The sequence below is a fragment of the Streptomyces sp. NPDC039424 genome (genome assembly GCF_055639495.1).
This window is the reverse complement of record NZ_JBVKAI010000014.1, coordinates 170,448-222,597: the sequence shown is the minus strand read 5'-3', so window position 1 is coordinate 222,597 and position 52,150 is coordinate 170,448. Positions and strand designations below refer to the sequence as shown.

Genomic DNA, 52,150 nt, shown 5'->3' with positions numbered 1-52,150 from the left:
CCCTCTCGGGCTTTCCTCCGGGCTTCCCTTCGGTGTTTCCGACTCTATCAGACTGTTTCCGGTCCGATTTCCTCGGTGCTTTCCAGGTTCTCGCTCTCGCGTTTCCCTTTCCGGCGGTTCCGACTTTATCAGAAGTTCTGAGTCGGAATTTCCACCCGCTCCGGGACTCGCCGGTCACGTATGAGGTGTCCGGGTTCCCGATCGGGCGGAGCCGTAAACGTACTGGAGCGGGGCGCCCCGATGCAAATCGGGGCGCCCCGCTCCATGTTCACGCGTACGAGGGGTCGTACGCGGGTCAGACCTCCACGACGACCGGGAGGATCATCGGCCTGCGCCGATAGCTGTCCGAGACCCACTTGCCCAGCGTGCGGCGGATGAGTTGCTGCATCTGGTGAGGTTCGACCACGCCGTCCTGGGCCGACCGCTCCAGTACTTCGGTGATCCTCGGGATGACGTCCGAGAAGGCGGAGTCCTCGATGCCGGAACCGCGGGCCTGGATGTGCGGGCCGCCGGTGATCTTTCCGGTGGACGAGTCCATGACCACGAAGACCGAGATGATGCCCTCGTCACCGAGGATCTTGCGGTCCTTCAGGGCCGGCTCTCCCACGTCGCCGACGGAGAGGCCGTCGACGTAGACGTATCCGGCCTGGACCTTGCCGGAGATCTTCGCCTTGCCCTCGACGAGGTCGACGACCACGCCGTCCTCGGCGATCACGATCCGGTCGTGCGGAACGCCGGTGAGCGCGCCGAGTTCGGCGTTGGCCCGCAGATGGCGCCATTCGCCGTGCACCGGCATCAGGTTCTTCGGGCGGCAGATGTTGTAGAAGTACAGCAGCTCGCCCGCGGACGCGTGGCCCGATACGTGCACCTTGGCGTTGCCCTTGTGGACGACGTTCGCGCCCCAGCGGGTCAGGCCGTTGATCACGCGGTACACCGCGTTCTCGTTCCCCGGGATCAGCGAGGACGCCAGGATGACGGTGTCGCCCTCGACGATCCGGATCTGGTGGTCGCGGTTCGCCATGCGCGACAGCGCCGCCATCGGTTCGCCCTGGGAGCCCGTGCAGACCAGGACCACCTCGTGGTCCGGGAGGTCGTCGAGCGTCTTGACGTCGACCACCAGACCCGGCGGGACCTTCAGATAGCCCAGGTCCCGGGCGATGCCCATGTTGCGCACCATCGAACGGCCGACGAAGGCGACCCGGCGGCCGTACTCGTGCGCCGCGTCCAGAATCTGCTGGATGCGGTGGACGTGGCTGGCGAAGCTCGCCACGATGATCCGCTTGCGGGCGTTCGCGAAGACCGTGCGCAGGACGTTGGAGATGTCCCGCTCGGGCGGCACGAACCCCGGGACCTCGGCGTTCGTCGAGTCGGCGAGGAGAAGGTCGATCCCCTCCTCACTCAGCCGCGCGAACGCGTGCAGGTCGGTCAGCCGGTTGTCGAGCGGGAGCTGGTCCATCTTGAAGTCGCCGGTGTGGACCACCATGCCCGCGGGGGTGCGGATGGCCACGGCCAGCGCGTCGGGGATGGAGTGGTTGACCGCGACGAACTCGCAGTCGAAGGGACCGACGCGCTCGCGGTTCCCCTCCGTCACCTCGAGGGTGTACGGACGGATGCGGTGCTCCTGGAGCTTGGCCTCGATGAGGGCGAGGGTCAGCTTGGAGCCGATCAGCGGGATGTCCGGCTTCTCGCGGAGCAGGAAGGGGACACCGCCGATGTGGTCCTCGTGGCCGTGGGTGAGGACGATGCCCTCGATGTCGTCGAGGCGGTCTCTGATGGACGAGAAGTCCGGCAGGATCAGGTCGATTCCGGGCTGCTCCTCCTCGGGGAAGAGCACTCCGCAGTCGACGATCAGGAGGCGGCCTCCGTACTCGAAGACCGTCATGTTTCGGCCGATCTCGCCGAGGCCGCCGAGCGGGGTGACCCGCAGGCCGCCCTCGGGCAGCGGCGGCGGGGGGGCCAGTTCAGGATGCGGATGACTCAAAAGACTCTCCTCACCACACGCGCCACGTACCGGTAGGGCACGTGGCGCGCATGACGTTCGTGCAGAAGCAGTTGTCGTTGTGGGGTACGGGCACCGGTGGCCCGCTCATTCAGTTGGTATTCAGTTGTGGAGCCTTGGTGCGCGGCGCGCGGCGCGCGAAGTCTGGTACTAGAGCTGTACCCCGCCGGCAGCAAGATCGATCTTGAGCTGGGCGATCTCTTCGGGTGTGAGTTCGACCATAGGCGCGCGGAGCGGTCCGGCGGGCAGGCCCTGGAGCGCGAGCGCGGCCTTGGTGGTCATGACGCCCTGCGTGCGGAACATGCCGGTGTAGACCGGGAGCAGCTTCTGGTGGATCTCGGTCGCCTTCTGGACGTCACCCGAGACGAAGGCCTCCACGAGGGCCCGCAGGTCGGGGGTGACCACGTGGCCCACGACCGAGACGAAGCCGACCGCGCCCACGGAGAGCAGCGGCAGGTTCAGCATGTCGTCGCCGGAGTACCAGGCGAGGCCGGACTGGGCGATGGCCCAGCTGGCGCGGCCGAGGTCGCCCTTGGCGTCCTTGTTGGCGACGATCCTCGGGTGCTCGGCGAGCCGGACCAGTGTCTCGGTGTTGATCGGGACGCCGCTGCGACCGGGGATGTCGTACAGCATGACCGGCAGCTCGGCGGCGTCGGCGACGGCCTTGAAGTGCCGGTACAGGCCTTCCTGAGGGGGCTTGTTGTAGTACGGCGTGACGACCAGCAGGCCGTGTGCGCCGACCTTCTCGGCGGTGCGGGCCAGCTCGATGCTGTGGCGGGTGTCGTTGGTGCCGACGCCGGCCACGATGTGGGCGCGGTCGCCGACCGCCTCCAGTACGGCTCGTACGAGGTCCGCTTTCTCCGCGTCGCTGGTGGTGGGCGACTCGCCGGTGGTGCCGTTGACGATCAGGCCGTCGTTGCCTGCGTCCACCAGGTGGGTGGCGAGTCGCTGCGCGCCGTCGAGGTCGAGTGCGCCGTCCGCCGTGAAGGGCGTGACCATGGCGGTGAGGACCCGCCCGAAGGGGGTCTGCGGAGTCGAGGTCGGAGCCATGGGTAACACGCTACTCGGTACGCAATACGTGGTCTTCCCTTGGGGTGCCGGGAAAGTCAGGACAAAAGAGGAACCCGGCACTGCCTGCTCGGGGGTTCAAGCAGTGCCGGGTCCGTTTGATCAGGCTAGATGAACTTCCCCAAATGCCGCAATACGGACACTTCGCCAGGCTGACCCGTACATGTGTGCCGCGCTACGGCGCGACGCGGCCGTTGGCGTTGAATGCGGCGTACGTGAGCGGCATGAGCTTGGCCCACTCGGCCTCCATCCTCTCGCCCACCATCTCGATCTCCCGCTGCGGGAAGGACGGCACCTTGGCCAGCTCGTGCTGGGTGCGCAGGCCGAGGAAGTGCATCAGCGAGCGGGCGTTGCAGGTCGCGTACATCGAGGAGAACAGGCCCACCGGGAGGACCGAGCGGGCCACCTCGCGCGCGACGCCGGCGGCCAGCATCTCCTGGTAGGCCTCGTACGCCTGCCGGTAGGAGTCCTCCATCACGCGGCCGACCAGTTCCTGCTGGGCCTGGGTGCCCTCGACGAAGACGTACTTGCCGGGGCGGCCCTCCTGGACGAGCTTGCGGGACTCGTCGGGGACGTAGAAGACCGGCTGGAGCTCGCGGTAGCGGCCGCTCTCCTCGTTGTACGACCAGCCCACGCGGTGCCGCATGAACTCGCGGAAGACGAAGATCGGGGCGCTGATGAAGAAGGTCATCGAGTTGTGCTCGAAGGGGCTGCCGTGCCGGTCCCGCATCAGGTAGTTGATCAGGCCCTTGGAACGCTCCGGGTCCTTGCTCAACTCGTCCAGGGACTTCTCCCCGACGGTCGACACACGGGCCGCGAACAGCACGTCCGAGTCAGCCGCGCTGTGTTTGACCAGTTCGACGGTGACGTCGCTACGCAGGTCGATCTTGAGTTCGTCGTCGGGGGTGGGGGTCACGATGCGGAGGGTCCTTCCCATCTCGTCTCTTGGCGACGCCACTCTACGGCCCCACGAAACGGGGCGTTGAGTGGCGGGACCCGATGAAGTCGGTGAAAGCGGGCACCCTTTCGGGGACCCGTGCGTCTGTGTTGATGAGAGGCACTCGTTCTACCCCGAAAGGAGACTCGTCCCCGATGTTCCGTCGGCGCGAGCCCGTACCCTTCGCCTTCCTCGCCGAGGCCGACAGGTTCCGCGGCAATGTCACTCCCCCGGCCCCTGAGCGGGCGTCCGTCGGCCAGATAGCCGGGCGCTGGCTGCTGGCGCTCACCATCGTCGCCGGGCTCGTGGGCTCCCTGCTCCTCGGGATGCCCGCGCTGTCCACACCGTCCGGCGCGCAGGCCCAGCAGTCACAGGCTTCACAGGGGCACTGACTCTTCCGGGCCCCCTCGGGTGGTGAGCAGGAACACAGGCGGATAGCCTCACCGGGCACAGCCCATGCATGGATTGAGTGAGGACCAGCCGTGCCCCTGCCCTTCCTGACGGCCGACCGTACGTTCGAGGCGGCGCCCGACAGCGCGCTGCCGTACGACGACCGCGACCGCTGGCGGCGCCCCTACCGGCCCGGACCCTGGCGGGTGGGCGCCGCGGCGCTGTGCCTGATGCTCGCCTCGTTCGTGCTGTTCGCCGCGGTCCTCATCGCCCTGACCGGCTCACTGTCCTCGGCCGGGACGGTCCTCGGCATCGCGCTGGTGATCATCCTCGGCGCGCTGCGGCTGCTGCGCATGGGCGTGTGGGTGAGCGAGCGCGGGGTGCGCCAGGTGGGTTTCCTCCTCACGCGTACGGCGCCGTGGGAGCGGATCGCGGGAGTGCGCACGGTGCAGCGGCCGGTTCGCTGGCTGGGGCTGCCCCGCACGGTGCAGGGGCAGGCGCTGACCCTCGTACACAGGGATCGTGGCACGGAGGACCTGCCGCCGCTGCTGACCACGCACGGCCTGGACTTCCTGGCCCGGCCCTCGGCCTTCGACCGGGCGGCGGACGCGGTGGAGGCGTGGGCGGCGGAGTACCGGCGGGACTGAGCCCGGAAGCGACGTGAACGGGCCGGTCCGCAGCGGTGCGGACCGGCCCTTTTCTCGTCTTCGTCGCCGTATGGCTCAGGCCTGGACCGGCCTGCCCTCGTGCAGAGCGATCGCGCGCTGCATCGCCTTGCGGGCGCGTGGGGTGTCGCGGGCGTCGTGGTAGGCCACGGCTAGGCGGAACCAGCTGCGCCAGTCGTCGGGGGCGGCCTCCGTCTCGGCCTTGCGCCTGGCGAAGACCTCGTCGGCCGAGTCGCGGTCGACGCGGCCGCTCGGGGTGCGCTTCAGCTCGTCCACGGGCAGGCCGCCCTCGGCGTCGAGTTCGGCGGCGAGCTGGTTGGCCTTGCGGACGAACTGGGTGTTCTTCCACAGGAACCACAGGCCGATCACCGGCAGGATCAGTACCGCGACCCCGAAGGTGACGGTGAGGATCGTGCCGGACTGGATGAGCATGACACCGCGGCTGCCGACCAGGAGGAAGTAGAAGACCAGGACGGCGGCCGTGACGGCATAGGAGATCTTCGCGCGCATGTGAGCAGGCCTCTTGTCAGCCCAGGTCCAGGAAGTGTTCCAGGCCGAAGGTCAGGCCCGGAGTGGTCACCACGCGGCGCGCGCCGAGCAGGATGCCCGGCATGAAGCTGCTGTGGTGGAGCGAATCGTGGCGGATGGTGAGCGTCTCGCCCTCGCCGCCCAGCAGCACCTCCTGGTGGGCCAGCAGCCCGCGCAGGCGTACGGCGTGGACGGGGACGCCGTCCACGTTCGCCCCGCGCGCGCCGTCCAGGGCCGTCACCGTGGCGTCCGGCGCCTGCGCGGTGCCGGCCTGGCGGCGGGCCTCGGCGATGAGCTGGGCGGTGCGCGTGGCGGTGCCGCTGGGGGCGTCCACCTTGTTCGGGTGGTGCAGTTCGACGACCTCGACGGACTCGAAGTACGGCGCGGCGATCTGCGCGAACTTCATGGTCAGCACGGCTCCGATGGAGAAGTTCGGCGCGATGAGCACACCGGTCTCCGGGGACTGCGCGAGCCAGCCGTTCAGCTGCGCGAGACGGTCGTCGGTCCAGCCCGTCGTACCGACGACCGCGTGGATGCCGTGGCGCACGCAGAAGTCGAGGTTGTCCATGACCGAGGCGGGGGTGGTCAGCTCGACCGCGACCTGGGCGCCGTTGTCCGCCAGCGTCTCCAGCTTGTCGCCCCGGCCCAGGGCGGCGACCAGCTCCATGTCCTCGGCGGCCTCGACGGCCCGTACCGCCTCGGCACCGATGCGTCCCTTGGCCCCGAGGACCGCCACGCGCAGCTTGCTCATGTCTGTTGCTTCCTTAGCGAGGGGTGTTAGACGACAGCGAGGGGTGTTAGACGACGGCGTCGTGCAGCCGTGCGGCCTGCTTGTCCTTCAGCGGGCCGATGACCGACAGCGACGGGCGCTGTCCCAGGATGTCGCGGGCGACCGCGCGGACCTCGTCCGGGGTGACCGCGGCTATCGCCGCCAGCATGTCGTCGACGGACATCTGCTCGCCCCAGCACAGCTCGCTCTTGCCGATACGGTTCATCAGCGCGCCGGTGTCCTCCAGGCCCAGCACCGTGGAGCCCTGGAGCTGGCCGACGGCGCGGCCGATCTCGTCGTCGGAGAGACCGTGCTCGGCCACGTGGTCGAGCTCGTCGCGGCAGATCTTCAGCACGTCGTGCACCTGGCTCGGGCGGCAGCCCGCGTACACGCCGAACAGGCCGCAGTCGGCGAAGCCGGAGGTGTACGAGTAGACGCTGTAGGCCAGGCCGCGCTTCTCCCGGACCTCCTGGAACAGGCGCGAGGACATGCCGCCGCCGAGGGCCGTGTTCAGCACGCCCATGGCCCAGCGGCGGTCGTCGGTGCGGGCCAGGCCGGGCATGCCGAGGACGACGTGCGCCTGCTCGGTCTTGCGGCCCAGCAGCTCGACGCGGCCCGCGGTGCGGATGCTGCGCCGGCCCTCTCGCGGGGCGAAGGGCTGGGCCTCGGGGTTCTTGAGGGCGCCCGCCTTCTCGAAGGCGGCACGGACCTGTCGTACGACCTTGTTGTGGTCGATGTTGCCGGCGCACGCGACCACGAGGTGGGTCGGGTCGTAGTGCTTCTTGTAGAAGCGGCGGATGCGGTCGGCGGTGAGGGCGTTGACCGTGTCGACCGTGCCCAGGACCGGGCGGCCGAGGGGGTTGTCGCCGAACATCGTGTGCGCGAACAGGTCGTGCACGCAGTCGCCCGGGTCGTCCTCGGTCATGGCGATCTCTTCGAGGATCGCGCCGCGCTCGACGTTGACGTCCTCCTCCAGGATCAGGGAGCTGGTCAGCATGTCGCAGACGACGTCTATGGCGAGCGGCAGGTCGGTGTCGAGCACCCGCGCGTAGTAGCACGTGTACTCCTTCGCCGTGAACGCGTTCATCTCGCCGCCGACGGCGTCGATGGCGGAGGAGATGTCGAGGGCGGACCTGCGCTGCGTGCCCTTGAAGAGGAGGTGCTCCAGGTAGTGCGTGGCGCCGTTCAGGGACGGCGTCTCGTCTCGGGAGCCGACGTGCGCCCAGATGCCGAAGGTCGCGGAGCGCACGGAGGGCAGGGTCTCGGTGACGATGCGCAGGCCGCCGGGGAGGGTGGTCTTGCGGACCGTGCCGATGCCACCCGTGCCCTTGATGAGGGTTTGGGTACGGGCGACGGCCCGCGCCTCCGAGGAGGAGCGGGCCGTCACCTTGGAGCCACGGGACGTCACTGGTCGGCGTCGTCCTTCGTCGTCTCGGCGCCCTCGGCGGAGCCGCTGTCGGACTCGCCCTCGATCACGGGGATGAGGGAGAGCTTGCCGCGGGAGTCGATCTCGGCGATCTCGACCTGGACCTTCTGGCCCACGCCGACGACGTCCTCGACGTTCTCCACGCGCTTGCCGCCGGCCAGCTTGCGGATCTGCGAGATGTGCAGCAGACCGTCCTTGCCGGGCAGCAGGGAGACGAACGCACCGAAGGTGGTCGTCTTCACGACCGTACCCAGGTAGCGCTCGCCGACCTCGGGCATCGTCGGGTTGGCGATGCCGTTGATCGTGGCGCGGGCGGCCTCGGCCGAGGGACCGTCGGCGGCACCGATGTAGATCGTGCCGTCGTCCTCGATGGTGATCTCGGCGCCCGTGTCCTCCTGGATCTGGTTGATCATCTTGCCCTTGGGGCCGATGACCTCACCGATCTTGTCGACCGGGATCTTGACGGTGATGATCCGCGGCGCGTTCGGGGACATCTCGTCGGGCCGGTCGATGGCCTCCATCATCACGTCGAGGATGTGGAGGCGGGCGTCGCGGGCCTGCTTGAGGGCCGCGGCCAGGACGGAGGCCGGGATGCCGTCCAGCTTGGTGTCGAGCTGGAGGGCGGTCACGAAGTCCTTGGTGCCGGCGACCTTGAAGTCCATGTCACCGAAGGCGTCCTCCGCACCGAGGATGTCGGTGAGGGTGACGTAGTGCGTCTCGCCCTCGATCTCCTGGGAGATCAGGCCCATGGCGATACCGGCGACCGGGGCCTTCAGCGGCACACCGGCGTTCAGCAGCGACATGGTGGAGGCGCAGACCGAGCCCATGGACGTCGAGCCGTTGGAGCTGAGGGCCTCGGACACCTGGCGGATCGCGTAGGGGAACTCCTCGCGCGTGGGCAGCACCGGCACGAGGGCGCGCTCGGCGAGGGCGCCGTGGCCGATCTCGCGGCGCTTCGGGGAGCCGACGCGGCCGGTCTCACCGGTGGAGTACGGCGGGAAGTTGTAGTTGTGCATGTAGCGCTTGCGGGTCACCGGGGAGAGGGTGTCCAGCTGCTGCTCCATACGGAGCATGTTGAGGGTGGTGACGCCCAGGATCTGAGTCTCGCCACGCTCGAACACGGCCGAACCGTGCACCCGCGGGATGGCCTCGACCTCGGCGGCCAGCGTGCGGATGTCGGTGACACCGCGGCCGTCGATGCGCTTCTTCTCCTTGATGACGCGCTCACGGACCAGGGTCTTGGTCAGCGAGCGGTACGCGGCGGAGATCTCCTTCTCGCGGCCCTCGAACTCCGGCAGGAGCTTCTCGGCGGCGAGCTGCTTGACGCGGTCCAGCTCGGACTCGCGCTCCTGCTTGCCGGCGATGGTGAGCGCCTGGGCGAGCTCGGGGCGGACGGCGGCCGTCAGCGCCTCGAGGACGTCGTCCTGGTAGTCCAGGAAGATCGGGAACTCGGCGGTCGGCTTGGCGGCCTTCGACGCGAGGTCGGCCTGGGCCTTGCAGAGCACCTTGATGAAGGGCTTCGCGGCGTCCAGACCGGCGGCGACGACCTCCTCGGTGGGCGCCTCGGAGCCGCCCTCGACCAGCTTGATGGTCTTGTCGGTGGCCTCGGCCTCCACCATCATGATCGCCACGTCGCCGTCCTCCAGGACGCGACCGGCGACCACCATGTCGAAGACGGCGTCCTCGAGCTCGGTGTGCGTCGGGAAGGCCACCCACTGACCGCGGATCAGCGCGACGCGGACGCCGCCGATCGGGCCGGAGAAGGGCAGGCCGGCCAGCTGCGTCGACGCGGACGCGGCGTTGATCGCCACGACGTCGTACAGGTGGTCGGGGTTGAGCGCCATGATCGTGGCGACGACCTGGATCTCGTTGCGCAGGCCCTTCTTGAAGGACGGGCGCAGCGGGCGGTCGATCAGGCGGCAGGTGAGGATCGCGTCCTCGCTCGGCCGGCCCTCACGGCGGAAGAAGGAACCGGGGATCTTCCCGGCCGCGTACATGCGCTCCTCGACGTCCACCGTCAGGGGGAAGAAGTCGAGCTGGTCCTTGGGGTTCTTGGAGGCGGTGGTGGCCGACAGCACCATGGTGTCGTCGTCCAGGTACGCCACGGCGGAACCGGCGGCCTGCTTGGCCAGGCGGCCCGTCTCGAAGCGGATGGTGCGGGTACCGAAGGCGCCATTGTCGATGACGGCCTCGGCGTAGTGGGTCTCGTTCTCCACTAGCGTTTTCTCCGTTACTTGTCGTCTTTCGTCCCTCCCCGCCCGTGTGGCGGGGGGACGGTGGCGGAGAAGCGCTCCGTGCAGTGCGGGCCGGTCTTCGATCGAAGCACCCGGGGCTCGCTTCCCCCCGGGGGCCACTACCGAGGACCGGCGGCGGCGTGGTGCGCTTCTCCTCGTGTCCTACGTATTGCGTTTTGCTACCACACTACAAAGCGTGGGTGACACTCCGCACGTTTCCGTACGTACGGCAAAGGGAGCGGCCCCCGATGTTCCACGGGAACCGCTCCCTTCACGGCGACTTACTTGGCGCCCGCCGCACCGCGGCGGATGCCGAGGCGGTCGACCAGCGCACGGAAGCGCTGGATGTCCTTCTTGGCGAGGTACTGCAGCAGGCGGCGGCGCTGACCGACCAGGATCAGCAGACCACGGCGGGAGTGGTGGTCGTGCTTGTGGGTCTTGAGGTGCTCGGTCAGGTCGGAGATCCGACGGGACAGCAGAGCGACCTGGACCTCGGGGGAGCCGGTGTCACCCTCCTTGGTACCGAACTCGCCGATGATCTGCTTCTTCGTAGCGGCGTCGAGCGACACGCGTACTCCTCGTAGTCTTCAAGTGGCCACCGAGTGCCCCCGGTCTTTGTCTCGGGGGAGCTTCCGTTACTCGGGAGGCGGGGATCCGCTGGGCGCGGCCTCCAGGGCCTGCAGGGGGTGCCTGCGGGGCTCCGGGGGTGCGTACACAAACGGCCATCAGCCAGGGTACCAGTGCCCGCGGACGGCGCGGCCCCGCCCTATCCCACCAGGGAGCGCACCTCGGTGAGGACACCGAGTACCGCGAGGCAGAGCGGGACCAGGGTGAGCAGGACGGCGCCCTCGGCGAGGTCGAGGAATCGGCCCCAGAAGGGTGACAGCCCCTTGCGCGGTACGACGATGCCGATCCCGGTGATCAGGGCGGCCCCGGCCGCGACGGCAGCCGTCAGCAAGGCGGCGCGCAGATCGAGCGCACCGCGCTCGCCGTGCAGGACGAAGTCGGCGACGGCCCCGGCCGGCGGGTGCAGCGCGAGGCCGAGCAGCAGCAGCGCGACGGCCGCGAGGCCGGCCACCAGGACGCAGGCCACCTGGGAGGTGTACCGGAAGAGCCGGGCCCGGATCAGCATGGCCAGCCCCGTGGTCAGGGCGAGCAGCCGGCCCCAGACGTTGTCCGAGAAGCCGAGGACCGCCGCGGCGGCGACCACCACCGCCGATGTGCCGCCCACCAGGCCGAGCAGCATCTCGTGGCCGCGCCTGGCCTGTGCGGCGATGCGCTCGGCGTCGAGCGGGTCGGCGTCCGGGCCCTGCGCGGGGTCGGGGTCGAAGTCGTCGTGGGTGGCGGAGCGCGGCGAGGCGTAGCCGATGGGCAGCCGGGCGAAGCGGGCCGAGAGGCCCGGCAGGAACGCCACCAGTCCGATGGCGACAGGGGCGCACACCGAGGCGGCTCCCGTGGCGGACGCCTCGCCGAGGATGGCCACGAAGGTGGCGAGGGTGCCCGCCGTCGCCAGGAAGGAGGCGGCCACGAAGGGTGCGTCCCCGCCGGGGGTGAGCGCGACCAGCGCGACCGAGGCCACCAGGACGGTCACACAGCCGAGCATGAACTGCAGCTTGCCCGGACCCTGCCCGTCCGGCGGCGCGACGATTCCGGCGCCGGCGATCATCAGCAGGGGCAGCGCGCCCAGCCCCACCGCGACGGCCGCGGCCCGGTCCGCGTACACCCGCGCACGAACACTCGCGAAAGCCGTCAGCAGCAGGCCGAGCCCGCCGGCGATGACTCCGGGCAGCCCGTGCGTGTCGTGGCGCACGGGATCGGCGTACCAGAGGACGAAGCCGCACAGCAGCAACAGGAGCGCGCCGCCGGTCAGGCCCGCGACGCGCAGCAGGTCGTCGCTCCACAGGTGCCGGTCGCGTACGACGGCGGAGGCGACGGCGTCCGAGACGTCGTCGTAGACCGCGGGCGGCAGCGACTCGGCGAAGGGGCGCAGGCTGAGCACCTCGCCGTCGAGGACCCGTTCGTCCGCGAGGGTGCGGGCGCCGTCGAGCACACTGCCGTCGCGGCGGACCAGGTGGTAGCCGGTCGGGGTGCCGACGGGCTGGGTCTGGCCCGTGAGGCGGAGGATCTCCGGGTAGACGTCCGCGACGGGGATGTCCACCGGGAGCGCCACGTCGATCCGGCTGTCGGGTGCCACCACCGTGACCCTGCAGAACCCCGTCGCCGCGGTCGTACTCACCTTCACTGCCCCCCTGTTCGCGGATGCGTACGCTGCGGGCGTCACCCTACCGGCACGCGGTGTCAGTGGTGGCAAGTAGGATCGCCGGCACACGGAGGACGACCGTCGCCACGGGGGTGCCGGTGATCAACCGATCGTCCGTATAGGGGGATTGATGCTCCGGTGAGCCAGATCGTCATCAAGCGCCCGCCGCGCACCTTGCCGCCCGAAGTGCCCGTGGATGAGCTGCAATTGGAGGCTCCTCCCGAGCTGCCGCGCGGGCAGCAGGAGGGCATGCTGATGCAGGTCCTGCCGACGCTCGGCATGGGCTCGTCGGTGGTGTTCTACTTCGCGTCGCCGAACGCCCACCCGTTCATGCGGATCATGGGCGTGGTGATGCTGATGTCGACGGCCGCGATGGTGGTCTCGCAGATCATCCGCTACCGCCGCGGTACGCAAGGGCAAATGGCCGATGTGCGCCGCGACTATCTCCGGTACCTCGCGCAGACCCGGCGTTCGGTCCGCAAGACCGCGCTGCGGCAGCGGGACGCCCAGCTGTACCTGCATCCGTCGCCGGAGCAGCTGTGGTCGGTGGTCGCCGAGGGCAGCCGGGTGTGGGAACGGCGGGTCGGGGACGCGGACTTCGGCCAGGTGCGGATCGGACTGGGCCCGCAGCAGCTGTCCACGCCCCTGGTGGCGCCGCACACCGCGCCCGTGGACGAGCTGGAACCGCTGAGCGCCGGCGCCATGCAGCGGTTCCTGGCGGTGCACGGCCAGTTGGACGGCCTGCCGGTGGCGGTCTCGCTCCGCGCCTTCTACCACGTGACGGTGTCCGGCGACCCGGAGTGCGCGCAGGCCGCGGCACGCTCGCTCGTGGCCCAGGCCACCACCCTGCACTCCCCCGACGACCTGATCGTGGCCGTCGTCACGTCCCCCGGCGCGGTGGGCCGCTGGGACTGGACCAAGTGGCTGCCGCACTGCCAGCTGCCGGGGCAGTTCGACGGAGCCGGCACGCGCCGCCTGTTCGGCGACGACCTGGGCGAGCTGGAGCAGTTGCTGACCGGCCGCCTGGACGGCCGGCCGCGCTTCGGCCGGGACGCTCAGCCACTGCTGGACCAGCCGCACATCCTGGTGGTCCTCGACGGCGGCATGGTGCCCCCGACCTCCGCGTTCGCGGCGGCGGAGGGCCTGCAGGGAGTCACCATCGTCGAGGTGGTCCCCGGCGAGCTCGACCAGGCCCGCGGCGACCTGTCCGTCGTCGTACGCCCGGAGCGGCTGTGGCTGGACTCCGGCGGCGGCGTCGCCTACGAGGGCGTGCCCGACGGGCTGTCCCTGCCCGCCGCGGAGGCCCTGGCCCGGCAGCTCGCGCCGCTGCGCATGGGCGGCGGCGACGATGACGAACCACTGCTCGCCAACCTGGACTTCACCGATCTGCTGGGCCTCGGCGACGCCGCGTCCGTGGACGTCACGCGCACGTGGCGGCCGCGTTCCACGCCGGAGCGGCTGCGCGTGCCGATCGGCGTCGGCGAGGACGGCCAGCCCGTGATGCTGGACCTCAAGGAGGCCGCCCAGGACGGCATGGGCCCGCACGGTCTGTGCGTGGGCGCCACCGGCTCCGGCAAGTCGGAGCTGCTGCGCACCCTGGTGCTGGGCCTCGCGGTCACCCACTCCTCCGAGACGCTGAACTTCGTCCTCGCCGACTTCAAGGGCGGCGCGACCTTCGCCGGCATGTCGCAGATGCCGCACGTCGCGGCCGTGATCACCAACCTGGCGGACGACCTGACCCTGGTCGACCGCATGGGCGACGCCATCCGGGGCGAGCTGCAACGGCGCCAGGAGCTGCTGCGCTCGGCCGGCAACTACGCCAACCTCCACGACTACGAGAAGGCGCGTGCCGCGGGTGCGCCCCTGGAGCCGCTGGCCTCCCTCGTCCTCGTGATCGACGAGTTCAGCGAACTCCTCACGGCCAAACCGGACTTCATCGACATGTTCATCCAGATCGGCCGCATCGGCCGCTCCCTGGGTGTGCACCTGCTGCTCGCCTCGCAGCGCCTGGAGGAGGGCCGGCTCCGGGGCCTGGACACCTACCTGTCGTACCGGATCGGTTTGCGCACGTTCTCCGCCGCCGAGTCCCGTGCGGCCCTGGGCGTGCCGGACGCCTATCACCTGCCCTCCGTCCCCGGCTCCGGGTACCTGAAGTTCGGCACGGACGAGATGGTCCGCTTCAAGGCGGCGTACGTGTCGGGGACGTACCGTGCGGGCGGGCCCGTGGTCACGCAGGGCAGCCTGTCCATCGAGCGCCGGCCGGCGCTCTTCACGGCGCCGCCCGTGCCGGTGGCCTACCTGGCCCCCGACCCGGCGCGACTGCAGGAACCGGCCGCCCGTCCGGAGGACGACGCGCTGGCCGACACCGTGCTGGACGTCATCGTGCAGCGGCTCGAGGGCCAGGGCGTGCCCGCGCACCAGGTGTGGCTGCCCCCGCTGGACCAGGCGCCGACGCTGGACCAGTTGCTGCCCGCGCTGTCCGTGTCCCCGGAACGGGGCCTACAGGCACCCGAGTACTCGCGTCCGGGTGGTCTGACGGTTCCGCTGGGTCTGATCGACAAGCCCTTCGAGCAGAAGCGCGAGGTGTTGTACCGGGACTTCTCCGGCGCGGCGGGCCACATGATGGTCGTGGGCGGCCCGCAGTCCGGAAAGTCGACGCTCCTGCGCACCCTGGTGACGTCGTTCGCGCTGACGCACACCCCGCACGAGGTGCAGTTCTACTGCCTGGACTTCGGTGGCGGCGGTCTGGTTTCGCTGTCGGACCTCCCCCACGTGGGCGGTGTGGCCTCGCGCCTCGACCCGGAGCGGGTCCGGCGCACGGTCGCGGAGGTGGCGGGCATCCTCAACCGCCGCGAGCAGTTCTTCCGCGCCAACGGCGTCGACTCCATCACGACGTACCGAAGGCGCCGCGCGGCGGGCGAACTGCCCGGCGAGGCCTGGGGCGACGTGTTCCTGGTGATCGACGGCTGGGGCAACTTCAAGACCGACTACGAGGGCCTGGAAGGTGTCGTCAACGACATCGCGGGCCGAGGCCTTGGCTACGGCGTCCACGTCGTCGTCTCCGCCTCCCGCTACATGGAGGTGCGGGCGGCCCTCAAGGACCAGATCCTGGGCCGCCTGGAGCTGCGCCTGGGCGACGTCATGGACTCCGAGTTCGACCGCAAGGTCGCCATGAACGTGCCGGCCGGCGTCCCCGGTCGTGGCCAGGTGCCGGAGAAGCTGCACTTCATGGCGGCGCTGCCCCGTGTCGACGGCTCTTCCTCGCCGGACGACCTGGCCGAGGCGACGGCTCAGCTCGTCCAGGCGGCGAAGGCCGGCTGGCAGGGCCCGGCGGCCCCCACGGTCCGTCTCCTGCCCCGCAAGCTGCCCGCCGACCAGCTGCCCAAGGGCTTCGAGTTCCCGCAGCACGGCATCGCGGTCGGTATCGACGAGGCGAACCTGGAGCCCGTCTTCATCGACCTGGACACCGACCCGTTCTTCCTCGTCTTCGGCGAGAGCGAGTCCGGCAAGACGAACCTGCTGCGCCTGATCGCGAAGCAGATCACGGAACGCTACACACCCGCCGAGGCCCGGATCGTCGTCGGCGACTACCGGCGCACCATGCTGGAGACGGTGCCGGAGGAGCACCTGCTGGAGTACGCCCCCATGGCGTCGGCGATGCAGGTCCACATGGACGCGATCCGCCAGTTCATGGAGATGCGCGCGCCGAAGCCGGACATCACGCCGCAGCAGCTTCGCGACCGCAGCTGGTGGAACGGCCCGCAGCTGTTCGTCATCATCGACGACTACGAGCTGGTCGCCACCAACTCGGGCAACCCACTGGCCCAGTTGGTGGAGCACCTGCCCTTCGCGCGCGACGTGGGCGTCAAGTTCATCATCGCCCGCAGCGCGGCCGGTGCCTCACGGGCCATGTACGAGTCGTTCATGCAGCGTGTGAAGGAGCTGGGCGCGCAGGGTGTGGTCCTGTCGGGCGACCCGAGCGAGGGCGACATCCTGGGCACGGTCCGGGCCCGTCCGATGCCGCCGGGCCGTGGCGTGTTCGTGTCGCGCAAGCGCGGTACGTCGCTGATTCAGGTGGGGTTGCTTCCGCAACGCCACTAGAGTGATTGATCGAGTCTTTACTTCGTTCAGGTGAACGAAGCGAACGGGGAGAACGGGGAGGCGGCTGAGGTGAGTTCGAACGGGGGCAGCGGGTCGGGCGGTAGCCACGACGCACCGGACACGGGCAAGTCCTTCGACAGCTTGGCCGGGGTGAACCCGCAGATGGCGCTCGACATTCAGCACAGCGCCATGAAGAACTTCAAGAAGCGCGTCGACGAGCTGCTCATCGAGCTCGACAAGTCGGAGGCGGCCCCGGGCAAGGTCGGCCAGGACCGCCTGTCCCGCGCCCAGCTGGGCTCCTCCGACTTCAAGGAAGCACAGTTCCTTTACGACTCCTACACCCTCGTCCACGACGAGTTGGAGAACCTCTCGAAGGCGCTGAGCGCACAGATCGAGGGGATGGGGTTGGCGGTGCACGCGTCTCGGGTGGGTTACGCGAATCTGGATGACGACATCCGGGCGCGGATGAAGGAGGTCAACGCGGAGACCGAGAAGTACTACGTGGCCGACCGGGATCCGTACGCCGACCAGCGGACCGCGTCGCCGACCTCGACACCTGCGGCGGAGAGCGAGGAGGGCCTGTAATGGCTGAGCAGCCCGCGCGGCGAGAACCGAAACTCGCTCGTACTGACTTCGAGTCCATGACCCACGAGCAGTTGGCGGCGATGCTGGACGAAGCCAGCTCGGAGGGCGCCTCCCACCTCGCCGGAAGACTTTCCAAGGCCGCCTCGACGATCACCAAGATCGGCGACGACCTCATGCAGCACGTCAAGGGGCTGGAGTGGCAGGGCCAGGCGGGCGACTCCTTCCGTGACTGGGGTGGCCAGACGGCGAGCGCGACCCTTCGGCTCGGGCAGTACGCCGAGGTGGCCTCGCGCTGGATGGACACGGTGTCACAGGCCATCACCGAGGCGAAGGCGGCCATGCCGGACACCTCGGAGACGACCCAGGCCAAGGCCGACCTGGCCGACGCCCACGCGACGATCGCGGCGGCCAAGCAGCCCGGCGCCCACAACGACCCCGACGCCCGGAAACTGGCGACGACCGCCCATTCCGACGCGACGGCGGCCCAGGGGCGCATCGATGCGGCTCGCGCTGAGGCTGCTCAGCAGATGCGGAAGCTGGCTCAGGCGTATGAGTACTCGGCGCAGGAGGTGAACAGTGTGCCGCCGCCTACGTTTTCGCCGCCGGCGGGCAAGACGGGTTCCGACAACTGGTGGGTCGCCGACGGCAAGAGCCATGAGTCAGGAGGTAGCACCTACGCGAGCGGCGGCGGCAGCAGCTCGGGGAGCGGCTACCTTGCCGTGCAAGGGGGCGGCACCGGAGCCCACGCCGCCACGCATTCGGGCTCGCCTGCCGTCACCGGTCAAGCCTCCCCAGGCCTGGGTGGACACCACGTGCAGCAATCGCAGCCGGTCTCCCTGGACATCGACAGCGCAGACACGCTCCCGCGGACCGCGCCTCCTGCCTCCCCGACTCCCGCCGAAACTCGTGTGCCGCACCCAGGGGTGCCGCTGCCTGACCAGCCAACCGCCGTGCCGCCTACCTTCAGGGGAGGCGGGCGTGAGCCCGGCCTGCCATCCCCTGGGCGTGTGCCTGCTTCCGGGCGTCTCCCGCAAGTGCCCGGATTGGGAAGGGCGACCGGGAGCGTTCCTCGCATGCCACGTGAGACGGGAATCGTCGGGGGGCGCCCGGTTACGAATCCCGGACGGGCGGCGAACAGCATCCCGCGTGGAACGGTCATCGGCAAGGAAAACGCGCAGGGGCGCACCCCCATGGGGCGGGGCATGTCCCCGGGCTCTCCCGCCGGTGGGGGAACGCGCTCCGGCGGCGGCCTGGTCGGCGGCCGTCGCCTGGCCTCGGAGACAGGCGGCGTCGTCGGCAGCCGTCCGGGTCAGCCCGGACGTAGCGGCGGGCGACCCTTCACCGCCGGCGGTTCGGGACTCGTCCGTCCGTCGACCAATGCCGCTGATCCAGGGCACGGTTCGGCGGCCGGCCGTACGGGAGCGACGGGTCGTCCCTCCAACGCACGTAAGGAGCAGCAGCAGGAGGGCCAACGCCCGGATTACCTCGCTGAGGACGAAGAGACCTGGACACGGGACAATCGCCGGACTCTTCCTCCAGTGATCGACTGAGCCCGAGACGATCCCACCCAGGAAGGCATATGCGTACCAGAGGCAAGCGGACACTGCGGCCCCTGCCGACGGCGTCGGCTGTTCTCGGCCTGCTGCTCGTCGGGGTTGCCGCCACCCCCGCCCATGCGGAATCGGTCCGAGCTCGCCAGTGGCACCTCGATGCCATGCACGCCGACGAGATGTGGAAGACGAGTACCGGCCGTGGCATCACGGTGGCGGTCATCGACTCGGGAGTCGACGACTCATTGGCCGACCTCAAGGGTCAGGTACTGGACGGCAAGGACTACTCGACCCAGCGCGGCGACGAACACACCGACATCGCCGGCCACGGCACTGACATGGCCGCGCTCATCGCGGCCACTGGCGCACGGGGTTCGCTGGACGGCTCGTACGGGCTCGCGCCGGGAGCCAAGATCCTGCCTATCCGCATGCGCTATTCGACGGAGCAATTCGGTCAAGTCGACGAGGGATCCGTCTACTCCGCAACGATGTCCAAGGCCATCCGCTACGCGGCAGACTCCAAGGCCCAGATCATCAACATCTCCATGGCGGCCGGCAACTCACCTGGTCGCAAAAACGTCAGCACACCGGAGCTGGCAAGCGCGGTCGAATACGCCATCGCCAAAGGGAAACTGATCTTCGCAGGTGTTGGCAACAGCGGTGATACCTCCAACCTCCCTGAGTACCCGGCTTCTACACCCGGCGTCGTAGGAGTGGGCGCGATCACACAGAAGATCAAGCGGGCCGCGTTCTCCCAGCACGGGTCGGAGGTTGACGTCACCGCCCCTGGAGTGAACATCTTCCATGCGTGCCTCGGTGGAACGGAGATCTGTAAGAGCCAGGGCACCAGCGACGCCACCGCCCTCGCCTCCGCCTCCGCCGCCCTCATCTGGTCCAAGCACCCCGACTGGACGAACAACCAGGTCCTCCGGGTGCTCATCAACACGATGAAGGGCAACGAGAAGAGCTGGACGCGTAACGACGACTTCGGTTACGGCATCGTCCGCCCGCGTGTCGCCCTCCAAAATCCAGGTGACCCGGGCCCAGCCGACGAGTACCCGCTCCCCGACCTGGCCGCCGCGGCCTCCAAGTCCCCGTCTCCTGAGGCGTCCGATTCCAACGGCTCCGCAAGTGTCGGCAAGAGCGCTGACAAGACCGAAGCCACGGCATCCAAGGAGAACGACGGCGGCAACACCCCCCTGTGGATCGGTCTGGGCATCGCAGCCGCCGCACTGCTCGGGGCCGCCATCACGATCCCGATGCTCCGCGCACGCAGGCGTCAAACGGCTCCGGTGCCGACCGCACCACCGATGCCGCCCGCGCACCAGCCGTACGCGCCCCATCAACAGCAGCAGCACCCGTCCTTCGGTCCACCCCAAGGCCATGTCACCGGCACGCCGACCGAGGGAGCGCCGCCCCGCCCGGGACAGCACCCGTGAGCGTGCGAGCACGTAATCGATCAAGCGCCAGTGACAACCGGGAGGACCGACGTGTCGTTCGATGAGTTGTGGGGCCAGGCCCGCAGCAGTGCCGCGGCCCGCCAGCACAGCAGCATGGAATTGAACCAGCTCGCCGCCAGCGGAGGCGGAGGAGGCGGCGGTGGTTCCGACTACACCGTGACGTCGCCTGATCTAAAGGCCGTGGGCAATGAGGCGCAGGAGCTGTACCACCACCTTGAGACCGATGCCTTCCACGCAGGTGCTCAGACGAACACGGCGTCGACCGATCTGACCGATGACGGCTTCAAGACCGGCTTGGCCCTGTACTCGGCATGGGACACGTGGCGGTCACAGGCGGAAGCGCTGCTGAGTGCGTGCGCCCACATCCACAACCATCTCGAGGACACGGTCATCACTCACAAGAACCACGAAGAAGTCCTCGTGACCAACCTCTCCGTCGAAGAGATCGGCAAGCACTTCAAGTGAGGCTTTCATCATGGTGAGTTTCGACCAGTTGCTCCAGGCCCGCTTGGGGAGCATGCAGGATGCCGTCGATGACTGGACAGAGGCAGTCAAGAAACTGACAACTCTCCAGGAAAAGGCGGAGAACGGGCTGCAGCGCAAGGCCGAGAAAGCCGACTGGAAGGGCGAGAACGCTGGCATCACCCTGCCCTTCGTCAAGAAAACCGCGAAGGAGTTCGGAGACGCGGTCAAGGAAGCCGAGAGCATCCGGAACATCCTTCGTGACGCCTTGGCCGAGTTCAAGGCAGCCAAAAAGAATCTCAACGATGTGGTCGACGACGCACCCGCCAAGGGGATCCGCGTCGACTCCAACGGTGTCGTCAGCTATCAGGTCCATCCCGACCGCCGCGGCAAGGACTACGACGGGCCGGACCCCAAGGAAGCGGACTTCGACAAGGTCCGCGCGGACATCAAGGCAGCACTGGACAAGGCTAACGACGCCGACGACATTGCCTCCCGTGCGCTGCGCACACTGGTCGGGAAGGACGATAACAACTTCTCGGGCACCGACTACAACTCCCTTAAAGATGCTGAAAAGGCGCAGGAAGTAGCGGACGCCAAGGAGTTCGTCGCGATCTCGAAGCAGGGTGCCGACGCGTCGCCCGCTGAGCTGGCCCATGCGAATCAGCTCCTCAAGGAGCACACCGGTGACAGGCTGTTCTCCGAGAAGGTAGCAACGGGCATGGGTGGCAAGGGCACCATGACCTTCTGGGCGGCCGTCGCGGACTCCCATCAGGGGAACTTGCCCAAAAAGGAACTTGCCACCCTCAAGGATTTGCAGAAGAATCTCAGTCTCACGCTGGCAGAGGCCTCGCACTCGAACAGCCCGCAGATGCAGCAGTGGAAGAAGGACGTCATCGACCTGGGGGATCAGCAGTTCATCACTGATCCGACCAAGGACACGACGGGTCCCTACGGGTTCCAGATCACGAGCAGTCTGATGCGGCAGGGAGAATTCGACACCAAGTTCCTGAACGACTACGGCGACAAGCTGTTCAACTACGAAAAGAACACCAACGTTCCTCAGCTTTGGTCGCACGGCGGACAGTATTACGATGCCTTGAACTTCGGCGCGGCGAAGAACGATGACGGTAAGGACCCCATGACGGGCTTCCTTGAGGCCTTGGGGCACAACCCGCACGCTTCGACCGAGTTCCTGCACGACAAGGAGCACTTCAACTACCTCACCGGGGTGGAAACCAAGAACGGTCCTGAGCCGCGTGTCTGGCCACAGGACAGTGCAAACTTTGTACCGAACCCCGATCAGAAGCAGGGGCTTCCTGGCTTCGTATCACTCGGGCACGCTCTGGAGGCCGCGACTACCGGCCACAGTTACGAGGACGGCCCCTCGCCTGAGACTTCAGTTCATTCCAAGGATCAGGCCGAGATCATGAAGAACATCGTGAACAACATGTCCAAGAACCCGGATCTGGTACGGGACGGAATGGCGGACAGCCTCGGCAAGATTTCCGCCGAGTACATGTCCGACATCCACCGGGCACTGGATCCGAACAAGGGTGATCTGGACGTCATGTTCCCGAACAATGGGGCGGACGCCGGGCTGCACGAGCGTGACGTAACGCGCTTCCTGCACACAGTCGCCCAGGACCCTGACGGGTACGCGGCGGTGAATCTGGGCCAGCACCAGTACACGGCCAGCATCGTTGACTTCCACGCACAGCACCCCGAGCTCTACGTCAACAAGCTTTCCCCTGACCATCGGGATGCCATGAATAGTGCGGTCACCAGCTTCGCCAAGGACGCCGGCGAGATCGAAGGCATCATCGGCGCCGGCCGCGATTATGCACTTGAGAACAAGATCGTGGAACACGACAGCAGCTACAACACCGCCCTCGGAAAGGCGGGAACCTGGGCGGGCAGCCTTGCAGGCATCGGAGTAAGTCTCGGCACGTCGCCGTTCGTAGGCCCATCCGGCACCATCGCGGGCGGCCTTCTTGGCACCGCTACGGGAGAAGTCCTCAACGGTATCGTGGGGGCGAATCAGCACGATCACCTAGCGGACCAGGTGTACCGGAACGGGGCGAGCTGGGAAGACCTCAAGAACGACACCGTCACCACCACAAAACAATCCATTTCGGCAACTGACTTGCGTCACAGCCCCGACCTTGGTCTTTTCCAGTCCACGGCGGCCACAGCGGTCGACGACGGCTTCGGTGCGGCAAAGGATGACGTGGAGAAGTACTTCGCGGGTGAAGCCTCCAGAATGCCGAAGAACTAGTAGGGACGCTACAGATCCGAGATGAGTAACATGTTGGGCACGAAACACGTGGCTGTCACCTCGGCGGTCACCCTTCTAATCGGTGGCGCGGTCGGATATTTCGTCGCAGACAAGTCGTCCGACAGCTCGCAGTCCGCCTCGCTTCGGGATTCCTGCCCGCAGCTAGCCTCGGGCTCCAGCTCCTGGAAGGCACTGGTCCGCACCGTCGGTTCGGCGAAAGCTATGAACTCACGGTCGACGGATTCGTCGTCCACCGACAGTTACCGGTCCTCCTGCTTCGTCACCGCAGACGGCAAGACCCGGCTGGTCGCGACCGCCGAGCTGGCCCAGAGCGGGGACGTCAGCACTTGGGAAAAGGCTCTGGCCGGGAACGGGGACCTTGGACCTTCGAGCGGCAGGAAGCAGTTTTCCGTCGGTGGCAAGGGGAAGGGCATCTCTGCTGCTCGCTCCGCTGCGATCTATCTGAAGTGCAGTCCGGAGGGATCAAAGCTCACGGCAGCCAGGAACCTGAGCATCACGGTGGCTTCAGATTCCGGCACGGACTCTTCGTCGCGCCGCTCGGACCTCGCCGAAATCGCAGTCGCCTTCGCCAAGCACGCTCAGGACGCCGCGCACTGCTCCGCTCCGGTCTCGCTGCCCGACGGCCCTCCGGAGCTCTCCGACAACTGAGCGGTGGATGGGCGGTTTTCCGGTCGTCGAGACCGACTTCCGTTACACACCGGCAGGCCGTGGAAAGGTTTCCTACAAGGGGAACATGTAGTTGCTCAACTAAGCTTCATACAGGCTGGCAAAGCAGCTCTCGCGCCTCAAGAGTTCAGGCTTGAGTCGAGATCTGAAGTCCTGAGTGAACGCCCGATGACCGGAATAGCCGGCGCGGAGGTGGAACACGGTCGATACCTGGCACCAGGATCCGTCGTCCGACGTGAGCGGGGGCCTTGTTTGTGCTTGTACTCCTGCCGACAGACACAGTAACTGCGGATCGCATGACAGTGACGCCCCTTTAGCGATCTTGGGCATGTTGTTCAATGACACCGGCACTTCTCTGCGCGATGGAATACGACGGTCAGGACTTGACGGACGACGTCCTGAATTCACACGATCGGGGTCCGAATACATCAGACCGCACGGACGGAGGCCGCCGGTGAGCCGCTATCGCGTCACTACCCTTGGGGCAGCGCTTATCCTGCTGGCCTGCACTGGATGCGGAGAAGACAAGCCGCCCCATGGAGGGGAAGCGCTGAAAAACGCTTGCGATGGAATCATCGATTCTGCAGCAGTCAAAGAGGCCCAGGAAAGCGACAATTTCAGTCGCGCATATGACGGCTCCACCACAAAGGAGTCACACGCTTCTGCAGCGAAAACCCTGCTCGATGACGATCGCACTGCATATGTATGCCAGATCGCCATCGAGGACGCCTCGGCATCCGGGGATGATGCCCTGTGGATCAAGTTCACTCCAGGGTCGGGGAGCCTCTTCCCGGAGGAGGAGAACCGGAGCTTCAGCTCCTATAAAGCCTACAAGCTCGGTTCAGGCATGCAGGCGACGACGGAATCAGGGAGCGCCGACGTCTATTTCTCGTGCAAGTTGAAGGATGAGAGCACTCCGCTTTCCGTGACGGGCAGCCTCTACAACGACCTGGATCTCTCCGTGAAGACGCGATTCAGGATCCTCTTCAACTCTTCCCTCAAGATGACGAAATTCCTCAAATGTGAGAATGAGATCAGTTTTCCATCGCCGGAGGCGATGAAGCCTCTCCCCCTCGACAAGAGCTGACGCCTTCCATGTCCGTAACCCATCACATCACCGCGACAACCGCAGGCGGGCAGACCTACACGGTCAACCTGAATCGGAACTTCGCCCGGGACACCGGCCAGAGCACCCTCGTCTGCACCAGCTGCGGTTGGACAGACTCACCGCTGAGTCTGCGGAAGACGTATCTGGAGCACGCGGGTGAACACTTGGCCAGTGAGCACAGAGCCGATCTTGATCTGAGGCACTCCAAGAGCGCCTCGTATCGGCAGCTGCAGTTGATCGCGCTGCCGCTTGCGGCAGTCGTCGTCACCATGGGATTGATGTACCTCCGGTGACCGGGATGGGTGTCTTCTTTTTCTTGCTCGCCGCTCTGCTCGTGGCGCTCGGCCTCGCCGATCAACGCAAGCTCTACTGGCGCTTCGCCGCCTGGCGGTTCAGGAATCCTGAGGCCAACGAGCCTTCGGATGCGGCATTCGCCTGGCAGCGTGGGGTGTTGTTCGTCGCGGCCGCGGTGCTGGTGTTCCAGGGATGCAGCGCGATGGACGCCGCTGACAAGCACTCCTGGAGCGGGGAGGAGTTGGGGCAGGCGGTTGCCCAGGCGGCCTCCTCGCTTGAGGACGAGCCTCAGGTCAGTGCGCCGGCCGAGGATTACTCCGAGCTGATCGAGGACGCGGTCACCGATGCCGGGGAGGGGATGGGGCCCGGTTACGCGGTAAGTGTTGAGGCTGCCGATCCCGACCCGGAGTCCAAAGCGGGGGACTATGTCGTGACCGCCGATGGCACCGACGCCGCCTACTGCATGAGCATCTCCCGGTCCCTGTCGGACGACGGTGGGTTCAGCGTGCCCGGCGTCGGAGATCAGCCGGGGAGCTACGTGCCCGCGTACGACCTGAAGGCGAGTGTGAGTGAGGGACGATGCTGACCGGAAGAAGGATCAGGCGCAGCGCGAAGACGATAGCGGTGGCGGCTGCTGCCCTGGCGGCGACTGCGACAGCGTGCGGAACAGATGGCAACGTCTCGGGCGAAAGGAGCCGGGCGGTTTGCGACCACTTCGCCGCGCAGCCTGATGTCGCGTCCGCCCTCTCCCGGATCGGCGGCACGGACCACTTCACCGACTCCACCTCCAAGCCGAAGGAAACGCTCGCATCGCTCCGCTCTTCCGATGGAAAGGTCAGCAGCACGGGTGAACTTCAGGGCTCGCCGCTCTGCGCCCTGAAGGCCGTCGACAGCAGTGATCCGGTCATCACGATCTATTTCCGAGAGGCTGCGACCGTCAGCAAGGCGAACTCGGAGAGCGAGAAGACCTTCACTTTCTACGACACCGGCGCCTCCGCCATGGCATCGGATCGGCTTGCGTCGATCTACTTCCACTGCCGCATGTCGAGTCCGCGCAAGAGCGTCATCGTCAATGGGACTCTGGAGCGGGAGAACAAGGTCGATGTTCCCGGCAAGGAAACGGCCGACAAGCAGATGCTGGTGATGAATGCGGCAGCTCACCAGGTGGCCGACAAGCTCGGTTGTGCCGGATCCCACCTGGCAGAGGATCGCCGAAGGCGACTTCCGGGGTGTACTTCGAGGGCTGAGAGACGGCGCGTACTGCGGCAGTTCGCTCAGCGTTCTGACGCGCGGCTCCACCGCTCGCCACCTGTCCTGCCTCGCGTTGCCGCTACTCCTGGGCCCGGTGCTTGACCAGCAGCCAGATCAAGAAGATCACGGCCGCGATCAGGAGCAGCCATCCCCACCAGGCCAGGCCGCCGCCTCCGCCCGAATGGGTGCCGTAGTGGTGGCGGTAGCGGCCTGCGGCTGTCGTGAGCAGGGTGGGGAGCATCGGCTTCGGTCCCGGGGTCGTTGGAGGCTGGAGGGGAGGCGGCTGGTGCCGCCTCCCCTGGGGCTGGTGTGGATCAGCCCATCAGCATGCGGAAGCGGGCCGCGTTGCCCTTGTCCGTGTCCTGGTAGCCGATGACCGAGTCGTCCAGGAGCTGGGCGATGCGGGACAGCTTCTGGGTCATCTGGTCCATCTGCTCGCTGCTGTCGCGCTGGATCTCGCCGTAGGCCGTCTTGGCCTCACCCTCCCAGGTCTCGGCGACGGCCTTGACCCGGCTCATGAGGTGTTCGAGCTGGTCCGCCAGGTTCTTGGCCGTGCTGCGGACGTCGCTCGCGGCCTGGGTGACTGTGTCGTAGTTGACGGCGGTGCGGTCGGCGCTGAAGCTCATGATGCGTATCTCCCTCGTGAATGGCGTCGGACTCAGGCGAGTTCGGTGATGCTGCTCTTGACCTCGTAGGAGTTGTCCACCTTCCGGATGTCGGAGATGCGCTCCTGCTCCTGGTCGGAGAAGCCGCCGACGCTCGCCCTCATCGCCTCCTCGAGGTCGACGAGGTCGTCCTGGAGCTTCTTGAGGTGCCTGTTCACACCCTGCTGCACCGAGTCGAACTCCTTGCCCGCCGCGCCCTGCCAGCCGGCCTGGATCATGTCCACCACTCGGTTGAGCGAGGTCACCCGCTCGCTCACCTGGTGGTGGAAGTCGCGGATGTCGTTCGCAAGCTTCGTTAGCTCGTGTGCGCTGTGCGCCTGCCCCTGCGCCATACGTTCTTGCCCTCCTCTTGAAGCGACGGTGACCTTCACCACCGCGACGGGTTTGCCCGGACGACTCCCCGGGCTCTCCTGGCGGGCCAAGACCTGCTGCGCTCCCACGCGACGCGTGGCCGCAGCGTCGCGCCGCCCCCGTGCCGTACCACAGAAGTGATACCGGCAGCCACTCTAGTCACTTGACGTGGCGCTTCCAACTGCAAAGGCGATACAGGGCAGTTCCGTCGGCCAGTACTGTGGCCCGCACAGCGTTGGTACGTCGGGAAGGGGTCGCTGCGCGATGGCGGAGACGGCTGAGGAGATCAAGGCACGCAAGGAGCGCGAGCGGGACGAGCTGTACGCGCTCGACATCTCCGGCGTCGAGTGGCAGTGCGCGCCGGGTACCGAGGAGCACGAGGAGCGGGTCGAGATCGCTTACCTTCCCGGCGGAGCCGTGGCCATGCGGTCCTCGCTCGACCCGGACACCGTACTGCGGTACACGGAGGCGGAGTGGCGGGCCTTCGTGCTCGGCGCGCGGGACGGGGAGTTCGACCTGGAACCGGCGCCGCACAGCGGCGGTCCGGCGGCCGAGTAGGTCCCGTCAGTGGCAAGTCGAGGGGGGCGGCACGCGCGCGTGCCGCCCCCCTTACGCGTACCGCCTCAGTGCTTCAGCCCCGCCGTCCCGACCCCGAGGACCGACAGGACCGGGTACGTGGGTTCTTCGTCGTCGCGGACCAGTTCGCGTGGGCCGAAGAAGATGTGGCCCTTCTCGTACACGATGTCCGTCTTCTCCGGGTCGCGGAGTTCGTTCTCCTCGTCTTCCAGGAGGTGGAAGAGGAGGTAGGGCGTCTCCTTGTCGGTGCGGGGGTTCCAGGCGACCACGGCCGCGGGCTGGACGGAGTCGTAGCTGCGGCGGTAGATGAGCAGGTCGTCGCCGCTCGTGCGGAGGGGGACGACCGTCTGGAAGGGGCGGCCCTCGAACTTGCCGGCGGAGGTTCCCTTGGCGATGTCGAAGGCCACGATCCAGTTGGAGGGCTGCTTGATGTCGGTGTCCTCCTTGCTCATGACGTAGAGCTGGGTGCGGCCCACGACCAGGCCGTCGCACTTGTCCACCGTGCCGAAGAAGGGCGAGAAGAAGTACCGGGTGCCGCACTCGGGCTCGTAGCCGCCCATCGAGATGGTGGCCCGGCGCTTGCCCTGGGCGGGGTCGAGGGTGATCAGGTCGGTGACCTGGCTGTCGCCCGCCGCCACGGCCACGACGGGCGGGTCGGAGGAGGGGAGGTAGGCGCGCTGGATGCCCTCGGCGAGCTTGTACGTCCACCGGGTCTTGCCCGTGCGCGGGTTCAGTTTCTCCACGCGGTAGGTGGCGTCGGGGCCCTCACCGCAGGTGACCAGCGCGAGGAAGGCGCGTCCGCCGGCGAAGCCGTTGTCGCGGCACCGCGAGGTCGTGGTGGTGTTCCAGAGCCGATCGCCGGACTTCATGTCGTACGCCACCGAGCCGTGGCCCCAGGCCACGGCGACGACGCCCTTCGTCAGGGTGAGGTTGGTGTTGGTGACGTAGGCGAAGTCGGCGGCCGGTATCTTCTTCTGCCACAGCTTCTTGCCGGTGTCGAGGTCGAAGAAGACCACCTGGTCGCAGACCCTCGTCTTGGCGCCCTTGGCCAGGGGAGGCTGGATGACGACCGCGGTACGGCCGTCGGCGGTGACGTGCTCGCTGGTGGCGCAGATGTGGCCGTCCAGCTTGAGGGTCCAGGCCGTCTCGTCGTACGTGGGCTCGATCTTGTAGCCCTCGATGCGGTTGGCGACGCCTCTGGCGACGATCTTTCCGGTGGCCCAGGTGCCGGGCGCGTAGCGCGGGTTGCTCTCGGTGTTCTTGGAGAGCTTCTCCTCGTTGTGCTGGGTCACGATCTGGCCCTCGGGTGAGACGGGGGCCTTCTCGACGGTTTCCCGTATCTCGTCGGGTGCCTGGTGGGTCGCCTGGGCCACCTTCTCCGGGCCCTGGTCCGCGGAGCGGTACCAGAGCAGGCCGGCGCCCAGGCAGAGGGCGGCGGCCGTGCCGGCGGCCACGACGCCCAGGGTGCGTCTGAGGCGCTTGCGCCGCGTCTTGTCCGCCGCCAGCGCGGACTCGGTGTACACGGACGGGGGCGGGCCGAAGCTCACGCTGAGGGTTCCTTTCTGTGGCGGCGGCGCAGGTCGCGCGTGACGACGGCGGTACCGGTGATGATCGCCACCAGGACGACGGTGATGCCCAGGCCGTAGGTGGCGTAGCGCTGGTTGCGTTCCTCCGGGGTCTCCGCGAGGGAGAACCGTGCCACGTCGGGGACCGGGGCCTTGCTGAGGCCGGGGTCGGGCGTGGGAGAGGACGCCGGGTCGGCGGTGTCGGCCTCCTGGACGGCGCGGACCGGGTCGACGACGCCCCAGCCGACGTAGTTGTCGTGCCCGTTGATGGAACGCTCCGCCGTCTGCTCGATCCGGGTGATGATCTGGGCGGGGGTCCAGCGGGGGTACTTCTCCTTGAGCAGCGCCGCGACGCCCGCGACGAAGGGGGCCGAGAAGCTGGTGCCGTTGTCGGTGCACTGGCCGCCGCCGGGCACGGTGGACACGATGTCCACGCCGGGGGCCGCCACGTCCACGAAGGTGCCGGCCTGGGAGAAGGTGGCGCGTTCGTTGTTGCGGTCGGAGGAGGCGACGGCGAGAACTCCCTCGAAGGCGGCCGGGTAGGTGTTCTTGACCTCGCCGTCGAGGCCGTCGTTGCCCGCGGAGGCGACCACGACGACCTTCGCGTCGATCGCCTTGCGGACCGCCCGCGCCAGGGCGGAGGTGTTCGACAGCGGCTTGGTGGTGTCCTGGGAGATGTTGATGACGTCGGCGCGCTGAGCGACGGCGTAGTCGATGGCGTCGGCCATCGTGTCCGAGTCGCCGCTGTTGTCCGCGTCGTTCTGGCGGATGGGGATGACGGTGGCGTTCGGGGCGAGGCCGACGAAGCCCGTGCCCGAGCGGGGGCGGGCCGCGATGATGCCCGCGACCTTGGTGCCGTGCCCGACCTGGTCGTCGGTCGGGTCGCCGCCCTTGCCCTTGGTGAGGAAGTCACGGCCGGCCGCCTTGTCGACCACGGGGGTGAGCTGCGGGTTCTTGTCGTCGACGCCGGTGTCGATGACGGCCACGCGCACCCCCTTGCCCTTGTTCGTGCCCTGCCAGAGCTCGTCGAGCAGGACGCGCTGCAGCGACCAGGGCGTGCCCTTGATCGACTTGGCGGGGAAGGTGCACTCTCCGCTGCCGTCCAGCCGGAGGGGGGGTGCGGGCGGGGCCGCGCCGAGGGTGGTCAGCAGCACGGCGGCGGTCAGCAGAGTTGCCTTCGTCGGCAGCACGCGTGCGGCGCTCCTGTTCGTCATGTCCGGGTGCAGAGGGGGGTCACGAACCCTGGGGCTGCCGGGCTCCGTTGGTGTCCAGGCGCGGCCCCTTCGCCAGGAACTCCGACCACACCGCGGGCACCTTGGCGGGCCTCACGTTCTGGTAGCCGAGCTTGACCTGGGCCTCGCTGGGCTCGGGGCTGCCGTCCGAGGTCTTCTTGCCGTCGGCGCCGATGTCCGACTTCCGGCTGTCGCTGTCCCCGTTGGCCTGGACGGCGTACCGCAGGCCGGTGTCGGTGACGAGGAAGAGCGCTCCGGCGCCGGTCTCGGTGCCCTGGAACTGGGTGTAGAGCAGGCCCGTTCCGGGGGTGACGTAGGTGCTGGTGCCGTCGGCGGTGATCTCGGCCGGATAGTCGGTGCCCGCCCAGGTGCTCAGGGTCGCCGAGTTGTCGTCGTCGACGTCGCGCAGCACGCTGCAGACGGTGTCACGGCCCGATGCCGAGGAGGCGGAATTGACCTGGTCGGCCCGCTCGCGGGGCCAGTCGGCGGGCTGGCCGGCGAACGGTTCGGTGTCGGCGGTGAAGTCCTGTAGGCCGACGGTGCGCGCCTGGCCGTTCATGTCGAGCCGGGCCGTCTGGGGCGAGGAGATCAGCAGCCAGGCGGTGAACTCGCTGATCGGCTGCACCTTGCCGGGCAGGACGACGTAGTACTTGGTCCCCTCGCCGGTCTCGGTCCGAAGGACCATGCCGACCTTGTTCTCCTCGGCGGAGAGCTGACCGGGGACGTCGGCGGGCGAGCCGACGCCGGAGGGCAGTTGGGGGAAGCGGATGGGCGCGCCCTGGTGCAGGGTGGCGAGCCATTCCTTGGTGACCAGTTGCGGTTTGCGGGAGCCGACCAGCGCGGTCGTCAGCGCGTCGGACTCGGAGCCGGTGACGGCGTACGACGTGCCGCGCGCGTCGACCAGGTAGCGGGCGCCGGCGCGGGTCTTCACGTAGAGCACGTCGCCGCCGGCGAGGCGGCGCGAACCGTCGGTCTTCGCCGCGTCCCGCTGGGCGAGGACGAAGGTCGCCTCCTGGACGGTCTCGCCCTTGCCGCCGGGCTGCTCGCAGACGGCCCAGCGCTTGGCCTTCCCGGCCTCGTCGGCGGAGGGGAGGCGGTCCGGGGCGTAGGGGATGCCCAGGATCGGGCCGCGCGGCAGTTTGCCCGAGTCGAGGATGTCATCGCTGACCTGGACGACCTCGTAGCCGGCGTCGTTCATCAGCAGGCGTGCGGAGGCGAGGTTCAGGACCGGGTGCAGGCGGGTGGCCTTGCCGGTCTTGAGGACGACGTAGCGGGTCGTGGACTGCTTGCCCACGATGACCCGGGTGCCGGGTTTGTCCCAGCCCGCGGGCGCGGTGGGCTGGAACATGCCCCAGGCGCCGAAGACGGCCAGTGTCAGCGCGCCGGCGACCAGGCTCGGCACGACCGCGCGCAGCGGCTTGGGGGCGCCTTCCTCCGACCCGGAGGGTGACGGCTGGAGGAAGGCCGCGAGGGTGCGCCTCTTCGCGAACGTATAGGCGTTGAGTTCGTCCCGCCGTGATGCCATGAGTGACTGTTTCTCCCCGTTGTCGCATCCGGAGGCGTGCCTCACCGCCCTCCGATGTCAGACCGGCCCCCTACTATGCCTGGTGTCCGCAGTGGCCGGCGGAGCGGGTAGGGTACCCGGGCCTTCCGGCACCCCAAGTGGGGCGGCGGTACCAGCGAGTTGTGAGCAAAACGGGGGGATCGAGTGATGGCTTCCGGTACTCGGACGCGGTCGCGCGGGCGGTCGCGGGTCCAGGGTGCCGCGGCGCCCGGCCCGGAATCGGCTCCGCGGCCGTCGGCGGACCAGTCGCGGCGGCAAGGGCAGGGCACCTCGGGTGCGCTGCATCTCAGGGTTCGGCCGGGGCAGGGCGGCTCGTTCCGCCTGCAACGGCTCGTGCTGCTGGAGCTCGCGGTGGCCGTCCTGGTCACCGGCTGGGCGATCGCCCCGGTGGCACTGGTACCGGCGGGGCTGGTCGCCGTGGCGCTGGTGCTGCTCGCCGTGGTCCGCCGCCGGGGCCGCTCGCTGCCCGAATGGCTGGCCAACGCACGGCAGTTCAGGGCCCGTCAGCGCCGGGCGGCGAACACCCCGATACCGCCGGGCACCGAACCGGCGCTGGTACCCGCCGTGGAGTGCGAGCCGGCTCTGCGGACGTACTCCTACGGGGTACGGGACCGGCGGCCCGTGGGCGTCGTCGGCGACGGCACCTTCGTCACCGCCGTCCTTCAGGTGGAGGCCGACGCCACCGCGCTGCGGGCCGAGCGGAGCCGTCAGCCGCTGCCGCTCGGGCTGGTGCGGGACGCCCTCGACGTGGACGGCATCCGGCTGGAGTCGGCGCAGATCGTGCTGCACACGCAGCCGGCGCCCGCGCTGCACCTGCCCCAGCAGTCCGTGGCCGTCGCCAACTACCTGCCCCTGCAGGAGCAGACCGGCGCTCCGGCGGTGCGCATCACCTGGATCGCGCTGAAGCTGGATCCGGAGCTGTGCGCGGAAGCCGTGGCCGCTCGCGGGGGCGGCCTCCTGGGCGCGCAGAAGTGCGTGGTCCGTGCGGCCGATCATCTCGCCAGCCGGCTGACGGGGGCCGGGTTCCGGGCGACCGTGCTCGACGAGGAGGAACTCGTCGCCGCGCTCGCCACGTCGGCCTGCGCCAACCCCCTGGTGACGGCGGAGGCCGGGCGGACCGAGGCGCGCGAGCGGCGGACGCAGGAGTCCGGCCGGAGCTGGCGCTGCGACAACCGCCGCCACACGACGTACTGGATCCGCCGGTGGCCCCAACTGGGCGGTGACCGAGGCGCGTCGCTGCCGCAGCTGATCGCCGGGATCACCGCGGTACCCGCGCTCGCCACCACTTTCAGCCTCACCCTCGCGCCCGGCGAGCGGCAGGAGATATCCCTGTGCGGGCATCTGCGGGTGACCGGCCGCAGCGATGACGAACTGGTCGCGGCCCGTCGCGCGCTGGAGGGTGCCGCCCGGCAGGCGGGAGCGGGACTCGCCCGACTCGACCGGGAGCAACTGCCCGGCATGCTCGCCACGTTGCCCCTCGGAGGTGTGCGGTGACGACCCCGACGACACAGCGGGCCGCCGACCCGGAGGGCGCCGGGTCCTCGCCGGTCCAGCGGGTGACCGCCCGGCTGCGCAATGGCTTCGGGCTGCTCGGCCCCCGGCACGGGCGGCACGCGCTGCCGGCGCAGCTGCTGGACTCGCTCGCGCTGCCGATCGGCGACGACGGGGTCGTGGCCGGTGTGGACGCCGAGGGGCAGCCGGCCGTGCTGGGGCTCAACCGGCCCACGGCGTACGACGTCGTACTGATCGGCGGACTGTGGACCGCGCAGGTGCTCGCGCTGCGGGCCGCGGCGACGGGCGCGCGGGTCGCCGTGGAGACCGGGCGGGCGCAGGCCTGGATACAGATGGTGCACGCCATGGGTGGCGGTCAGAACGGCCTCGCCGTGTACGACGTGGGCCGGGTTCCGCCGCAGGGCGCGTCGGCCGGAACGCCGGTGCTGGTGGTGCGGGACTGCGGCATGCGGCCGCCGCGGGGGCGGGTCGCGTCCGGCCCCTGGCAGTCGGTGCTGACGCTGCTGCCGTACCTCAGCCCGGTGGCGCCCCGACTGCTGCGCCAGGCACGGCTCGCGGGCATCCAGCGGGTCTCGCCGGACGAGGCCGCGGAATTGGGCCGCACCATGGGGCTGAACCGGGTCGAGATGGAGGCGCTTCCGACGCTCGCCGATGGTGTCACCCTGTGGTGCACCGACCGCGACCGGCAGTACGTCATGACGCAGCCGACCGATGCCGAGATCGGATTGTTGGGTACGCCACGGCGGATGGACTGACGACTGGCGAACGGGTGGATAGTTGACCCGACTTGATGACCCTTGTCCGCTTTATTCGGCAAGGGTGTGTCAATAGGACGGCCGCGTACGCCACTTCCTGGCGGGGTGTGACCTGGTGGGCCGGTGCTGAGGGGCGGACGGGCATGCCCGGGTGCGGCTCGTGGTGATTAGGCTGGGACCGGGCGCGATGCCAGAAACCCGTGGACCGGGCATCCATGGCCCAGGGGGAGAGCCGGTGGACGGACTGCCTCCAACGACTACGGACGACTGAGAACGACACGACATGGTCGCCCCGGCACGGCATGAGGGTGCTCGACCACACCAGGAGGAATTGTGAGCAGCGATCGGGACGGGATCCGCGGGGGCTGGGCCACACCCGGCGATGACCAGCCCGACGCGGAGTCCGGCATCGAGACGACGGGCGAGTTCACCATCGACTACGCGCCGCCTGCCTGGTACACGCAGAACGCGTCGCAGGCGGGCGGTACGCCGGGCTCGGAGCAGGGCTCGGGCGGCGCCGGATCCTCCCCGGCCGGTGGGGCTTCCGGTGCTTCCGGTGCTTCTGGCACGCCTGGTGCGGCCGGGGCGCCCGGTTCGCCGTTCGCGGATGCCGGGGGTGCTCCGATTCCGGGGCTGGCGCCTCCTCCGCACGCGGCGCAGGCGCCCGGTGCCGTGGCTCCCGGCGCGCCCTTCACGCCGCCCGCCCCGGCTCCCGCGCCGGGGGCACCCTTCACGCCGCCCGCGCCGCCCGCTCCGCCCACTGGGGCGCCCGGCGCGGTGCCGAGGCTGCCGGTGGGTAGCGGGTTCGAGCCGCAGGCCCCGCAGCAGCCGTGGGCTCCGCCCGCGCCCGCGGCGCCGCCGGCCGCTCCCGCCGCTCCCGCGTCTCCTGGAGTGGTCGAGCCGGAGCCCGGTAACGGTGATCTGGAGAGTGGCGCCACCATGCGGTTCTCGGCCGTCGCGCTGAAGCGCGAGATGGCCGCGGTCGCGGAGGGGGCCGCCGCGTCCGAGAGTGACGGGCCGAAGGCTGTGGCCGAGGCCGAGGCCGAAGGCGCGGACGGGGCCGATGTGGTCGCCCTCCGTGCGCCCGAGGGCGCCGACGCGTCCGCCCGGGGCGAGGGCGACGATGCCGTGGAGAGCGGGGTCGTTGACTCCGCGGAGGTGAACGAGCCTGCGGAGAACCAGGCCGAGGAAGTCGCGCCGCAGGGTGCTGCCGCGGTGGAGGAGGAGTCCGAGGAAGCCGGGTCCGAGGAGGCCGACGCGGCGGACGGTGACTCCGAGGCTGCCCTTTCGGAGGACGGCGGGTCCTCGGACGCCGAATCCGACGGTGCCGAGCAGGCAGCGGAGGCCGAGGCCGAGATCGAGGACTCCGTGACGGCGGAGGCCGAGGGCGGCGACGCGGAGGCCGAGGTTCAGGGCCCCGTTCCGGCTGACGCCCCGCCTGCCGAGGCAGAGGCCGAGGCCTCGGAGGCCTCGTCGGGTCCGTCGGGTTCGCCGGGTTCGGAGGACAGCGCCGCTGCGAGCGTCTCCGACGCGGCGTCCGCGGACGCCGCGCCGCAGGACAGCGCACCCCACGCCCCCGCCCCGCAGGACGCCGCACCGCCTGTCCCCCAGGACGCTCCGCCCGCCTGGGCTCCCCCGCCGACGTCGCAGGGCGGAGTGCCGCCGCTGCCGCCGTCGTACCAGCCCGCCGCCCCCGCTCCGGCGGCGCAGTGGCCCGCACAGCCGGGACCGCAGCAGCCGGAGCCGACGCCCGGGCAGCCGCAGCCGACCACCGCGCAGGGACCGGCGCCCGCGCAGCAGCCGCCGTTCCAGCCCCAGGCGCCGCAGCCCGCGCCCGCCGCCTGGAACCAGCCCCCGGCGCCGCCGGTTGCCCCCCAGCCGGGCCAGCCGTACGCCCCGGCGGCACCGCAGCCGCCCCACGCCGCACCTCCCGCACCCAACCCCCAGGCCGGGTACGGCTTCCCGCAGCCCACCGGCCCCGCAGGCGCACCCCCGAACCAGCCCGGCCCCGGCTACGGCTTCCCACACCCCGGCGCACCGGCCCCGACCGCACCGCAGCCGCCCCACGCCGCACCTCCCGCACCCAACCCCCAGGCCGGGTACGGCTTCCCGCAGCCCACCGGCCCCGCAGGCGCACCCCCCAACCAGCCCGGCCCCGGCTACGGCTTCCCGCACCCTGGGGCACCGGCACCGGCACCGGCACCGCAGCCGCCCCACGCCGCTCCCCCCGCGCCCAACCAGCAGGCCGGGTACGGCTTCCCGCAGCCCGGTGCCGCCGCAGCCGCCCCTGGCCCCCAGCCCCCGGCCCAGCAGGACCAGGCCCAGCCGCAACCCCCCGCGCCCGCCCCCACGCCGGAAGCCCAGCCCCCCGTACAGCCGCCGGTGCAGCCCCCCGGCTACGGCTTCCCGCACTCCCCGGGCGCACCCGCGGCGCCGGCCGCCCCCGGCCCCAACGCGCCCGCCGGCTACGGCTTCCCCCAGCCCCCGGCCCAGCAGGACCAGGCCCAGCCGCAGCCCCCGCACGCCGCTCAGGCGCCGCAGGCCCCGCAGGCTCCCGTCGACCCCCGTGCCGGGGCCGCCTGGCCGCAGCCCATCCAGCACGACCAGCGGCAGATGACCAACCCGGGGGCGGCGCCGCTGGGTTACACCGCTGCCGTGGAGCTGTCGTCCGACCGGCTGCTCAACAACAAGAAGCAGAAGGCGAAGAGCGGGCGGCCCGCTGCGGCGGCGTCGCGGTTCAAGCTGGGCGGGAAGAAGGAGGAGGCGGAGCGGCAGCGGAAGCTGGAGCTGATCCGGACGCCGGTGCTGTCCTGCTACCGGATCGCCGTCATCAGCCTCAAGGGCGGTGTCGGCAAGACGACCACGACGACCGCGCTGGGCTCCACCCTCGCCTCCGAGCGGCAGGACAAGATCCTCGCCATCGACGCGAACCCGGACGCCGGTACGCTCGGCCGCCGGGTGCGCCGCGAGACGGGGGCGACCATCCGTGACCTCGTCCAGGCGATCCCGTACCTCAACTCGTACATGGACATCCGGCGGTTCACCTCCCAGGCGCCGTCCGGGCTGGAGATCATCGCCAACGACGTCGACCCGGCCGTCTCGACGACCTTCAACGACGAGGACTACCGGCGCGCGATCGACGTCCTGGGCAGGCAGTACCCGGTCATCCTCACCGACTCGGGTACGGGTCTGCTCTACAGCGCCATGCGCGGTGTGCTCGACCTCGCCGACCAGCTGATCATCATCTCCACGCCGTCGGTGGACGGTGCGAGCAGCGCGAGTACGACGCTGGACTGGCTGTCCGCGCACGGGTACGCCGACCTCGTCTCGCGGTCCATCACCGTCATCTCCGGGGTGCGCGAGACCGGCAAGATGATCAAGGTCGAGGACATCGTGTCGCACTTCGAGACGCGCTGCCGGGGTGTGGTCGTGGTGCCCTTCGACGAGCATCTGGCCGCCGGTGCCGAGGTCGATCTCGACATGATGCGGCCCAAGGTGCGGGAGGCGTACTTCAACCTCGCGGCGATGGTCGCGGAGGACTTCGTCCGGCACCAGCAGATGCACGGGCTGTGGACCAGCGACGGCAACCCGCCGCCGGTGGCCGCCCCGCCGATGCCGGGTCAGCCGATGCCGGGGCAGCAGCCGTACCCGCAGCAGGGCCAGCCGTACCCGCAGCAGGGCCAGCCCTACGCCCCCCAGCCGCCCGCCCAGCCCTACCCGCCGCAGGCCCCCGGCCAGCCCTATCCCCCGGCCCCGGGCCAGCCCTACCCGCCGCAGCAGGGTCAGCCGGGAGAGCCCGGGCAGCCCTACCCGCAGCCCGGCCAGCCGTACCCCCCGCAGGCTCCGCCCCAGCAGTAACGCGGCACAAGGAAGGGCGGCCGGTGCTCACCAGCACCGGCCGCCCTTCGCCGTCGTGGAGACCCGCCCGGCGCCTACTCCTCCGCCGCGATCAGCTCCCGGCAGCGCTTCACGTCCTCCGCCATCTGTTCGAGCAGCGCCTGGAGCGAGTCGAACTTCGCCTGGCCGCGCACGTACGCGAGGAAGTCCACGGCGACGTGCAGCCCGTAGAGGTCGAGGCCGACGCGGTCGATGGCGTAGGCCTCCACCGTGCGCTCGGTGCCGTCGAACTGCGGGTTGGTGCCGACGGAGATCGCGGCCGGCATCACCTCGCCCTGCGCGTGCAGATAGCCGGCGTACACGCCGTCGGCCGGGATCGCGGTGTGCGGGAGGGTCTCCACGTTGGCCGTGGGGAAGCCCAGCTCGCGACCGCGCTGGGCGCCGCGCACGACCACGCCCTCCACGCGGTGCGGGCGGCCCAGGATCTCGCGGGCGCCCTCGACGTCGCCCTCGGCGACCAGGCGCCGGGTCAGGGTCGAGGAGAAGGGCTCGCCGCCGCCCGCCGCGCCGGTCACGTACAGGTCGACGACCTCGACCACGAAGTCGTAGACCTTGCCCTGGTCGGTGAGGAACTCGACGTTCCCCGCGGCCTTGTGGCCGAAGCGGAAGTTCGGGCCCTCGACGACCGCCTTGGCGTGCAGCTTGTCCACCAGGACCTTGACGACGAAGTCGGCCGGGGACAGCTTCGAGAACTCGGTGGTGAACGGCAGGATCAGCACCGCGTCCACGCCCAGCTCCGTCATCAGCTCGGCGCGGCGGTGGTGCGCGGCGAGCAGCGGCGGGTGGCTGCCGGGACGGACGACCTCGCTGGGGTGCGGGTCGAAGGTGACGACGACGGAGGGGACGCCCAGCTCGCGGGCGCGGTCCACGGCGTGCTTGATGATCAGCTGGTGGCCGCGGTGCACTCCGTCGTAGGAGCCGATGGTGACGACGCTGCGCCCCCAGTCCTGGGGGATGTCCTCCAAGCCACGCCAGCGCTGCACTGTGACCGCTCCTCGAACCCTTGTCCGTATCTACCGTTGACCGCTTACGCAGGTCTAAGGGTGCCATGCCGGGTGCCCCGGGCCCGCATCGGCATGGGGGCTGTGACCGGGCGCACGTCCACGGACCCTCGTCAGGCCGGGAGCCGCGCCCCCGCCGGAATCCCGATCACGGTCGCACCATCGGGGTGCGCACGAGGAGCGGGCCCGTCTCCGGCTCCGGCTCTCCCGCCTCGCGGACCAGCGCGGCGACCCGGCGGGCCAGCGGGGGCGCGGTGACGTCGGCGAGGGTGCGCAGCGTCTCCCCCCGGTCCACTCCGGCGCGCAGCCGGGCGCGGAAGGCGGCGAGGACCGGGTCGAGGTGCGTGGCGAGGGCCGGGAGCAGGGCACTCGACGGGAACCGTGGATCGCCGGCGGCGAAGTGCCGCAGCGCCTGCGGGAGGTGGCGGGCCCGGGTGTGGGGATCCTGGACGAGGAGGGCGAGCGCGCCGCCGTGCAGGTCGCGGTCGGCGGGGCGGGCCAGCAGGGCGAGGGCGGCGCGGCGCAGGAGCTCGCGGTCGGCATCGGTACGGACGTGGGATGCGGCGCGCGGCCCGTACGCCGCGGCCGCCGCCCGCCGCGCCGGGCGCTCGTCGCGCGCCCAGCGGTCGACGGCCCGGCAGAGGGCGGACGGCTCGTCCTCGGCGAGCACCGCGAGCAGCTCGTCGCCGCGCGGGTGCGCGCTGTCGACGAGTACGTCGATGAGGTCGTCCGGCGCGCGGTGCCGGTGGGTGTGCAGCAGTGCCTGCGCGGCCGTGGCCACGGTGGCGTGCGGAGTCGCGAGCAGCGGCCGCTCGTCGTCGAACCACCGGGTCAGATGCGCTTGTACGGCGGCGGGGTCGGCGGCGAGGAGCCGGGCCACCGCGTCGAGGTGACGAGGAGCGGTGGCGGTCCCCGCCTCCGAGGTCTCCTGCGGTGTCCCGTCCGCCTGGACCAGTCGCCGCAGGAGGTCGAAGCGCTCGGGGTCCGGGATCGGCAGGGCGGTCCAGAAGGCGGGGCCGAACTCCCCGGGGACGGGACGTGAGCGGCGCCGCCAGGTGACGACGCGGTCGGCCAGCAGGCGGAGCACGCCGGTGTACGGCGTGGCGTCGGGGACCCCCGGCAGCACCTGGGCGAGCAGGCGGGCGGCCCACCAGGAGGCGGGGTCCGCGTCCAGGGCGTGGACCAGTTCCTCCAGCCGGCGGGCGAGTTGGCCGGTGCCCTGCTGCCGGGGAAGGAGGAGCAGTGCCTGGGCGACGGGGCCGATGCGGTGGTGCGGGACGATCTGGGCGTGGTCCGCCCGCGGGGTTCGGCGGTGGACCAGGGAGCGCAGGGCCTCGTCCAGGTCGAGGTGCATGCCCTGGAGCCAGTCGGCGAGCTCCTCGTGGGCGAAGCGGTAGCCGCCGCCGGCGGGCACCAGCAGGCCCTCGGTGAGCACCGCGGACGCCCAGCCGGTGCCCCCGCCCAGCCAGGACGGGGCGGGCCCCCAGGGGAACACCGCCTCGAAGGAGGCCCGGTCCAGCTCGCCCTGGCCCGGGCCGAGGCTGCGCCGGGCGGCCTCGTGGACCTGGCCGGCGACCCGGGCCGCGAGACGGCGTACGGCGGTGCCGCGCAGGCCGTTCTCGGCGGCGAGGCGGACCGCGACGCGCAGGCACATCAGGTCCAGGTGGGCCGAGAAGACCTCATGCCGGTCGACGGGGGTCGCCGGGGCGTCCGGCAGGGCGGCACGCACCTCCGACAGGAGGCGGAGGGTGAGCGGGTGGCGGGCGTCGCGGTCGGTGAGGGCCCCTTCCGGGACGGCGTAGCGGGCGCGGGCCCGGCGGGCCTCGTCGGGGGTGAGGTCGGTCAGGTGTACGCGGGTCGGGAAGTCCGCCCCGGCGCTCTCCCAGTACTCCTCCCGGCACGCCACCACCAGCCGCGCCCCGTTCGCCCGCAGCCACTGTGCCGTCCCCGCGGTCCACTCGGGGAGCCGGCGGGTGAGGGCGAGGGGCATCTCCTCGGGGCCGTCGAGCAGGAGCAGCAGGGGGCGGCCGGCCCGGGCGGCGACCCCGGCGAGGCGTTCCGGTGTGACGTCCCCCGGGTCGCTCGGGCCCCCGGGAAGCGGCGGCCGGGAGGCGGCGACGATACGGGCGGCCCGCTCCAGGGCGCGGCGCGCGGCGTCGGCCACCGAGTCGTCGGCTTCCCTCAGGTCGGCGCCGCGCAGCCACAGCGTGGGGGCCGGTTCGGCTCTGCGGTCGCGCCGGGCGGCGAGGGCCGCGAGTTCCGTCGTACGGCCGCTGCCCGGGGCGCCGACGAGGCCGAGGACAGCGCCGTCGCCGCTCTCGGTGAAGGACGTCAACTGCCGTACGATCTCCGCCCGTTCCACCGGTTCGACCGGGCCGACGGGGCCGGCGGGTGCTCCGGGCGGCCCGTCCTGCCCCACCGAGGTGGCGGTCAGTTCCAGGACGCCCGCGAGGTTGAGGTCGGCTCCGTACGCGGGGACGGTCGCGGCGTTGCGGGTGAGCAGTTCGGTGAGCGGGCCGTCGGCGCGGCACAGGGGGACGGCGAACCCCGTGTCGCGGTCACCGGACCGCAGGGCCGTGCCGAGGACGCCGAGGACGGCGCCGGTATCCGCGTCGAGCACCGGCCCGCCGGCCACCCCGCCGCCCGGCCGCAGCGCGTCCCGGCCCGCCGTGCCGATCGCCAACTCCAGTGCGCCGGTGAGGGGATGGGAGTGGTCCGTGGCCGTGTACGTCACCCCGGTGGCGTCGAGGATCCGTGCCTCGCGCCAGCAGTCGGCGGCGATGCGGACGTACGTGCCGGGCGCGATCCGGTCCCGTACGCCCACCGGCAGCGGTTCCACGCCTAGGCCCTCGGTGCGGATCAGGGCGAGGTCCAGGGCGGGCAGCGGGGTGACGGCGTCGGCGGTCACGGCGCGGGTCGGACCGCCGGGGGTGTGCAGCACCAGCCGGGGCAGACCGTCGACGGCCTCGTGGCTGGTGACGACCGTGCCGTGGTGGTCGGCCAGGAAACCGATGCCGCACGGGCGGCCGGCCTCGTCGCGGATCCGGACCAGGTACGCGTCGAAGGTCTCCCCGGCGCCGCCCACGCTCCGGCCCCGTCCCGCCATGATCGAACCTCCACGCCCGTGCACCGTGCCCGGTCTCCGACGGTATGCGTGGAGTGATCAGCGGAACAGATCTTGCGCCGAAAGCGCCCCCTTCCGCTCCCCCGGTTCACTCCGAGCGCCCGCACGGTCGGGTGAATAGGCGGAGGCTGCTGGACACACCCTAGGGGTGGGGGAACCGAGGGGGGACCGTGGAGCGGCGGCAGCACCCGTGGCCGCCGCTCCACGGGTGGAACCCGGCTTTGCGCCCCCTGGTGCCGGACAGGCCCCGCGTCAGCCGAAGACGGCCAGGCTCTTCGCCTTGCCCTTGTGTTCCTCGACCAGGGCGAGGAAGCGTCCCTCGGGGTCGAAGACGGCGACGGGACCGGTACCCGCGTACTCGTCGGGCATCTCCAGCCGCACGCCGTTGATGAGCAGCCGGGCGCGCCTGGTGTCGACGTCCCAGCGCGGGAACGCGGCGGCGGCGGCCTCGGCGATCGGCATCACGGTCAGCTCCTCCTGGAGCTGGTCGAGGGTGCGGGCCGCGTCCAGCTTGTACGGTCCCACACGCGTCCGGCGCAGGGCGGTGAGGTGCCCGCCGACGCCGAGGCCGGCGCCCAGGTCGCGGGCGAGGGCGCGGATGTAGGTGCCGGAGGAGCACGCCACCGACACCACCAGGTCGAGGACCGGGGTGCCGTCCTCGGCGACCGCTTCCCGGACGTCGTACACGGCGAAGGAGGAGACGGTGACGGGCCGGGCGGGGATCTCGAAGTCCTCGCCCTCCCGGGCACGCTTGTAGGACCGTACGCCGTCGATCTTGATGGCGCTGACCTTGGACGGCACCTGCATGATGTCGCCGGTCAGCTTGGCGATGCCCGCGTCGATGGCGTCCCGGGTGACCTTGGAGGCGTCGGCCGAGGCCGTGATCTCGCCCTCGGCGTCGTCGGTGAGCGTCGTCTGACCGAGCCGGACGGTGCCCACGTACTCCTTCTCGGTGAGGGCGAGGTGCCCGAGGAGTTTCGTCGCCTTCTCGACGCCGAGGACGAGGACGCCCGTCGCCATCGGGTCGAGGGTGCCGGCGTGGCCTACGCGGCGGGTCCTGGCGATCCCCCGCATCTTGGCGACCACGTCGTGCGAAGTGAAGCCCGACGGCTTGTCGACGATGACAAGGCCGTCGGGCGTGGTGCGCTTCTGGGTCATTCGGCCGTGTCGTCCGTCTCGTCCTCGGAACCCGGCTTCTTGTACGGGTCCGCCTCACCCGCGTACGCGGCGCCCGCGGACGCCTCGCGTACCTTCTCGTCGGACAGGCGCGCCTTGTCGAGGAGGTCCTCGATGTTGCGGGCGGTGTCCGGGAGGGCGTCCGCGACGAAGGCGAGGGTGGGCGTGAACTTCACACCGGCCGCGCGGCCGACCTCGGAGCGCAGAATGCCCTTGGCGCTCTCCAGGCCCGCGGCGGCGGCCTTCCGCTCCTCCTCGTCGCCGTACACCGTGTAGAAGACGGTCGCCTCCCGCAGGTCCCCGGTGACCCGGGTGTCCGTGATGGTGACGTGTGAGCCGAGCCGCGGGTCCTTGATCCCGCGCTGCAGCTTCTGGGCCACCACCTCTCGGATGAGGTCCGCCAGCCTTTTCGCCCGCGCGTTGTCGGCCACTGGTCCGTCTCCCGTTCTTTCCTGATCTCGTTCTTGGGTCGTCAGTCGTCTTCGCCGTGGAAGCGCCGCCTGACGGACAGCAGTTCCACCTCGGGGCGGCCGGCGACCAGCCGTTCGCACCGGTCCAGTACGTCGGTGAGGTGCCCCGCGTCGGCGGACACCATCGCCAGGCCGATGCCGGCCCTGCGGTGAAGGTCCATGTGTTCCACCTCGGCCGCGCTCACCGCGTACTTCCGCTGGAGCTCGGCGACGATCGGGCGGACGACGGAGCGCTTCTCCTTCAGCGACCGTACGTCGCCGAGGAGGAGGTCGAAGGACAGCGTCCCCACATACATGTGTGTAACCGGTTCACCCGCCGGTACGGGATCGATGGCCCCGCCATCCGTGTGGCGGGGACATCAGAACCGTACAACGAACGGCCGGGGCCGATCGACGGAAATTCCTCTCCGTCGACCGGCCCCGGACCGGACCGACTCGGAAGCCCGAGCGCTTACACGCGCGGCTTCTCGCGCATCTCGTACGTCGCGATGACGTCGTCGACCTTGATGTCGTTGAAGTTTCCGAGGTTGATACCACCCTCGTAGCCTTCGCGGATCTCGGTGACGTCGTCCTTGAAGCGACGCAGACCCTCGATGTTGAGGTTCTCCGCGATGACCTTGCCGTCGCGGACGAGGCGCGCCTTGGTGTTGCGCTTGACCTCGCCGGAGCGGATGAGGACACCCGCGATGTTGCCCAGCTTGGACGACTTGAAGACCTCGCGGATCTCCGCCGTACCGAGCTCGACCTCTTCGTACTCCGGCTTGAGCATGCCCTTGAGGGCCGCCTCGATCTCCTCGATCGCCTGGTAGATGACCGAGTAGTACCGGACGTCCACACCCTCGCGCTCGGCCATCTGCGCCGCGCGGCCGGCCGCGCGGACGTTGAAGCCGATCACGATGGCGTCGGAGCCCATCGCCAGGTCGATGTCCGACTCCGTGACCGCACCGACGCCGCGGTGCAGGACGCGGATGTCGACCTCTTCGCCGACGTCCAGCTGGAGCAGGGAGGACTCGAGGGCCTCGACGGAACCAGAAGCGTCACCCTTGATGATCAGGTTCAGCTGCTGGACCTCGCCGGCCTTCAGCACCTTGTCCAGGTCCTCGAGGGACACACGACGCGTGCGCTTGGCGAACGCGGCGTTCCGCTCGCGGGCGGCGCGCTTCTCGGCGATCTGACGGGCCGTACGGTCCTCGTCGACCACCAGGAAGTTGTCGCCCGCACCCGGGACGTTGGTCAGGCCCAGGACCTGGACCGGCGTCGACGGGCCGGCCTCGGCGACGTTGTTGCCGTTGTCGTCGAGCATGGCGCGCACGCGGCCGTAGGCGTCGCCCACCACCATCGTGTCGCCGACCCGCAGCGTGCCTCGCTGGACGAGGACCGTCGCCACGGCACCGCGGCCGCGGTCGAGACGGGACTCGATCGAGATGCCCTGCGCGTCCTGGTTCGGGTTGGCCCGCAGGTCGAGCGAGGCGTCGGCCGTGAGGACCACGGCCTCCAGCAGCGAGTCGATGTGCAGACCCTGCTTGGCGGAGATGTCGACGAACATGGTGTCGCCGCCGTACTCCTCGGCCACCAGGCCGTACTCGGTCAGCTGACCGCGCACCTTGGTCGGGTCCGCGCCCTCGACGTCGATCTTGTTGACCGCGACCACGATCGGCACGTCGGCCGCCTTGGCGTGGTTCAGGGCCTCGACCGTCTGAGGCATCACACCGTCGTTGGCCGCCACCACGAGGATCGCGATGTCGGTCGACTTGGCACCACGGGCACGCATGGCGGTGAACGCCTCGTGACCCGGGGTGTCGATGAAGGTGATCTTGCGCTCTTCGTCGTTGACCTCGGTCGAGACCTGGTAGGCACCGATGTGCTGGGTGATGCCGCCGGCCTCGCCCGCGATGACGTTCGTCTTGCGGATGGCGTCGAGCAGTCGGGTCTTACCGTGGTCGACGTGGCCCATGACGGTGACGACCGGCGGACGGACCACCAGGTCCTCCTCGTCGCCCTCGTCCTCGCCGAACTCGATGTCGAAGGACTCGAGCAGCTCGCGGTCCTCCTCCTCGGGGCTGACGATCTGAACCGTGTAGTTCATCTCGTCGGCGAGGAGCTGCAGCGTCTCGTCGGAGACGGACTGCGTGGCCGTGACCATCTCGCCGAGGTTCATCATGACCGCGACGAGCGACGCCGGGTTGGCGTTGATCTTCTCCGCGAAGTCGGTGAGCGACGCACCGCGCGACAGGCGAATGGCTTCGCCGTTGCCGCGAGGCAGCATCACGCCGCCGACCGACGGGGCCTGCATGGCCTCGTACTCCTGGCGCCTCTGCCGCTTCGACTTGCGGCCACGGCGCGCGGGACCACCCGGGCGACCGAAGGCGCCCTGCGTGCCACCACGGCCGCCGGGACCACCGGGACGACCACCGAAGCCGGGACGGCCACCGCCGCCACCACCGGGGCCACCGGGACGACCGGCGAAGCCGCCGCCACCGCCACCACCGGGACCGGCGGGACGACCGGCGAAGCCGCCGCCACCGCCACCCGGACGACCGGCGAAGCCGCCGCCGCCCGGACGACCGCCGCCGCCACCGGGACGACCGCCGCCACCGGGGCCACGGCCACCGGGGCCACCGCCGCCGGGACGCGGGCCCGCGGCGGGACGCTGCGGCATCATGCCCGGGTTCGGACGCGGACCGCCGGGGCCGCCGCCGGGACGGGGACCGCCCTGCGGACGCGGCATCGAGCCCGGGGTCGGGCGCGGACCGCCCGGAGCCTGCGGACGCGGACCGCCGCCCTGGGCGCCGGGCGCCTGGGGACGGGGACCGCCGCCAGGGGCACCGGGACCGCCGGGACGCGAACCACCCTGCGGGCGCGGAGCCTGCGGGCGGGCCATGCCGGTGGAGCCACCGGACGTGAAGGGGTTGTTACCCGGACGCGGACCGGCCGGGCGGGCACCCGGACGCGGGGCCTGGCCGCCGGGACGCTGACCGCCCTGGCCGGCGGGACGCTGACCCTGGCCCGGACCGGACGGACGGCCACCGGGCTTGGGAGCACCGGGACGCGCGCCGGGGCGCGGGCCCTGACCCTGGGCGGCCGGGGCCGCGGGAGCCGACGGCGGGGCCGTGAACTCCGGGGTGGTGGGCGTCGTCGGGGCCGGACGCGGTGCGGGCTTGGGACCCGGAACCGGACGCGGGCCGGAGGCCGCCGGGGCGGGCGCCGACGGAGCCGACGGCTGCTGGGCCGTGGGCTGCGGGGCGGCCGGCTGCGGGGCCGACGGCGGCTTGGGGGCGCCCGGCTTCGGGGCAGCCGGACGGGCCGCCTGCGCCGGAGAGGGCGCGGCGGGCCTGGGGGCGGCCTTGCGCGGGGCGGGCTTGCCGTTGCCACCGCCCTGGAAGGCGTCGGTCAGCTTGCGTACTACGGGCGCTTCGATGGTCGAAGACGCCGAACGGACGAATTCACCGAGTTCCTGGAGCTTGGCCATGACGACCTTGCTCTCGACACCGAACTCCTTGGCGAGTTCGTAGACCCGGACCTTAGCCACTTCGCTCCTTTGAGGTCCGGGTTGCGTCCGGACCGTCGCTAGTTCATGGGCGTACTCATCGCGTACTCATCGAGTGCTCATCGCAATCTCGACCTGCTTTCGACTCGCGAGGTACCAGACCGCACGGCGGGTTCCGTACGGCATGTCTTACGGTGTTGCCTGCTCAGCAACTGTCGTCTGCTCGACGTATCGGCGCAACGCCTTTGTGTCGAGCGCTCCCGGGGCGCGCAGTGCCCGCGTGAACGCCCGGCGGCGTACCGCCTGGTCGAGACAGACCAGTGCGGGGTGTACGTACGCACCCCGGCCGGGCAGCGTACCGCGATGATCGGGGACGCATGCGCCCTCGACCGCCACGATGCGCAGCAGATCCGTCTTGGCCGTCCGCTCCCGGCACCCCACACAGGTGCGTTCAGGGCATACTCGGGCGTGCGTCCGGCCAGACACAGTTAAGTCTACCTCCCCGCGGCGACCTCACCCCTTTGGGGCAGGAATCGAACAGTTGCCGCGCGTATATCTGACGTGATCTGAACGTGCTGCGGTCTGGATCTATTCCCCGGGCTGCTCGGTGTCCGGCCGGATGTCGATCCGCCAGCCGGTGAGCCGGGCGGCGAGCCGGGCGTTCTGCCCTTCCTTGCCGATCGCCAGCGACAGCTGGTAGTCCGGCACGGTCACCCGGGCGGACCGGGCGGCCATGTCCACGACCTCCACCTTGGACACCCGGGCGGGTGACAGCGCGTTCGCGACCATCTCCGCCGGGTCGTCCGACCAGTCGACGATGTCGATCTTCTCACCGTTCAGCTCGCCCATCACGTTGCGCACCCGGCCGCCCATGGGGCCGATGCAGGCGCCCTTGGCGTTCAGACCCGAACGGGTGGAGCGGACGGCGATCTTCGTACGGTGACCGGCCTCACGTGCGATCGCGGCGATCTCCACGGATCCGTCGGCGATCTCCGGCACCTCGAGCGCGAAGAGCTTCTTCACCAGATTGGGATGTGTGCGCGAGAGGGTGACCGACGGTCCGCGGACGCCCTTCGCCACCCGGACGACGTAGCTGCGCAGCCGCATGCCGTGCGGGTAGGTCTCCCCCGGCACCTGCTCCTGCACCGGGAGGATGGCCTCCAGCTTGCCGATGTCGACCAGCACGCTCTTCGGGTCGCGGCCCTGCTGGACCACGCCGGTGACGATGTCGCCCTCGCGGCCGGCGTACTCGCCGAGCGTCGCGTCGTCCTCGGCGTCGCGCAGCCGCTGCAGGATGACCTGCTTGGCGGTGGTGGCGGCGATACGGCCGAAGCCGGACGGGGTGTCGTCGAACTCGCGGGGCTCCTGGCCCTCCTCGAGGTCCTCGGGGTCCTCCTTCGCCCACACGGTCACATGCCCGGTCTCCCGGTTGAGCTCCACGCGCGCGTGACGGCGGCTTCCCTCGGTGCGGTGGTAGGCGATGAGGAGGGCCGACTCGATCGCCTCGACCAGCAGGTCGAAGGAGATCTCCTTCTCCCGAACCAAGCCCCGCAGGGCACTCATGTCGATGTCCACGGCTACGCCTCCTCTTCCTTCTCGTCCTTGTCCTTGCGGTTGAACTCGACCTGCACGCGCGCCTTGGCGATGTCCGGGAAGCCGAGTCTGCGGGCCTGGGGCTTGCGGCCCTTCACTCCGGGCACTTCGAGGTCGAGGCCCTCGTCGTCGACCGTCAGGATCCGGGCGACCAGTTCGCCGCCCTCGGCCAGCTGGAACTTCGCCAGCCGGCCGACGGCGCGCATGTAGTGCCGCTGTTCCGTCAGGAGGCGCTCCGCGCCCGGGGTTCCGACCTCCAGGTCGTACGCGCCCTCACCCATCGCGTCGCTCTCGTCGAGCTTCGCCGAGAGCGCGCGGCTCACATCGGCGATCTGGTCCAGGTCCGCCCCGGTGTCGGAGTCGACGACGACGCGCAGCACCCGCTTGCGTCCGACGGAGTCCACGGCGATCTCCTCGAGATCCAGGCCCTGGGAAGCGACGAGCGGTTCCAGGAGCTCTCGCAGCCTCTCGCTCTGGGTGGTGCTCATCCGGGTGACTCCTCGGCCGCGTGTGCTGTTGTGGGATGGGTCGCGTGTCTGATCAAAGGGTATCGGGTCGCGCGGGGTGTTGCCGTCCACCTGCGTCCGGCCGGTGCCGATGACCGGTGCCGGGCGGGGGCGCGGGTACGGTGATCACGGGCCCGCGGCCCACCCGGTTGTCCGTGGTTCGTTTGTCCGTGGTTCGTTCGTACGAGTTCTCCGAGGACGTCTGCCGTGCCGTTCCCCTCACCGCCGCGCACTCCCTCGGGCGTGCGCAGAAGGAGCCTGTTCGTCTCGGCGGCCTCGGCCGCCCTGCTGGCCGGCTGCTCCACCGATCCCGATGCCGCGGGCAGCGGCGGCAGTCCGTCGGTCACCGCGCGGGCACGCGCGCGTGCCGCCCGGGACAGCCGGGGGCTCGCCGAACGGTACGACGCCGTGATCGCCGCCCATCCGGCGCTGGCGGGCCGGCTGCGGCCACTGCGGGCACAGGCCGCGGCGCACGCCGAGGCGTTCGGGGGCGGTGCGCCGGCCGCGTCGCGCTCCCCGGAGACTTCCGCCGCCGTCCCGGAGGCCGAGAAGGACGCCCTCGCCGCCCTCGCCGCCGCCGAGCGGGCGCTCGCCGACCGGAGGGCCAAGGCCCTGCTGACGGTGGAGGGCGAGCTGGCGCGGCTGCTGGCCTCGGTGGCGGCCGCGGGAGCTGCGCACGCGTATCTGCTGACGGAGGGCGGCAAGTGAGCGACGAGACCAAGGGCGCCGAGCTCAAGGCCCTGCAGGCGGCGCTGGCCGCCGAGCACGCGGCCGTGTACGGGTACGGCGTCGTGGGCGGGCGGATCCGTGCTGAGCGGCGCGCGGACGCACGGGCGGCGTACGACGCTCATCGGGCGCGCCGGGACGCGCTGGTGCGTGCGGTGCGGGACCTGGGCGGCGCCCCGGTGGCCGCGGACGCGGCGTACGCGCTGCCGTTCCCGGTGCCGGACTCCGCGGCGGCGGTCCGGCTCGCCGCCGAGCTGGAGGAACGCGTGGCCGGGGTGTACTCCGACCTGGTGCGGGCGAGCACGGGCGGGCGGCGCGGCGAGGCGGCCGGGGCGCTGCGGGAGGCGGCGGTGCGGGCGGTGCGCTGGCGCGGGGAGAGCGTAGCCTTCCCTGGTCTCGCCGAACGGGCCGGTGACGGGGCCGGTACGTCGGCGACCCCGGGCCCGGCCGCGGCCTCGGCGACAGCGACGGCATGACCCGACAGCCCAGGAAGGAACGGCTCGCGCATGGCTTTCGAACCGCCGCAGCGTCTCGTCAGAGCGCTCGGTGAGACGGCACCGGACGGTGACGGCTGGCTGACGCGGCTGCCGGAGACCGTGCGGCAGGCCGTCGCGCTACGCGAGTTGACCGTCGAGCGGGTGCAGGTGCCCGGTGGCCGCAGCAGCCTGGTCGTGCTGGTGCGCCGGGCCGACGGGAGCCCCGCGGTGCTGAAGCTGGCCCCGCCCCGGGCGCGGCCGGAGGCGGAGCGGGCGGCGCTCGCGCGCTGGGACGGCCTGGGCGCCGTGCAGCTGCTGGAAACCGACGGGACCACGGGGGTGCTGCTGCTCGAACGGCTGCACCCGGACGTGTCCGTGCGGTCGCTGCCCGAGGCGAAGGCGCTGCTGGAGGCGGCGGGGACGCTGCGCCGGCTGTGGGTGGAGCCCCCCGCGGATCACGCTTTCGAGACCGTCGCCGGGCGGACCGGCCGGCAGGCCGAGGCGATGCGGGCGAGCGCGACGGCCGACGCCGAGGCGGCCCCGCTGGTCGAGGCGGCGCTCACGGCCCGCGAGGAGCTGCTGGCCGCGCCGCCGGAGCACCGGCTGCTGCACGGCACCTTCCGGCAGAGCAAGGTGCTCGCCGGGGAGCGGATGCCGTGGCTGGCGGTGGGTCCGGACCCGCTGGTCGGCGAGTGCGCCTTCGACCTGGCCCGTCTGGTCCGGGACCGGGTGGAGGACCTGATCGCCACGCCGTCGGGGGCGGCCACCACCCGGCGGCGGGTGAAGCGGCTCGCCGAGTCGCTGGACGTGGACCAGGAGCGGTTGCGCGGCTGGACTCTCTTCCGGGCGGTGGAGTCCGGGGTCCGGGCCCGGCGGGTGGGCCGGGAGCGGGACGCGGAGCTGCTGCTGGAGTTCGCGGGCTGGCTCTGACCGGCGGCCGGTTTTCCCGAGCCGCTGCCGCGGCACCTCGTTCCCCGGCTGTCATGGCCGTTCCCCCGCCGTAGTCGCGATGACGTTGTGTCACGCACTACGGTCGGGGAACGGCCTGAGAGAAGTCTGCGCGGCGCCCGTACGCCTCGGCACAACTCTCTGAGTACTTCCTTCGACCGGTCGGTCAGGCGGTGAGGCGGGCGATCGCCTCGTCCACCGTCAGCTCCTCGCGCTCACCGCTGCGGCGGTCCTTCAGCTCCAGGACGCCCTCGGCGGAGCGGCGGCCCGCGACCAGGATCTGCGGTACGCCGATGAGTTCGGCGTCGGTGAACTTCACGCCCGGGGAGACGCCGGCCCGGTCGTCGACCAGGACGCGCAGGCCGGCGGCGGCCAGCTTCCCGGAGACCTCCAGGGCCAGCTCGGTCTGCAGTGCCTTGCCAGCGGCGACGACGTGCACGTCCGCCGGGGCGACCTCCTTGGGCCACACCAGGC

At 70.4% G+C, this 52,150-nt stretch carries 44 protein-coding genes (1 of these 44 running past the window's edge); 19 read left to right on the top strand and 25 right to left on the bottom strand.

Annotated features, from left to right (window positions below):
• Positions 1-295: 295 nt before the first annotated feature.
• From ACZ7L0_RS30530 to thyX, 3 genes are all read right to left on the bottom strand, one after another.
• Positions 296-1,981 carry a ribonuclease J gene (locus tag ACZ7L0_RS30530; protein ID WP_471245741.1) on the bottom strand — a complete coding sequence of 562 codons (1,686 nt, stop codon included), beginning with the start codon at positions 1,979-1,981 and terminating at the stop codon, positions 296-298.
• Between the two features lie 168 nt (positions 1,982-2,149).
• The gene (gene dapA / locus ACZ7L0_RS30525) at positions 2,150-3,049 is read right to left on the bottom strand and encodes a 4-hydroxy-tetrahydrodipicolinate synthase (RefSeq protein ID WP_471245740.1); all 900 of its coding nucleotides are present in this window, start codon (positions 3,047-3,049) and stop codon (positions 2,150-2,152) included.
• 193 nt (positions 3,050-3,242) lie between these two features.
• Positions 3,243-3,983 (bottom strand): FAD-dependent thymidylate synthase, encoded by a 741-nt coding sequence (thyX, locus tag ACZ7L0_RS30520; RefSeq protein ID WP_471245739.1) that lies wholly within the window; start codon positions 3,981-3,983, stop codon positions 3,243-3,245.
• A gap of 176 nt (positions 3,984-4,159) precedes the next feature.
• Between thyX and ACZ7L0_RS30515 the strand changes: the two genes are divergently transcribed.
• Positions 4,160-4,396 carry a hypothetical protein gene (locus ACZ7L0_RS30515; RefSeq protein WP_471245738.1) on the top strand — a complete coding sequence of 79 codons (237 nt, stop codon included), beginning with the start codon at positions 4,160-4,162 and terminating at the stop codon, positions 4,394-4,396.
• Between the two features lie 90 nt (positions 4,397-4,486).
• Entirely contained in the window at positions 4,487-5,041 is a 555-nt protein-coding gene (locus tag ACZ7L0_RS30510) for a hypothetical protein (RefSeq protein WP_471245737.1), read from the top strand.
• Between the two features lie 75 nt (positions 5,042-5,116).
• On the opposite strand, the gene ACZ7L0_RS30505 is transcribed toward ACZ7L0_RS30510, so the two are convergent.
• The 6 genes from ACZ7L0_RS30505 to eccD all read right to left on the bottom strand — a co-directional run bounded on the left by ACZ7L0_RS30505 (position 5,117) and on the right by eccD (position 12,252).
• Positions 5,117-5,569 (bottom strand): hypothetical protein, encoded by a 453-nt coding sequence (locus tag ACZ7L0_RS30505; protein ID WP_471245736.1) that lies wholly within the window; start codon positions 5,567-5,569, stop codon positions 5,117-5,119.
• Between the two features lie 16 nt (positions 5,570-5,585).
• Positions 5,586-6,338: a 4-hydroxy-tetrahydrodipicolinate reductase gene (gene dapB, locus ACZ7L0_RS30500; protein ID WP_471245735.1), complete on the bottom strand. Its 753-nt coding sequence runs from the start codon at positions 6,336-6,338 to the stop codon at positions 5,586-5,588.
• Between the two features lie 46 nt (positions 6,339-6,384).
• Positions 6,385-7,764, bottom strand: a complete 1,380-nt coding sequence (locus ACZ7L0_RS30495) for a M16 family metallopeptidase (protein ID WP_471245734.1) — start codon at positions 7,762-7,764, stop codon at positions 6,385-6,387.
• Positions 7,761-9,998 (bottom strand): polyribonucleotide nucleotidyltransferase, encoded by a 2,238-nt coding sequence (locus tag ACZ7L0_RS30490; RefSeq protein ID WP_471245733.1) that lies wholly within the window; start codon positions 9,996-9,998, stop codon positions 7,761-7,763. The genes ACZ7L0_RS30495 and ACZ7L0_RS30490 overlap by 4 nt, the downstream gene beginning before the upstream one ends.
• Before the next feature lie 299 nt (positions 9,999-10,297).
• Positions 10,298-10,585 (bottom strand): 30S ribosomal protein S15, encoded by a 288-nt coding sequence (gene rpsO, locus ACZ7L0_RS30485; RefSeq protein WP_030177470.1) that lies wholly within the window; start codon positions 10,583-10,585, stop codon positions 10,298-10,300.
• 197 nt (positions 10,586-10,782) lie between these two features.
• A complete protein-coding gene (eccD, locus tag ACZ7L0_RS30480) occupies positions 10,783-12,252 on the bottom strand; it encodes a type VII secretion integral membrane protein EccD (RefSeq protein ID WP_471245732.1) in 1,470 nt (489 codons plus the stop codon).
• A gap of 162 nt (positions 12,253-12,414) precedes the next feature.
• Here eccD and eccCa point away from each other — a divergent pair, with 162 nt between their 5' ends.
• The 10 genes from eccCa (at position 12,415) to ACZ7L0_RS30430 (ending at position 26,154) form a co-directional block, all read left to right on the top strand.
• Complete coding sequence (gene eccCa, locus ACZ7L0_RS30475) at positions 12,415-16,377, top strand: type VII secretion protein EccCa (protein ID WP_471245731.1); 3,963 nt, start codon at positions 12,415-12,417, stop codon at positions 16,375-16,377.
• 69 nt (positions 16,378-16,446) lie between these two features.
• Entirely contained in the window at positions 16,447-16,962 is a 516-nt protein-coding gene (locus tag ACZ7L0_RS30470; protein ID WP_471245730.1) for a hypothetical protein, read from the top strand.
• Positions 16,962-18,512 (top strand): WXG100 family type VII secretion target, encoded by a 1,551-nt coding sequence (locus ACZ7L0_RS30465; RefSeq protein ID WP_471245729.1) that lies wholly within the window; start codon positions 16,962-16,964, stop codon positions 18,510-18,512. The genes ACZ7L0_RS30470 and ACZ7L0_RS30465 overlap by 1 nt, the downstream gene beginning before the upstream one ends.
• Before the next feature lie 29 nt (positions 18,513-18,541).
• Positions 18,542-19,951, top strand: coding sequence for a type VII secretion-associated serine protease mycosin (gene mycP, locus ACZ7L0_RS30460; protein ID WP_471245728.1), 1,410 nt, complete (start codon positions 18,542-18,544; stop codon positions 19,949-19,951).
• 51 nt (positions 19,952-20,002) lie between these two features.
• Positions 20,003-20,437 carry a hypothetical protein gene (locus ACZ7L0_RS30455; RefSeq protein ID WP_471245727.1) on the top strand — a complete coding sequence of 145 codons (435 nt, stop codon included), beginning with the start codon at positions 20,003-20,005 and terminating at the stop codon, positions 20,435-20,437.
• A 10-nt stretch (positions 20,438-20,447) separates the two neighbouring features.
• The gene (locus tag ACZ7L0_RS30450) at positions 20,448-22,712 is read left to right on the top strand and encodes a DUF6571 family protein (RefSeq protein WP_471245726.1); all 2,265 of its coding nucleotides are present in this window, start codon (positions 20,448-20,450) and stop codon (positions 22,710-22,712) included.
• Positions 22,713-22,733: 21 nt separating this feature from the next.
• Positions 22,734-23,381, top strand: a complete 648-nt coding sequence (locus tag ACZ7L0_RS30445) for a hypothetical protein (protein ID WP_471245725.1) — start codon at positions 22,734-22,736, stop codon at positions 23,379-23,381.
• Positions 23,382-23,853: 472 nt separating this feature from the next.
• Positions 23,854-24,486 (top strand): hypothetical protein, encoded by a 633-nt coding sequence (locus ACZ7L0_RS30440; RefSeq protein ID WP_471245724.1) that lies wholly within the window; start codon positions 23,854-23,856, stop codon positions 24,484-24,486.
• A 319-nt stretch (positions 24,487-24,805) separates the two neighbouring features.
• Positions 24,806-25,387, top strand: a complete 582-nt coding sequence (locus tag ACZ7L0_RS30435) for a DUF6199 family natural product biosynthesis protein (protein WP_471245723.1) — start codon at positions 24,806-24,808, stop codon at positions 25,385-25,387.
• Positions 25,381-26,154: a hypothetical protein gene (locus ACZ7L0_RS30430; RefSeq protein WP_471245722.1), complete on the top strand. Its 774-nt coding sequence runs from the start codon at positions 25,381-25,383 to the stop codon at positions 26,152-26,154. Before ACZ7L0_RS30435 ends, ACZ7L0_RS30430 begins: the two co-directional genes overlap by 7 nt.
• On the opposite strand, the gene ACZ7L0_RS30425 is transcribed toward ACZ7L0_RS30430, so the two are convergent.
• The 3 genes from ACZ7L0_RS30425 to ACZ7L0_RS30415 all read right to left on the bottom strand — a co-directional run bounded on the left by ACZ7L0_RS30425 (position 26,132) and on the right by ACZ7L0_RS30415 (position 27,049).
• Positions 26,132-26,293: a hypothetical protein gene (locus ACZ7L0_RS30425; protein ID WP_471245721.1), complete on the bottom strand. Its 162-nt coding sequence runs from the start codon at positions 26,291-26,293 to the stop codon at positions 26,132-26,134. The genes ACZ7L0_RS30430 and ACZ7L0_RS30425 overlap by 23 nt on opposite strands.
• 73 nt (positions 26,294-26,366) lie before the next feature.
• Positions 26,367-26,678: a WXG100 family type VII secretion target gene (locus tag ACZ7L0_RS30420; RefSeq protein ID WP_471245720.1), complete on the bottom strand. Its 312-nt coding sequence runs from the start codon at positions 26,676-26,678 to the stop codon at positions 26,367-26,369.
• Between the two features lie 32 nt (positions 26,679-26,710).
• A complete protein-coding gene (locus ACZ7L0_RS30415; protein ID WP_471245719.1) occupies positions 26,711-27,049 on the bottom strand; it encodes a WXG100 family type VII secretion target in 339 nt (112 codons plus the stop codon).
• Between the two features lie 283 nt (positions 27,050-27,332).
• Between ACZ7L0_RS30415 and ACZ7L0_RS30410 the strand changes: the two genes are divergently transcribed.
• Positions 27,333-27,626 (top strand): DUF397 domain-containing protein, encoded by a 294-nt coding sequence (locus ACZ7L0_RS30410; protein WP_471245718.1) that lies wholly within the window; start codon positions 27,333-27,335, stop codon positions 27,624-27,626.
• Between the two features lie 65 nt (positions 27,627-27,691).
• Here the strand turns inward: ACZ7L0_RS30410 and ACZ7L0_RS30405 are convergent, their stop codons facing one another.
• Genes ACZ7L0_RS30405 through eccB form a run of 3 tightly spaced genes read right to left on the bottom strand, consistent with a single transcriptional unit; the run spans position 27,692 to position 31,966 of the window.
• Positions 27,692-29,191: an outer membrane protein assembly factor BamB family protein gene (locus ACZ7L0_RS30405; protein ID WP_471245717.1), complete on the bottom strand. Its 1,500-nt coding sequence runs from the start codon at positions 29,189-29,191 to the stop codon at positions 27,692-27,694.
• On the bottom strand, positions 29,188-30,423 hold the full coding sequence (mycP, locus tag ACZ7L0_RS30400; RefSeq protein WP_471245716.1) for a type VII secretion-associated serine protease mycosin: 1,236 nt from the start codon (positions 30,421-30,423) through the stop codon (positions 29,188-29,190). The genes ACZ7L0_RS30405 and mycP (ACZ7L0_RS30400) overlap by 4 nt, the downstream gene beginning before the upstream one ends.
• A gap of 19 nt (positions 30,424-30,442) precedes the next feature.
• On the bottom strand, positions 30,443-31,966 hold the full coding sequence (eccB, locus tag ACZ7L0_RS30395; protein ID WP_471245715.1) for a type VII secretion protein EccB: 1,524 nt from the start codon (positions 31,964-31,966) through the stop codon (positions 30,443-30,445).
• Between the two features lie 186 nt (positions 31,967-32,152).
• Between eccB and eccE the strand changes: the two genes are divergently transcribed.
• The 3 genes from eccE to ACZ7L0_RS30380 all read left to right on the top strand — a co-directional run bounded on the left by eccE (position 32,153) and on the right by ACZ7L0_RS30380 (position 38,130).
• A complete protein-coding gene (gene eccE, locus ACZ7L0_RS30390; protein WP_471245714.1) occupies positions 32,153-33,499 on the top strand; it encodes a type VII secretion protein EccE in 1,347 nt (448 codons plus the stop codon).
• Positions 33,496-34,272: a hypothetical protein gene (locus ACZ7L0_RS30385; RefSeq protein WP_471245713.1), complete on the top strand. Its 777-nt coding sequence runs from the start codon at positions 33,496-33,498 to the stop codon at positions 34,270-34,272. The genes eccE and ACZ7L0_RS30385 overlap by 4 nt, the downstream gene beginning before the upstream one ends.
• Positions 34,273-34,605: 333 nt before the next feature.
• The gene (locus ACZ7L0_RS30380) at positions 34,606-38,130 is read left to right on the top strand and encodes an SCO5717 family growth-regulating ATPase (RefSeq protein ID WP_471245712.1); all 3,525 of its coding nucleotides are present in this window, start codon (positions 34,606-34,608) and stop codon (positions 38,128-38,130) included.
• A 74-nt stretch (positions 38,131-38,204) separates the two neighbouring features.
• Here the strand turns inward: ACZ7L0_RS30380 and ACZ7L0_RS30375 are convergent, their stop codons facing one another.
• From ACZ7L0_RS30375 to rimP, 9 genes are all read right to left on the bottom strand, one after another.
• Complete coding sequence (locus ACZ7L0_RS30375; RefSeq protein WP_471245711.1) at positions 38,205-39,152, bottom strand: bifunctional riboflavin kinase/FAD synthetase; 948 nt, start codon at positions 39,150-39,152, stop codon at positions 38,205-38,207.
• A 166-nt stretch (positions 39,153-39,318) separates the two neighbouring features.
• The gene (locus ACZ7L0_RS30370; RefSeq protein WP_471245710.1) at positions 39,319-42,276 is read right to left on the bottom strand and encodes a trypsin-like peptidase domain-containing protein; all 2,958 of its coding nucleotides are present in this window, start codon (positions 42,274-42,276) and stop codon (positions 39,319-39,321) included.
• A gap of 270 nt (positions 42,277-42,546) precedes the next feature.
• Positions 42,547-43,452 (bottom strand): tRNA pseudouridine(55) synthase TruB, encoded by a 906-nt coding sequence (truB, locus tag ACZ7L0_RS30365; RefSeq protein ID WP_471245709.1) that lies wholly within the window; start codon positions 43,450-43,452, stop codon positions 42,547-42,549.
• Positions 43,449-43,901, bottom strand: coding sequence for a 30S ribosome-binding factor RbfA (gene rbfA / locus ACZ7L0_RS30360; RefSeq protein WP_471245708.1), 453 nt, complete (start codon positions 43,899-43,901; stop codon positions 43,449-43,451). Before rbfA ends, truB begins: the two co-directional genes overlap by 4 nt.
• A 41-nt stretch (positions 43,902-43,942) precedes the next feature.
• Complete coding sequence (locus tag ACZ7L0_RS30355) at positions 43,943-44,236, bottom strand: DUF503 domain-containing protein (RefSeq protein WP_416524684.1); 294 nt, start codon at positions 44,234-44,236, stop codon at positions 43,943-43,945.
• A 155-nt stretch (positions 44,237-44,391) separates the two neighbouring features.
• The gene (gene infB, locus ACZ7L0_RS30350; RefSeq protein WP_471245707.1) at positions 44,392-47,469 is read right to left on the bottom strand and encodes a translation initiation factor IF-2; all 3,078 of its coding nucleotides are present in this window, start codon (positions 47,467-47,469) and stop codon (positions 44,392-44,394) included.
• 147 nt (positions 47,470-47,616) lie between these two features.
• On the bottom strand, positions 47,617-47,913 hold the full coding sequence (locus ACZ7L0_RS30345; RefSeq protein WP_471245706.1) for a YlxR family protein: 297 nt from the start codon (positions 47,911-47,913) through the stop codon (positions 47,617-47,619).
• A gap of 102 nt (positions 47,914-48,015) precedes the next feature.
• A complete protein-coding gene (gene nusA, locus ACZ7L0_RS30340) occupies positions 48,016-49,002 on the bottom strand; it encodes a transcription termination factor NusA (RefSeq protein ID WP_471245705.1) in 987 nt (328 codons plus the stop codon).
• Between the two features lie 2 nt (positions 49,003-49,004).
• Entirely contained in the window at positions 49,005-49,508 is a 504-nt protein-coding gene (gene rimP, locus ACZ7L0_RS30335; RefSeq protein ID WP_471245704.1) for a ribosome maturation factor RimP, read from the bottom strand.
• Between the two features lie 225 nt (positions 49,509-49,733).
• Between rimP and ACZ7L0_RS30330 the strand changes: the two genes are divergently transcribed.
• The 3 genes from ACZ7L0_RS30330 to ACZ7L0_RS30320 are packed head-to-tail and all read left to right on the top strand — an operon-like array spanning position 49,734 to position 51,658.
• Positions 49,734-50,234: a hypothetical protein gene (locus ACZ7L0_RS30330; protein ID WP_471245703.1), complete on the top strand. Its 501-nt coding sequence runs from the start codon at positions 49,734-49,736 to the stop codon at positions 50,232-50,234.
• The gene (locus tag ACZ7L0_RS30325; protein WP_471245702.1) at positions 50,231-50,728 is read left to right on the top strand and encodes a ferritin-like domain-containing protein; all 498 of its coding nucleotides are present in this window, start codon (positions 50,231-50,233) and stop codon (positions 50,726-50,728) included. The genes ACZ7L0_RS30330 and ACZ7L0_RS30325 overlap by 4 nt, the downstream gene beginning before the upstream one ends.
• Before the next feature lie 30 nt (positions 50,729-50,758).
• Positions 50,759-51,658, top strand: coding sequence for an aminoglycoside phosphotransferase family protein (locus ACZ7L0_RS30320; protein WP_471245701.1), 900 nt, complete (start codon positions 50,759-50,761; stop codon positions 51,656-51,658).
• Between the two features lie 184 nt (positions 51,659-51,842).
• Here ACZ7L0_RS30320 and ACZ7L0_RS30315 read toward each other — a convergent pair whose 3' ends face one another.
• Positions 51,843-52,150, bottom strand: the 3' end of a protein-coding gene (locus ACZ7L0_RS30315; RefSeq protein WP_471245700.1) for a proline--tRNA ligase. The gene runs 1,396 nt beyond the window's last position; the window shows 308 of its 1,704 coding nt (coding positions 1,397-1,704); its start codon lies beyond the right edge, outside the window; its stop codon occupies positions 51,843-51,845.

Excerpts from the sequence above, each read along its gene's own strand:
- ACZ7L0_RS30420 (WP_471245720.1), bottom strand. The coding sequence starts at position 26,678 with ATGAGCTTCAGCGCCGACCGCACCGCCGTCAACTACGACACAGTCACC.
- ACZ7L0_RS30505 (WP_471245736.1), bottom strand. The coding sequence starts at position 5,569 with ATGCGCGCGAAGATCTCCTATGCCGTCACGGCCGCCGTCCTGGTCTTC.
- ACZ7L0_RS30450 (WP_471245726.1), top strand. The coding sequence starts at position 20,448 with ATGGTGAGTTTCGACCAGTTGCTCCAGGCCCGCTTGGGGAGCATGCAG.
- ACZ7L0_RS30410 (WP_471245718.1), top strand. The coding sequence starts at position 27,333 with ATGGCGGAGACGGCTGAGGAGATCAAGGCACGCAAGGAGCGCGAGCGG.
- ACZ7L0_RS30445 (WP_471245725.1), top strand. The coding sequence starts at position 22,734 with ATGAGTAACATGTTGGGCACGAAACACGTGGCTGTCACCTCGGCGGTC.
- ACZ7L0_RS30425 (WP_471245721.1), bottom strand. The coding sequence starts at position 26,293 with ATGCTCCCCACCCTGCTCACGACAGCCGCAGGCCGCTACCGCCACCAC.
- truB (WP_471245709.1), bottom strand. The coding sequence starts at position 43,452 with ATGACCCAGAAGCGCACCACGCCCGACGGCCTTGTCATCGTCGACAAG.
- ACZ7L0_RS30355 (WP_416524684.1), bottom strand. The coding sequence starts at position 44,236 with ATGTATGTGGGGACGCTGTCCTTCGACCTCCTCCTCGGCGACGTACGG.
- ACZ7L0_RS30465 (WP_471245729.1), top strand. The coding sequence starts at position 16,962 with ATGGCTGAGCAGCCCGCGCGGCGAGAACCGAAACTCGCTCGTACTGAC.
- ACZ7L0_RS30320 (WP_471245701.1), top strand. The coding sequence starts at position 50,759 with ATGGCTTTCGAACCGCCGCAGCGTCTCGTCAGAGCGCTCGGTGAGACG.
- mycP (WP_471245716.1), bottom strand. The coding sequence starts at position 30,423 with ATGACGAACAGGAGCGCCGCACGCGTGCTGCCGACGAAGGCAACTCTG.
- dapA (WP_471245740.1), bottom strand. The coding sequence starts at position 3,049 with ATGGCTCCGACCTCGACTCCGCAGACCCCCTTCGGGCGGGTCCTCACC.
- ACZ7L0_RS30430 (WP_471245722.1), top strand. The coding sequence starts at position 25,381 with ATGCTGACCGGAAGAAGGATCAGGCGCAGCGCGAAGACGATAGCGGTG.
- eccB (WP_471245715.1), bottom strand. The coding sequence starts at position 31,966 with ATGGCATCACGGCGGGACGAACTCAACGCCTATACGTTCGCGAAGAGG.
- ACZ7L0_RS30370 (WP_471245710.1), bottom strand. The coding sequence starts at position 42,276 with ATGGCGGGACGGGGCCGGAGCGTGGGCGGCGCCGGGGAGACCTTCGAC.
- rimP (WP_471245704.1), bottom strand. The coding sequence starts at position 49,508 with ATGAGCACCACCCAGAGCGAGAGGCTGCGAGAGCTCCTGGAACCGCTC.
- ACZ7L0_RS30515 (WP_471245738.1), top strand. The coding sequence starts at position 4,160 with ATGTTCCGTCGGCGCGAGCCCGTACCCTTCGCCTTCCTCGCCGAGGCC.
- ACZ7L0_RS30415 (WP_471245719.1), bottom strand. The coding sequence starts at position 27,049 with ATGGCGCAGGGGCAGGCGCACAGCGCACACGAGCTAACGAAGCTTGCG.
- ACZ7L0_RS30435 (WP_471245723.1), top strand. The coding sequence starts at position 24,806 with ATGGGTGTCTTCTTTTTCTTGCTCGCCGCTCTGCTCGTGGCGCTCGGC.
- eccE (WP_471245714.1), top strand. The coding sequence starts at position 32,153 with ATGGCTTCCGGTACTCGGACGCGGTCGCGCGGGCGGTCGCGGGTCCAG.
- mycP (WP_471245728.1), top strand. The coding sequence starts at position 18,542 with ATGCGTACCAGAGGCAAGCGGACACTGCGGCCCCTGCCGACGGCGTCG.
- dapB (WP_471245735.1), bottom strand. The coding sequence starts at position 6,338 with ATGAGCAAGCTGCGCGTGGCGGTCCTCGGGGCCAAGGGACGCATCGGT.